This is a genomic window from Spirillospora sp. NPDC052269 (assembly GCF_040679435.1).
In the GTDB taxonomy this organism is placed as follows: Bacteria; Actinomycetota; Actinomycetes; order Streptosporangiales; family Streptosporangiaceae; genus Spirillospora.
In genome coordinates, this window is the sequence record NZ_JBFAUU010000026.1 from 57,672 (window position 1) to 99,194 (window position 41,523).

A 41,523-nucleotide genomic window follows, 5' to 3' on the forward strand; every position below is an offset into this window, starting at 1 on the left:
GTGCTCTGGCTGTCGGGACGGTACGACTCGGTGGTGTACGCGATCTCGACCGTTGACGGGAGGCTGATCCGAAAGATCCGGGTCGGTGAGGGTCCGCACGGTTTGTGCGTCTATCCTCAGCCGGGCCGTTACTCCCTGGGGCACACGGGGGTACTGCGCTAGTAGAAAACGGGGATCGGGGATCGGCATGATCGGGCCGCAGAACGTACTGGTGTTCCTGCTGCTGTTGCTGGGGTTCGTCGGCGCCACCTGGTGGCAGTACCGCGCCGGGAGCGCCGCGCTGCGCTTCGTCGCGGCCTTCTGCGCCTTCCTCACGGCCGCCCTGTTCGGGATCGCCACGGTCAACCGCTACTACGGCTACTACCAGGGCTGGACCGACATCTACCGCGACATGGCCGACGACTCCAGCGGCGACGGACGCGGCGTCCCCGAGGTGAAGGCGTTCAGCGCCGGGTTCCCCAACGCGCACGGGCAGAGGGTGGCGGGCGGGCGCCTGGTGAACGTCCGGATGAACGGGCGGGCGAGCGGGCTCGTCCGGCAGGTGCTGGTCTACCTGCCGCCGCAGTACTTCGACCCGGCCTACGCCGCCTACCGGTTCCCCGCCGTGGAGCTGCTGCACGGCTCCCCCGGCACCCCCACCGACTGGACCCGGCACATCCCGGCGCCGCAGACGCTCGCGCAGTCCGTCCGGCAGCACCGGGCCGACCCGGCGGTGCTGGTCATGCCCGACATCAGCGGCGGGCGGACCCTGTCCGGGCAGTGCCTGGACGCCAAGGACGGCCCGCGCGACGAGACGTTCCTCACCCGCGACGTCCCCGACTACGTCTCCGGATCGCTGCGGGTCCGTCCTCCGGGCGACGGCTGGGGCCTGGCGGGCTACTCCGAGGGCGGCTACTGCGCGGCGAACCTGGCCCTCCGGCACACCCGCACCTACGGCGTCGCGGCGGTGCTGAGCGGCTACTTCCAGCCGCTGGCGAGCAACCGGACGCCACGAGGGAAGCGTGACCCGTTCGCCGGCGACCAGCGCGACCGCGACCAGAACACCCCGATGCGGGTCCTCGAGCGCATGGCCACCAGCGCGCACCTGCCGCTGTTCTGGCTGGCCTCCGGCTCGCAGGCGGCCACCGACACCTCCGCCGCACGAGGCTTCGCCGGGCTGCTCCGCGCGCACCGGCAGGTCGCCCCGCTGACCGTGCTGAAGGGCAGCGGCCACGACTTCCGGACGTGGCGCAACGCGCTGCGCCCGATGTTCCAGTGGATGACCGAGCACCTGACCGGCGGCGCGGGCACCGGCCCCGCCCCGTCCCCGACCCGCGAACCGCGCGCCGCCGGCGACCACCTCACCGGCGCGGCCCCGGCCGCCCGCCGCCCCCACACCTTCCTGGGCCGCTGACCCCGCACACCCCCGAGGAAACCGCACGCCGAGGACGGGGCGCTCCCGCGAGAGCGGCCCCGTCCGGGGCGGCGCGGTGGATCAGAGGTCCTGGAGGAGCTGGGTCCAGAGAGGGCCGATCCGGTCGAGGTGGTAGGCGTCGGTGCCGGCGGGGGCGGCGTCGCCGAGGCGGTCGCGCAGGTCGCGGTCGGACATGACGCGGTCGAGGGCGGCGGTGAGGGCGTCCACGTCGCGGGGCGGCACGAGCAGGCCGTTCTCCCCGTCCCGGATCAGGTCGGCGGGGCCGGTCGGGCAGTCGAACGAGACGACGGCCACGCCCTTGCTCATCGCCTCCAGCAGGACCATCGGCATGCCCTCGTACCGGGACGACAGCGCGTACACCGAGGCCTTCTCCAGCGCACGGCCCATGTCGGTGCGGCCTTTGAGCAGGACCTTGTCACCCAGGCCCAGCTCGGCGATCTGCGTGCGCAGCCGCGCCTCGCGAGCGCCTCCGCCGTGGATGTGCAGCCGCCACTCCGGATGCTTGTCGGCCAGTGGCGCGTACGCCGCGATGAGCATGTCGAAGCCCTTGGCGCGGACGAACCGTCCGGCGGCGAGCACCACGGGCGCGTCCCGAGGGGACGGGCCGCCGTTCAGGTCGGGCAGGGCGTTCGGGATCACGACGATCCGCACCGGCTTCCCCGGGAGGGCCTCGGCGAACCCGGCGCGCGCGGTCTCGGTGAGGGTGGTGAGGGCCGTCAGCCGGCCGTACCGGCGGCGTATCTCCGCGCGCACCGCGGGCCGGTATCCGGCCAGGTGGCGATGGTCCTGACCGATCGTGGCGACGCCCTTGGGGGCCAGCTCGGCGAGCAGCAGGTTCAGTGACGGGCGGGTGCCGACGAGCACGTCGGCGGGCCGTCCCAGGACGGCCCGCACGAGCAGCAGGTCCGTCCAGAGGCTCATCTGGCGGAACGTGGCCTCCTCGGGCTGGGTGAGGATGCTCGGCACGCGGCGGAGCAGGCGTTCCAGCCGTCCGGCGGACGGACCGCGCGGCGGTGGGCGGCGGTCGTCGACGAAGGTGACGCGCACGCCGTCCGGGACCGGGAAGAACGGCTCGTCCCGCGTCCGCAGCACGCTGACGATCTCGACGTCGTAGTCGCGGGCGAGGTGTCCGCACGTGGTCAGTACGGTGCGGATCGTCCCTCCTGTACCATTGGCGTGCTGAAGCAGAACGCGTATGACCGGACGCTCACCGTGGGCCGGACCTGGTCGCGTGCGTGCGATGAGGCGGAGCAGGACGAACACCGTCCGTCGCAGAAGGCGGTGCGCGATGTGCACAGGCCTCTTCAGCCGCGCTTTCCAGCTCCTGCGGCGCTTTTTGGTGGACCCGCCCCTGGCGGGTGCCTGCGCAGCCTGACGTACCACCATCCGAACTCCCCGGTTCACGGTAGATACGGTGCTACCGGGGGCCCATCCTGCTCGACCGGACGGCCTTGCCGGAGGGGTTTCCCCGACTCAGGCGCGTCACGCCCGGAATGCGACGTTTCCCTCGGCCGGCGCCCATCGCCGACCGGTTCGACTTCGGCCGGCATCATCCCGACCGCCATCCCCCGGCCGGCGCCCGCCGCCGACCGGTTCGGCTTCGGTCGAGCTCATGCCGACCGGTGTCCCGGGTCGGCGCCCGCCGCCGACCGGTTTCATCTCAGCCGGCGTCCGCGCCGGCGCCCGCCGTGTCAGCCGGCGGTGTTGACCTCCTGGCCGAGCGCGCTGCCGCGGAGCCACTTGGACCAGGACATCTGGTAGTAGCCCCAGCCGTTGTTCCAGGGCAGGTCGCGGTCGGTGCCGGTGATGACCACCGGGTCGCCGAGGTAGGAGAAGCCGTAGTACCACTCGGCCTTGCTGGGCGGGGAGTTCACGCAGCCGTGGCTGACGTTCTCGCGGCCCTGCGCCCACGTGGTGGCCGCCATCGAGTGGATGTACTCGCCGCTGTCGGAGATCCGGACGGCGAAGGGGATGACCTCCTTGTAGCCGCCGTTCGCCTTGTCGTCCGGCTTCACGCCCATCCACTCGGACGTCATGATGGCCGGATTCTCCTTGCCCATGGTCAGGTGGACGCCGCTGGTCGTCTGGTAGACGTCCACCCCGTTGCGGATCCGCCCGCCGCGGCCGGCGCTGATGCCCCAGCCGTTCACCTTGACGCCGTTCTTCTTCACCACGAGCCGGTGCGTCTTGACGTTCACGGTGACCATGTGCGCGTCACCGATCTTGAACGAGTGGTCGACGTCGGCCATGCCGTAGGTGCGCTTGCCCGACTTCACGCCGGACAGCTTGGCGGTGAAGGTGACCTTCTGGTTGGGCTGCCAGTAGGTGCCGTTCTTGGTGCGGAAGACGACGTGCTGGTCGTCGGTCCACTTCCAGGCGCCGACGGACGGCTTCTCCGAGCGCACCTGGAGGGCCTTCTCGACGGCCTTGCGGTCGCCCACGTCCCGGTTGAAGGTCACCATGATCGGCATGCCGATGCCGACCTTGCCCGAGCTCGGGGTGACGTCGGTGATCTCCAGCTCGTTCCCGGCCTTGACCGTGCCGAACGAGCTGCTGGCCGACGCCGTCTTGCCCTTGGGGCTGCGCGCGGACGCCTGGACCTGGTACTGCGCCCCGGGACGGAGCGTCCGGGACTGCCAGGTCGTCTTGTCCGCCGACATCTCGCCCTCGACGGGCTTGCCCTTGCGGGTGACGGCGACCTGGTCCAGGGTGCCGCCGGCGACCTTCACCGTGACCCCGGCGTCCGGGGCCGCGCGGCCGTCGCCGTTCCCCGGCGTGATCGTCAGCTGCGGCGCCCCGGCCTCGGCCTTGCCGTCGACGTTCGTGCCCTCGTGCTTCTCACCGCCGCCGCATGCCGTCAGCGCCAGCGCCAGCGCGGTCAAGCCCGCGCCCGTCCGCACCCCCGCGGTGAGCGTCCGCCCCACGTCAACCTCCAGAGACCCCCGCTGTATTGCGGAGACATTAGCGACAATTGTCGCCAATGTGGGGCTTGATCGGTGCGTTCTTTTGGTCCGAGATCAAAGTGTTGCAAAACCCCCGGGGTGTACCCGGGGGTATTGCGGGGTTCGAACGGCGGCGGGGTTCGAGCAGGTCGCGGGCCCGGGGGCGGCGGAATCCGAGCGGGCCGCGGGGGCTCAGGAGAGGGCGCTGCCCGACTTCCACTTGTCGAAGGACATCTGCCAGAAGCTCCAGCCGTTGTCCCATTCGACCTGGCGGGTGCTGCCGGTCAGGTTGAGCACGTCGCCGCGCTGAGCGATCTCGTGGTACCAGCGCGCGTTGGCCGGGCTGAGGTTCAGGCAGCCGTGGCTGGTGTTGGCCGAGCCCTGGATGCCGACGTTCCACGGCGCGGAGTGGGTGTACTCGCCGCTGTTGGAGAACCGGACGGCCCAGTCGACCTCGGTCTTGTAGTAGCCGGGGTCGCCGGGCTTGCGTCCCGGGGACACCATCGTCACGTGGCCCTCGGCCCCCATCAGCAGGTGGACGCCGCTGGTGGTGGTGTACTCGCGGGTCGACCCGTTGCCCGCGCTGAACGGGATGTGGCGGATCTTCTTGCCGTCCCGGTACACGTTCATGCTGTGGGAGGAGATGCTCCCCTTGGTGATCTGCTCGGCGCCGATGTGCATCGTGGCCTCGGAGTCCTTGGCCCCGTACACGCCGTGCCCGATGTCGATCCCGGCGAGCTTGGCGTCCACGCGCACCTTCTGGTGCGGAGCCCAGTACGTCTTGGTGCGGTAGACGACCTGGTCGTCGCCGATCCAGCGCCAGGCGCCCTCGACCGGCTTCTCCGGCGTGACCGTCAGCGCGCGCTCGACGGCGGCCTTGGCCGACCGGTCGGTGACGGCGCGGTTGAAGCGCACGAAGACCGGCATGCCGACGCCGACCTTCTCCCCCGCCTGGTTGGGCGTGATGTCGACGACCCGGAGCGTCTTGCTCGGCTTGAGGGTGCTGAACCGGCTGGTGACGCTGACCGGCTTGTCGCCGCGCCTCCCCTGGGCGGTCACGGTGTAGTCGGTGCCGGGGACGAGCGTCCGGGACGACCGCCAGCTCTTGTGGTCGGCCGCCAGCTCTCCGTCCACGGCCGCGCCGCCGCCCTGGAGGGTGACGCTCTCCAGCGTCCCCGAGGTGGCCTTGACCTCGACGGTCCCGTCGGGCTTCACGGCGGTCGCGCCGTCCCCGGGGGTGACGGTCACGGGGCTGGACGATTCGGCGGCGAGCTGCCCCTTCGCCGTTCCGTCACCGCTGCCGCCGCCGCACGCCGACGCCAGGACGAGCACCGCCCCGGCCCCCGCGACCGCGGCAACACCCAAACGCCCCTTCACCATGCAAATCCCCCCAGATCCCCCAGATGGCGTACAGAAGGAGAATTTATCGGAGATTCGGGCATGATCCGAACGGGATCACGGCCCGCCCCGAAGGGCGGAACCGCGTGCCGGACGGCGGATCGGGCGGGGTCTCAGGCGGCGGCGGGGCGGGCGGTGGCGGGCTCGGCGTCGACCCGTCCGACGCAGCGCTTGAAGCCCCAGACCGAGGCGGCGACCGCGACCGCGCCGATCGCGGCGACCAGGGACGTCCGCACCCACAGGAACACCGTGATCGACTGGTTGAGCAGCATCCACAGGCTGATCGCCGCGTTCGCCAGGAAGACCGACGACCACAGCAGCGACACCCGCGAGAAGAACCGCCGCACCCGGACGTGCCGCAGGAACGGCTCGGGCATCGGGACCATGTCGGTGGCGAGTTTCTGCGCCAGCGGACGCCGCAGCGGCACCGACCCGAGGAACGCGATGCTGACCATCAGCGTCCCGAGCGTCGGCTGGAGGAAGTACACGACCGCGCTCTGCGTCGCGGCGGCCAGCCCGGCCCGGACGGTCACGCCGACGGCCGCGAGCATCAGCATGCCCGTCACCCCGTGGCCCCGCGCGCACCGCCAGGCGATCCCGCCGTAGACCCACGCCACCGCGGCGACGAGGCCGCCGTTCAGCCCGAACAGCGCGAACGCCGCGTAGAACACGGCGACGGGGGCGATCACACCCTCCACGAACCGCGGCGCGGCGTGCCGCAGCAGCACCGCCAGCCGGGGCAGTTCGAAGCCGTGACCGACGGCGTTCCGCTCGAAGCGGTGACCGACGGGGTTCTGCTCGGCACCGCGACCGTCGGGGGCGCGACCGTCGGGGGCGAGCCCGCCGCCGGCGCCGCGTCCGGCCAGGGCCCGGCGAACGGGCGGGGGTTCCCCGGCCGCGTCCGGGCCGGCGCCCCCTTCTGCCACGTTCTCGTGCATCGAGCCTCACGCTCCCGCGCGCCTTGCGACGATCGCCCCGGCGTCGTCCGAGGGCTCGCCCCACGGTACGTGAAGATCCGGGCTGCCCCCGGATCCCGGCGGCGTGGACGGACCGGTCCGGCCGACCCCCTTGACCGTATTGGACTCTTCGTTAACAGTGCTGGAGAGCGTTCCCGCAAGGGGATCCGGCCGGTGGGCGGGTCCCGGCGAGCAGCTTCACCGAGGAGGCGTGATGGACGCGCGGATCCCATCCGAGGCCGGCGACTTCGAGCAGCTGCTGGAGGCGGTGAGCACCCCGGCCGAGCTGCGGGAGCTGCTGAACGCCGACGGCGTCGACGACAAGGTGATCACCGAGTTCGCCCGGGCGGCCGGGGTGGACGGCGTACTCGACCGGATCTTCGGCCTGATGGGCACCCGGTTCGTCCCGGAGAGGGCGGGCGGCGGGTCCGGGACCGTCCAGTGGGACATCGCCACCCCGGACGGCCCGCGCACCTACCACCTGGACATCGCGGATGGCCGGGCGACCGGCGGACGCGGCGCCCCGGCGAAGGCTACGGTCACGCTCGCCATGTCGCTCCCCAACCTGCTCCGGCTCTGCACGGGCGAGCTGAACGGCGTCACCGGCGTGATGTCCGGCAAGATCAAGGTGTCCGGGAACATGATGTTCGGCGCCAAGATGCAGGCCTGGTTCGACTACAGCTAGCGAGGCCCGTCCCTGGCGCTTCCCGCGCCCGGCGAGATCATCGGGCACTTTTCGGGCAGCGGCCCCACTGGCGTCTCGGGGGCCCGAACCCGCGCGGTTCCGGGCCCCCGGGACGCCAAGGCCCCAAGGCGATGCGACCTGCCCCGAGCGGGTCATCGGTGCGCGACGCCCCGACCCCAGGGCGACCCGGGTCCGTTCAGCAGCTGATGAGGAAGGGGTCGCTCGGGGCGCCGGGGCACGGCGCGTTCTGCGGGTCCCAGCCCAGACCCTCGACACCGTCGTAGCCGTAACCGTCGCCGTATCCGTCGCCGTAGCCATAGCCGCCGCCGTACCCGGAGTGCGAGTGGGCCTGGGCCGGGACGGCGGCGAGCAGGACGGCGGTGATCAGCGTCGCCGCCCCCACCGCGAGCGGGGCTATCTTGCGCATGACTGGTCCTCCTTGTGTGCGACTTGGGCTCAGGAGCCCGTTTCACGCCGATACCTACCCGGAAACTTCATAGTGTGATCATCCGATTACGCACCGCGTGATTTCTCGCCGCCCCGCCCCGGCTTCCCCCGTGACCACCGCCGAGACCGAGCCGTCCCGCTTCGACCGCGGCTAGGACTCCGGGAGGGTCGGGCCGGCCTGGCGGGCGGCCGAGTAGAGCGTCCGGAGGGTCACCGCGACGGCGGGGCGGCGGACGCTCGCGGCCCGGGTGACGGCATAGACCTCGCGGGCCAGGGTGCAGTCGGGGATCCGGCGGACGGCGACGCCGCGGTCCCCGGCGGCCAGTGCGAGGGCCGGGACGGCGGTGATCCCGAGGCCGCGCGCCACCAGGCTGAGGATGGTGTGCAGGCCCTCGAACTCCCACGGGACGGGCCCGGTGCCGCCGACCTCGTCCAGCAGGCGGTCCACGGCCTGCCTGGACGGCTCGCCGGGCGGGGCCGCCATCCACGGCTCCTCGCGCAGGGCTCGCAGGTCCACGGGCCGTTCGGGGTCGGACAGCGGGTGGTCGGCCGGGACGACCAGCACGAGCGGGTCGCGGCGCAGCCGGAACACCTCCAGGGACGACGGGGCCTGCTCGGGCAGCGAGCCGGTCCAGTCGTCCACCAGGGCGATGTCCACCTCACCCCCGCGCACCTGGGAGACGCCGTTGCCGAGGCGGGTCTGCCGCAGTACGAAGGTCAGCCCCGGATAGTCGGCGAGACCGTGGGCCAGGGCCGGGGCGAACGCCACGGCGGCGGTCGGGAACGCGGTCACCGCGATCCGGCCCATGGGCGCCTCGGCCTGCGCGGACAGCTCCGCCTCGGCGACCTCGACGAGCCCGAGGATCTCCTCGGCGCGAGCGGCCAGGCGGCGCCCCGCGTCCGTCAGCTCGGCGCTGCGCGCGGTGCGGTCGAGCAGGGGGACGCCCGCCTCGCGCTCCAGCGTGGCGAGCTGCTGGGAGACCGCGGAGGCCGTGTATCCCAGGGCCTCCGCGGTCGCGGCGATGCTGCCGCGGCGGGCGAATTCGGAGAGCAGTTTCAGGCGGCGGACTTCGAGCATAAGGACATCTTATGGTGAGCATCGCCGAGAGGAGCTTGTCATGATGCTCCGAAGCGGCCACCATGAAAAGTGTCCCGGCCGGGTCACCGAAGAGAGTCAGACGTTCACAGAACGCGACCTCGCTTTCCGTCTCTCAGAACACCCCTTTCACTCCTCTTCAGGAGCTCTTGATGCCTGCCCTTAGTCCGTCCACGCTCCGGCCGGTTTCGACCACGCCGCGACCCGTCGCGCTGTCCGCCACGCTCGCCGTCAACGAGGCCCTGGCCCGCCGCGCCCGCGCCGGTCTTCCCGTCCTGCCGCTGGGATTCGGCGAGGCGGGGATCCCGATCCACCCCGCGCTGACGCGGGCCCTGGCCGAGGCCGCGGACCGCGGCGGGTACGGCCCGGTCGCCGGGTCCGACGAGCTGCGCGAGGCCGTCGCCGGTTACTGGACGCGCCGCGGGCTGGCCACCGCTCCGGACCGGATCGTCGCCGGACCGGGCAGCAAGCCCCTGCTGTTCGCGCTGCTGCTGGCGCTGGGCGGCGCGGTGGCGGTGCCCGCGCCGAGCTGGGTGTCGTACGCCGCGCAGGTCCGGCTCCTGGACGCCGACCCCGTGCTGATCGCCACACCCCCCGGCGAGGGCGGGGTGCCGAGCCCGGCGCTGCTCGCCGACGCCTGCGTCCGCGCCCGCGCCGCCGGACGTCCGCTGCGTGCGGTCGTGGTGACCCTCCCGGACAACCCGACCGGCACGCTGGCCTCCGCTGGAACGGTCCAGAAGCTGTGCGAGGTGGCCCGCGACAACGACCTGGTGATCATCTCGGACGAGATCTACCGCGACCTGCTGCACGACCCGGCGCAGACGGTGCCGAGCCCGGCCCTGTGGGCGCCCGAGCGGACGGTCGTCTCCACCGCGCTGAGCAAGAACCTCGCCGCGGGCGGCTGGCGCCTCGGCGTCGTCCGGCTCCCGGAGGGCCCGTTCGGCGCGGAGCTGCGCGACTCGCTCGTCGGCATCGCCAGCGAGATCTGGTCGAGCGCGCCCGCGCCCGTCCAGCACGCCGCCGCCTTCGCGTTCGGCGAGCCGCCGGAGCTGGTCGAGCACATCGACCTGAGCCGCCGCCTGCACGCCTCGGTGGTGCGCGCGGTCGCCGACCGGTTCACCGCCGCCGGGGCCAGGGTGCCGCGGCCGCGCGGCGGCTTCTACCTCTACCCGGACCTCGAGCCGCTGCGCGACCGGCTGCGCGCCGACCACGGCGTGACCACCGGGGCCGGGCTGACCGGACTGCTGCTGGACCGCTACGGACTCGGCGTCCTGCCCGGTTCGGCCTTCGGTGACGCCCCGGACGCACTCCGGATGCGCGTCGCGCCGAGCCTGCTCTACGGCGCGGACGACCAGCACCGGCTCGCCGCCCTGGAATCGGCCGACCCGGCGTCGCTGCCGTGGATCGCGACCGCGCTCGACCGGCTGTCGGAGGTGCTCTCCGACCTCACCCGCGACGCCCTCGAACCGCTCTCCGAAGTGTGCTGAAGGGTTACTGACCAGATCCGGACCGTCCACCGCCGGGGACCACCGGCCCATCCCGCCGCCATCACGGGATGGGCCGGTTTCCGGTGGTGTAATCTGCGTCGTCGCGTGGGGCAATCGCCGATAAGCACCCAAGTGCGGTTCCAAGCACGGTCGTGCCGCGATTGCCCGGGGTAGATACCAGAACCACTGCGATGTCACGGATGTGATCAATGGAGGCGGGGCACGCCATGAGGCATGCACGGGACGGCGCGGCTGCCGCGATGAACGCCGCGTCCCGAGTGCTCGTCGCCCGAGGCAAGAGCGAGCCGCAAGAGGTGGAGAACCCCGACGTCGCCTGGGGGCAGCGCGCGCGGGACGGGGTGTGGGTTCCCACCAAGGACGGCCAGCGCATCCACATCGGCGTCGACCTCACGGCCGCCGACACCGTCCCGCAGGTGCTGCGGCCCACGCTGCGGGTGTTCGTCGGCGTCGACGTCGACACCGACCTGGTGGCGCAGACCACCGCGCACGGCGTCCGGCTGCTGACGGTCATCCACGGCCCGAACGCGCCGGTGGAGTTCCGGTTCCCGATCTCGCTGGCCGACGGCCTGGCGCTCGAGGGGATGCCGTCCGGCGGCTACGACGTGGTGCACCTGCGCTACGGCGCGACGGTGGGCCGCTTCTACAACCCGTGGGCGGGCGACTCGATGTTCCGCCAGATCAAGGCCGACTACGTGCTGGACGGCCAGTCCATCACGATGCGGGTGCAGCACGAGGGCGCGACCTACCCGGTCATCGCCGACCCCAGCTACGCCCGCTGACCCCGACGCCGGCGCGCTCCCCGCCGGCGCTCTCCGGTCGCCCCCACGGCGCCTCCGGTCGCCCCACGGCAGCACCGCTCACCCCCCACCGGCCCCCGGCTCGTGCCTCAACAGCCCGTCCTCGCCGGTCGAGCGCATCCGCGGCCTCGCGCACTCTCCGGGCCCGTCAGCTGTTGGGACGGCGCAGGGAGATCGGTTCGGCGAAGTCGAGCTCGCTCCCCACCTGACGCAGCGTCCCGGCGCCGATCTTCCCCTTGCGGTAGAGCGTGTCCAGCTTGGCGCGCTGCGCCCGGACCAGCTCGGCCCGCACCCGCAGGCTTCCGGGTGGCTCGCCCCGGTCCTCGCGGAACTCCTCACCGCCGTCGTCCTCCTCGAGTTCCTCGAGGAAGTAGTCGACGCGCTCCAGCCGCAGTTCGAGCATCTGCCGGAACGCGTCGGCGGTCTTCTCGTCCACGTCCTCGGCCTCGGCCATCTCGTCCAGCCGGGCGAGCGCGGCGTTGGCCGCGGCCTTCCGGGCGGTCATCGACTCGCGGCGCCGCCGGTCGGTCTCGACCAGCCCGAACCGGCGCAGCAGCAGCGGCAGCAGCGGGGCCTGCCCGACCAGGGTGACGAGCACCACCAGGGCCGTCAGCAGGACGTGCAGCTCGCGGTCGCCGCCCACGGCGTTGGGCAGCGACAGCGCGATCGCGAGCGAGATCGCGCCGCGCATCCCGGAGAACCCGATGACCAGGCGCTCCCGCCAGCCCATCCCCTCCTGGCTGACCCGGCCGCCGGGCAGCAGGTCGGCGAGCGGCCTGTTGCCGAGCTCCCACACGACCCGGATGCCGATGACCACGGCCGACAACGCCAGGCCGAGCCACGCCACCTCCCACCAGGACCGTCCGCCGGCCTGGTGCAGCAGATGGCGGATCTCCAGGCCGAGCAGGACGAACAACGCGGACTCCAGCAGGAACGTCACGATCCGCCAGAACATCGTGCCCAGCAGCCGGGAGGCGGGCTGCAGCAGGCCCTCGCCGCGGGTGCCGAGGTAGAACCCGGCGACGACGGCGGCGAGCACCCCGGACGCGCCGAGGCCCTCCGCCGGGATGTAGGCCAGGTACGGGGTGGCGAGCGACACGATGATCTGGCTGCTCGGGTCGGAGATCCACCGCCGGACGCGGCGCACCACCAGCCCGACGACCAGGCCGTAACCGACGCCGCCGACCACCACCTGGACGAGCCGGACCATCCCGTGGCCGACCGTGAACGGCGCGCTGACGGCCTCCACGGCGAGCCCGAAGACGGTCAGGGCGACGCCGTCGTTGATCAGGCTCTCGCCCTCCAGGATGGTCGTCAGCCGGGGCGGCGCCCCGACCCGCTGCATCACCGAGGTCGCGGCGACCGCGTCGGTGGGCGCGACGGCCGCGCCGAGCGCGACGGCGGCGGCCCAGCCGGTGCCGGGAAGCGCCCAGAACACGACCCCGGCGACGGCGACCGTGGTGACCAGGGTGAGCCCGACCGCCAGCGCGAAGATCGGGAAGGCGTTGGCGCGGGTCTCCCTGGGGGCCGAGAAGAACGCCGCGTGGTACACCAGCGGCGGGAGGAATCCGAGCAGCACCAGGTGCGGCGAGACCGAGACGGACGGCAGGCCGGGCATGAACCCGGCGGCGATCCCGAGCACCACCAGGAGGATCGCGTCCGGCACCCCGAGCTTGTGGGCCAGCGCGCGGGCCAGCAGCACCACGACGGCCACGACCAGCAGCACGACGAACAGGCGGTCCTCCCCCACGAGGTGATCGTTTCCCGTTCGCCGGTCGGAGTATGCGGAATGCGGACAGGCCCGATGGCCGGGAAAAGGACGGGTCGCAACGGCGGGATGACCGGGATGGGGCGGATCGCCGCCCGGGCGGACTAGGGTGAGACCGCGTCGCGCTCCCCCACGGCCCGGTCCGCGCCTGCCGTGGCGACGCGACGGACCGCCCCCTCGGTCTCCGAGACTGGAGTGACCGTGATCTTCACCCATGACACCGAGCACGCCCTGTCGACCGTGGTCGACCTGGTCAACACCGCGCCCGCGGCGTCCGGCGAGGAGGGCCTGCCCGACCTCGCCGCGCTGAACGGGCTGCTCGAGCGGAACCAGACCAGCGACGTGTCCGCGCTGGCCGAACGGGATCTGGAGGTCGTGCGCGGCCTGCGGGACCGGTTCCACGCGGTGTTCCTCGCCGCGGACGACCCGCCCTCCGCCGTGGCGCTGGTGAACGAGGTCCTCGGCGGGGTGCGCACCACCCCGCACCTGACCGACCACGACAGCTACCACTGGCACATGCACTACTTCGAGCCGGGCGCGCCGCTCGGCGAGCACCTGGCGGCCGACTGCGGGATGGCCCTGGCCTTCGTGGTCGCCGCCGGGGAGCTGGACCGGCTGCGGACCTGCGAGGCGCCCGACTGCGGCCGGGTGCTGGTCGACCTGTCCCGCAACCGCTGCCGCCGGTACTGCGACAGCCGCACCTGCGGCAACCGCATGCACGTGGCGGCCTACCGGGCCCGCAGGCGGGACGCCCAGACCCCCGCGTGACCGGCCGGGTCTCCCGGACCGGCACAAAGCCGATCATGTCCTTCACGGTCACCGCCCGGGTCCCGTCCCGGGCCCGGTCCCGGGCGACCGGGCCCCCGCCTAGGCGAACACCCCGCGAGGTCGCTAATCTCGTGGACCAGAATCTCGTTCATCTCCCGGCCCAGGCCGCAGGATGGGCCCCGCGAACCACTAGGAAGCCTTGGAGGAACCCCTGTCCAGGCGCGCACTGATCACCGGCATCACCGGTCAGGACGGCTCGTACCTCGCCGAGCACCTGCTCGCCGAGGGCTACGAGGTCTGGGGACTGGTGCGCGGGCAGGCCAACCCGCACGTCGCCCGGCTGCGCAAGCACGTCGGGGACGTCCAGATCACCACGGGCGACCTGCTCGACCAGGGCAGCCTGATCTCCGCCGTGGAGCGGGTGCAGCCCGACGAGGTGTACAACCTCGGCGCGATCTCCTACGTCCCGATGTCGTGGCAGCAGGCCGAGCTGACCGCCGAGGTCACCGGCATGGGCGTGCTACGCGTCCTGGAGGCGATCCGGGTGGTGTCGGGGATCGGCGGCTCGCGCACGCCGTCCCGGGACGAGCAGATCCGGTTCTACCAGGCGTCCTCGTCGGAGATGTTCGGCATGGTCCGGGAGACCCCGCAGAACGAGCGGACCCCGTTCCACCCGCGCAGCCCCTACGGCGTCGCGAAGACCTACGGGCACTACATCACCCAGAACTACCGCGAGTCGTACGGGATGTTCGCGGTCAGCGGCATCCTGTTCAACCACGAGTCGCCGCGCCGCGGCGCGGAGTTCGTCACCCGCAAGGTGACGCTCGGCGCGGCCCGGATCAAGCTGGGCCTGGCGTCCGAGCTGCGCCTGGGCAACCTGGAGGCGCGCCGCGACTGGGGCTTCGCGGGCGACTACGCGCGGGCGATGCGGATGATGCTGACGCAGGAGACGCCCGAGGACTACGTGATCGGCACCGGCAAGACCCAGTCGGTGCGCGACCTGGTCGACTTCGCGTTCCGCACCGCCGGGCTGAACTGGGAGGACCACGTCGTCCTGGACGACCGGTACACCCGTCCGGCCGAGGTGGACCTGCTGTGCGCCGACCCGAAGAAGGCCCGCTCGCAGCTCGGCTGGGAGCCTGCGGTGACCTTCGAGGAGCTGGTCACGATGATGGTCGAGTCGGACCTGCGGCTGCTGGCCGGATCCGCCCGTCCCGAGGACGAGCCCTTCAGCCCCGACCACTGGTGACACCCGCCCCGCTTCGGTGCCCGGCGGCGCCGGGCACCGGGTGGATCACCTCGACGTGACCGTGGTCCGGTCGGCATGCGACGATCGGACCATGAGCGTTTGTGAACACGTGTCCCAGCTGCCCGTGCCCGAGCCGGCCCCCCGCACGCCCGAGGGCTGCCAGGAGTGCCTGCAGGACGGCACCCGGTGGGTCCACCTGCGGCTGTGCCTGGAATGCGGGCATGTGGGCTGCTGCGACTCCTCCCCTCAGCGACACGCGAGCGCGCACGGCGCCGAGGAGAAGCACCCGGTGATCCGGTCCTTCGAGCCGGGCGAGGACTGGCGCTGGTGTTTCGTGGACGAGCAGATCGTCTGATGACCGAGGTCCGGCTGTCGGAGGCGCGGGGCCGCTGGATCCTGCTCGCGACCGTGCTCGGCTCGGGGGTGGCGTCGCTGGACGCCACGGTCGTCAACGTGGCGCTGCCGAAGCTCGCCAGCGACCTGTCGGCCTCGATGGCCGACCTCCAGTGGACCGTCAACGCCTACACCCTCACCCTCGCCGGGCTGATCCTGCTCGGCGGGTCGCTCGGCGACCGGTTCGGCCGCCGCCGGGTGTTCGTGATCGGCGTGATCTGGTTCGCGACGGCGTCGGTGCTGTGCGGGGCCGCGCCGGACGTCGGGACGCTGATCGCCGCGCGGGCGCTGCAGGGCGTCGGCGGGGCGCTGCTGACCCCCGGCTCGCTGGCGATCATCCAGGCGTCGTTCGTGAAGGACGACCGGCCGCGCGCGGTCGGCGCGTGGTCCGGGCTGTCCGGGGTGGCGGGCGCGGTCGGCCCGTTCGCGGGCGGCTGGCTGGTGGAGGCCGCGGGCTGGCGGTGGGTGTTCCTGCTGAACGCGCCGCTCGCGGTGATCGTGGTGGTGGTGGCGCTGCGGCACGTCCCGGAGAGCCGCGACCCCGAGGCGACCGGGCGGTTCGACTTCGCGGGCGCCGCGCTGGCGGCGCTGACGCTCGCGGGGACGACGTACGCGCTCACGGAGGCCCCGAACGGCGCGGGAAGCGGGGTCGTCGTCGCCGGGGTCGTCGGGGTCGGCAGCGCGGCCGGGTTCGTCCTGGTGGAGCGGTGGCTCGGACGCGGCAACGGGGACGGGAGGCGGCCGAAGCCGATGCTGCCGCTGACGATGTTCGCCAACCGGGAGTTCTCCGCGGTCAACGCCGTCACCTTCCTCGTGTACGGCGGGATGGGCGTGATGTTCTTCCTGTTCGTCCTGAACCTGCAGGTCGTCTCCGGGTTCACGCCGATCGCGGCGGGCACGGCGCTGCTGCCGGTGACCGCCCTGATGCTGCTGCTGTCCTCGCGGGCGGGAGCGCTCGCGCAGCGGATCGGCCCGCGACGTCCGATGACGGTCGGCCTGGTGCTCGCCGCGGCCGGGATGGTGCTGGTGTCGCGGGTCGGGCAGCACGCGTCCTACTGGAAGGACGTGCTGCCCGGCGTGGTGGTGTTCGGCCTCGGACTGGCCGCGATGGTCGCTCCGCTCACCGCGACGGTGCTGGCGAGCGCGGACGAACGGCACGCGGGGATCGCGAGCGGCGTGAACAACGCGGTGGCGCGCGCGGCGGGCCTGCTGGCGGTCGCGGCGATCCCGCCGCTGGCCGGCCTCACCGGGAACGCCCTGCGCGATCCCGCCAAGTTCGCGACCGGGTTCCGCGAGGCGATGCTCGTCTGCTCGGGGCTGCTGCTCGCCGGAGCCGTCCTGACCCTGTTCACCGTCCGGGACGACGTGCTGCGGACCGCGCCTCCGGCGCAGCAGGAGCCGGAGTGCCGGATGCACTGCGCGGTCGGCGCGCCGCCGCTGGAGCCGGAACGGTCCGCGGTCCCGTCAGCCGCCGCGGCCGACCCCGGACCCGCTGCGGCCTCCGGAGGCCCTGCCGCCCCGACGGACACGGGCGGCGGCTGACAGGCGCGCCCATCGGCCGCCGCCCACGGGCGCCGGCCGATGGGCGCCTGGGGCGGCTGACGGCGCTCGTGACGGCCGCGGGCGCCGGAGGCCGATGATGCGCCCGGGTGGCGACTGACCGATTCGTCCGGGATGTCGTCACCCTCGGTGGCGGCGGCGCGAATCTCGGGCCGATTCCGGCTATGTCCAGGACCGGATCAGTTCGTTGTCATACGGTGCGAGCATGAATCTGCGGCAGCTGCGCTATGTCGTGGCGACCGCCGACCACGGCACCATGACGTCGGCGGCCCAGGCGCTCTACGTGGCCCAGCCCGCGCTGTCCCGGGCCGTCCGGGAGCTGGAGCGCGAGCTCGGCGTGGAGCTGTTCGCCCGGTCCGGACGCGGCGTGGTCCTGACGGCGGCGGGCGAGCAGGTGGTCCGGCACGCGCGGGTCGCGCTGTCGGCCGTCGAGGCGATCGAGGGGCTCTCGGCGGGCGGCGCGGGCGGCCGCGGCGCGGACCTGAGGATCGCCACCACCCTGTCCCTGGAACCCGAGCTGACCGGGCGGCTCATCCCCCGGTTCGCCCGCGACCAGCCCGCCGTCCGGGTCCGGGTGGTGCGCTGCCCGGGCGCGGCGCACGCGGCGGCGGCGCTCCGGCAGGGCCGCGCCGACCTCGCCCTGACCGACCTGCCCGTCCCCGGCGACCTGGTCGCCCACCCGGTGGACCAGCGGGAGGTCGTGCTGGTGTCGCCGCCGACCCTGAAGCTGCGCGAGCCCGTCCCGACGTCCGCGCTGAACGGGATGAAGCTGATCCTGCCCGGGCGCGGCACCGCGCCGCGCGCCGAGATCGACACGATGCTCGAGCGGGTCGGCGCGTCCCCGGTCGCGGCGGTGGAGTCGGAGGAGCGCGGCGCGTGGATCGGCTGCGTCCGCGCGGGCATGGGCTCGCTGCTCTGGTACCGCAACCAGCTGGACGACACCGACGGCCTCGCGGTCCGGTCGTTCATGCCGCCACTGACCCGGCTGGTCGGGATCGTCCACGCGCACCGGCAGCTGCCCTCGGCCGCCCGGGACTTCCTCGCCTTCGCCAAGGACAACCCCCGCACCGTCCACCACCCCTGAGAAGGACGGTCCACGCGCCGTCCACCGCCCGTGAGCCGGGTGGTCCACGCGCCGTCCACCGCCCGTGAGCCGGGTGGTCCACGGGCCGTCCACCGCCGCTGACCTGCCCGCCGACGGATCGGGCACGTCCGGTGGCGTGCCATGATCTGGAGGTGGAGACGAAGCACGCCCTCTGGCTGCTGGCGGTGCCGGTGGTCGCCCTCGCCGTAGCGGCCCTGGCCCGACGCACCCGGATCGCCGCCCCCCTCGCCCTGGTGATCGCCGGCCTGGTCTGTTCCTACCTGCCCGGCGTGCCGGACTTCGAGCTCAATCCCGACTTCGTGCTCTACGTGTTCCTGCCGCCGCTGCTGTTCTCGGCGGCCTGGCAGAGCAGCATGGTCGACCTGCGCGCCAACCTGCGCCCGATCGCGTTCCTGTCGATCGGGCTGGTGCTGTTCACCACCCTGGCCGTCGGCTGGGCCGTCCACCTGGTGGTGCCGGGGCTGCCGCTCCCGGTCGCGCTGGTGCTCGGCGCGATCGTCGCGCCGCCGGACGCGGTCGCGGCGGTGAGCGTCGCGCAGCGGCTCGGGCTGCCCCGCCGCACGGTGACGATCCTGGTCGGGGAGAGCCTGTTCAACGACGCGACCGCGCTGACCGCGTTCCGGGTCGCGGTCGCCGCCGCCACCGGAGCGGGCTTCACCTGGCTGGACGGCGCGGGGCGGTTCGCCTACGCGGCGATCGCGGGCACGCTCATCGGGCTGGTGCTCGGCCCGCCGCTGCACTGGCTGCGGACGCGCCTGAACGACCCGCTGGTGGAGAACGCGGTCGCCGTCCTGGCCCCCTACGCCGCGTACCTGACGGCCGAGTCGGTGCACGCCTCCGGCGTGATCGCGGTGGTCGTCAGCGGGCTCTACCTGGGGCACCGCTTCACCGAGTCCCCGGCGATCACCCGGCTCATCGGGCACTCGTTCTGGAAGATCGTGGTGTTCCTGCTGGAGTCGGTGGTGTTCCTGCTCATCGGGCTCCAGCTGCCGCCCGTCCTGGACGCGGTGTCGAACCGGTCCTGGGGGAGCCTGGCGTGGTGGGCGGTGGTGACGTTCGCCGCGACGGTCGTCGCCCGGTTCGTGTGGGTGTTCGCGGCGTCCTACCTGCCGGCGCGGCTCGGGCTCATACGCGCGCCCGCCGACGGGGGCGATCCCGACTGGCGCGGCCACGTGGTGGTCGGCTGGGCCGGGATGCGCGGGGTGGTGTCACTCGCGGCGGCGTTCGCGATCCCGTTCACGACCCGGTCCGGCGCGCTGTTCCCCGACCGCGACCTCGTGCTGTTCCTGACCTTCACGACCGTCCTGGCGACGCTGCTGGTGCAGGGGCTGACCTTCCCGGCGCTGATCCGGATGCTCCGGATCGGCGGCTCGGAGCGCGAGACCTACGCCGACACCGTGGCGGAGGCGGGGGCGCAGCACGCGGCGGCGTCGGCGGCGATCAGCCGCCTGGACGAGCTGGCGGCGACCGAGGACCTCGACGAGGACGTGGTGGAGCGGCTGCGGCACATGGCCGAGCACCGGCAGCTGCGGGCCTGGGAGCGGCTGGGCGGCGGAACGGGCCCGGAGGGCGCCGAGGTGCCCAGCGTGACGTACCGGCGGCTGAGGCGCGAGATGCTCGCCGCGGAGCGCACCACGTTCATCAGGATGCGCGACGAGCGGCGGCTGGAGGACGCGGTCCTGACCCGCATCCTGCACGAGCTCGACCTCGAGGAGGCGGCCCTCCAGCGCGACTGACCGGCGTTCTCAGGGGAACGGGGTCTCAGGAGGTCGGCGGGGGTGGACGAGCCGTCCCGGACATGACGTCCGGGACGGAACGGTGTGTCCCTTACGGCCAGCGGGACGGGACGGGGAGTCCGAACGACTCAGGCGGGGCCGGCGCCGTTCGGGGGTTTGTCCGGCAGTTCGACGGCATAGGACTCCTTGACCACGTCGAGGTGGTGCCAGGACTCCCGGACCGTCGCGCCCGGAATGGCCCGGACGGCGTCCAGGACCTCGACCAGCTCGGCCCGCGACGACGCCTCGGCCTGGCCGACGATGTCGTAGCGGCCGAACCCGGTGGCCAGGTACCGCACGCCCTCCAGCTCGGCGACCGCCTCCGCGACCCGGCGCAGCGGTCCGGTCACCAGCAGCCCGAACCCGCCGAGCTCGGCGGCGCCGAGCGCTAGCGGGTCGGCCAGGCCGGTGACCTGGATGACGCCGGACCGCATCAGCCGGACGACGCGGGCGCGGGTTGCCGCCTGCGAGAGTCCGATGATGTCGGCGAGCCGGGTGTAGGGGGCACGGCCGTCGCGCTGCAGTTCCTGCAGCAACCGCCAGTCGATGTCGTCCAGGGCGATCCGGTCGAGGGTCCGGACCACGGCGTGCGCGTCCCGGACGGTGGCGACCGTGCGGAACACCTCGGTCGCCTCCACTCCGGGCACCGAGCGGATGTGGTCCACCTCGGCGGCGAGCGCCGCGTCGTCCCGGGTGCGGACCTGGGCGACCAGGTCGTGCGGCCCGGCCGTCAGCGCCGTGAACCCGACGGCCGGCCGCTCGGCGACCGCGAGGGCCACCTCCCGGGCCGGACCCGACACCGTGATCGACACGTGGCCGACCGCCTCCGCCCCGACCACGGCCGAGTGCACGACGCCCACGACCCGGACCACTCCGGTCTCGAGCAGGCTCTGCACCCGTGCCCGCACGGCCGTGCGGGAAAGCCCCACCCGGTCGGCGAGCGCCTGGAAGGTCGCCCTGCCATCCCGCTGGAGCTCGCGGACGAGTACGGCGTCGACCGCATCCAGCACGGCTGTCCTCCTTCGCGATGCGATGAAACTTTTTGTCGGAACTGCAAGATCATTCCATTTCACGGCGGTCCGCCGTCAAATATTGATCTTGCTCGTGTTCGTCGGTCCCGGCGGCCGTCGAAGCGTCGGCGTATGACCCGGACGGCGACGAATACGGGGCGGGGCACGGGCGCACGGCAACGCAACGCGTCCCGGCGCACCGCGCGAGGGGGCCCGGGGGCGGATCGCCGCGCGCGGGCGTGGCGATCGTCACTCCCGCCCGGCGGCGGGCAGGCCGGACCTGGGCCACGAGCGTCACCGACATGCGCCACTCCCGGCCTTCCGCTGCGACGCCTCCTGCGGGGACCGGCCGTCCGCGCGAGGCTATGTAAGAAAAGTGCATCGAGTGCGCAAGAACGTCAAGAGGTGACTTCACGGAGAGCAAAGTCGAGCAAGGCCCCGGTCAAGGGTGCGTAGGCGCTGGTCGGAACGGATTCCAGGGGGCTCACCCGGCCCCTCGGATGATCACCTCCCGGCCAGGGTTTCGTCACCGTCCGAGAGCCCGTCGTCCTGTTTGTGAGCTTGGTTCGCTCATGACCGGGTATGGCGCACAATGGACGGTGGCCCAGCCACTCAGAACCACGATTGGTGTGTAGAAGAGCCGTGCGCCTGCTGAACGGTGAGCGACCCGCTCACGACCTCACCTACAACGACGTCTTCATGGTCCCGCGCCGCTCGTCGGTCGGGTCCCGGCTCGAGGTGGACCTGTCGACCGCGGACGGCAGCGGGACGACCGTCCCGCTGGTCGTGGCGAACATGACGGCCGTGTCGGGCCGCCGGATGGCCGAGACGATCGCCCGCCGGGGCGGCCTCGCGGTCATCCCGCAGGACATCCCGGTGGACGTGGTGGCCGAGGTGATCTCCTGGGTGAAGGGCCGCGACCTGGTCGTGGACACCCCGATCACGCTGTCCCCCACCGAGACCGCCGGAGAGGCCCTCGCGCTGCTGCCCAAGCGGGCGCACGGCGCGGTGGTCGTGGTCGAGGACGGCCGTCCGGTCGGCGTGGTGACCGAGGCCGACTGCCAGGGCGTCGACCGGTTCGCCAACCTGCGCGACATCATGTCCAGCGACCTGGTGACGATCCCGGCGGGCCTGGACCCGCGCGAGGCGTTCGAGCGGCTGCACGCCCGCGGCCACCGGCTCGCCCCGGTGGTGGACGGCGACGGCCGCCTGGTCGGCGTGCTGACCCGCACCGGCGCGCTGCGCGCCACCCTCTACGACCCGGCCGTGGACGCGTCCGGACGGCTGCGGGTCGCGGCGGCGGTCGGCGTGAACGGCGACGTCGCGGGCAAGGCCAAGGCGCTGCTGGAGGCCGGGGCCGACCTGCTCGTCGTGGACACCGCGCACGGCCACCAGGACAAGATGATCAGCGCGCTGCGCGCGGTGCGCGGGCTCGACCCGCAGGTCCCGGTCGCCGCGGGCAACGTGGTCACCGCCGACGGCACCCGCGACCTGATCGAGGCGGGCGCGGACATCGTGAAGGTCGGCGTCGGCCCGGGCGCGATGTGCACGACCCGGATGATGACCGGCGTGGGCCGCCCGCAGTTCTCCGCCGTCCTGGAGTGCGCCGCCGAGGCGCGCCGCCTGGGCCGCCACGTCTGGGCGGACGGCGGCGTCCGGCACCCGCGCGACGTGGCCCTGGCGCTCGCCGCCGGCGCGTCCAACGTGATGGTCGGCTCCTGGTTCGCCGGGACCTACGAGTCCCCCGGCGACCTGCAGCGCGCCGCGGACGGACGGCAGTACAAGGAGAGCTTCGGCATGGCGTCCGCGCGGGCCGTCCGGCTGCGCACCGCCGAGGACTCGGCATTCGACCGGGCCCGCAAGGCGCTGTTCGAGGAGGGCATCTCCACCTCCCGGATGTTCCTGGACCCGCAGCGTCCCGGCGTGGAGGACCTCGTCGACTCGATCATCGCGGGCCTGCGCAGCTCCTGCACCTACGCGGGCGCGCGGACGCTGGAGGAGTTCCACGAGAACGCGGTCGTGGGCGTCCAGTCGTCCTCGGGCTACGCCGAGGGCATGCCGCTCGCCACCTCCTGGTAGCCCGCCCGCGCAAGGCTTCCCGCCGCCGGGCTCTCCGACATCCACCGATGTCGGAGAGCCCGGCGGTTCCGCGTTCACGGGCTCACGGGCTCACGGCGCGGGCGTTTCGGAGCCTGGAGCGTGGGCATTCGAGGGTTCGGGGCTCGCGCGGCGCATCGTTTCCGGGATTGTGCGACACGCCGGGGGCAATCCGCGCCGCCGTGCCCGCTGAGCTGCACCCTTTCTCCTCGGGGACGGAGATCCCCGGTCTCCGGAGTGCCGACACGTGATCAAAATTCGGGCACGACCTCGCTCTCGGAGGCGCGCGACGACCGCAAAGTGCCTATTGTGGGCATGAGTTGCACGTGACGAAGTACTGCTCGTATTCGGACGACTACTCCCGCAACCTCTGCCCGGTTTTGCGCGTCCTGAATGTTGTTCAGTGCCTGATTTGAGCGCGTAGGGAAGTGGAGCGTCCATGACGAGTCGACCGGCGTGGCGACGCCGCCGGACCACGGAGCCGGACGCGGAGGCGGGCCCGGCCCCGGACGGGGCGGCGGAGCAGCCCGAGCCCGGCGACGAGGGAGGACTCCCCCGCGCGCTGGGACTCACCCTGGCGTCGGCGGCGGTCTGGGGCGTGGCCCACATCTGCACGGGCCGCCGGAAGACGGGCACGGCGCTGGTCGTGCTGTTCGTGGCGCTCCTGGCCACGCTGGTCACCTGGTACCTGGTCTACCGGCCGGACCTGCTGCACCTGGCGGTGCGGCCGGACCTGCTCCGGACCGCCGTGGGCGGCATGCTGCTGGTCGGCCTGGCCTGGCTGTGCGTGATCATCCGCTCGTACCAGATCACCCGTCCGGCCGGGTTGTCCGTCCCGATGCAGGCGGTCGGCGGGGTCACGGTCGCGGTGCTGTGCTTCGCCGTGGCCGTCCCGGTGTCCTGGGCCGCGCACACCACCTACGTGGCGCGTTCCACGCTCACCAGCATCTTCCACGCGGGCGGCACCAACGGCGCCAAGCAGATCGACACCAAGGACCCGTGGGACGGGCAGTCCCGGGTGAACGTGCTGCTGCTCGGCAGCGACTCGGCCTACGACCGCGAGGGCACCCGCACCGACTCGATGACGGTCGCCAGCGTCGACACCCGCACCGGCGAGACCGTCCTGCTGGGCGTCCCGCGGAACCTGGAGCACTTCCAGATGCCGCCCGGCCCGGCCCGCGACCGCTTCCCCGACGGCTTCACCGGGGACGGCCCGCAGACGCCCGGCCTGCTCAACGAGGTCTTCCAGTACGCCGAGGACCACCCGGAGATGGTGCCGGGGGCGCCCCCGCGCCACCGCGGCCCGACGCTGCTGAAGAGCACCATCGAGGGCATCCTCCACCAGCGCATCGACTACTACATCATGGTCGACATGTTCGGCTTCGCCGCCATCGTGGACGCGGTGGGCGGCGTCAAGGTCAAGATCACCCAGCCGATCCCGTACGGCCGGGACGGCGGGGTGCTCCAGCCCGGCGAGCGCACCCTGCACGGCAAGGAGGCGCTCTGGTACGGGCGCTCCCGCAACGACAGCGACGACTACGCCCGGATGGGCCGGCAGAAGTGCCTGCTGCGGTCGATCGCCCGGCAGGCCGACCCGGCCACCGTGCTGACCCGGTTCGACAAGCTGGCCGCGGCGACCAAGCGGGCGATCTCCACCGACATCCCGCAGGAGCTGCTGCCCTCGCTGGTGAAGCTGTCGGAGAAGGTCAAGGACGGCGCGCAGGTCAGCACGCTGGCCTTCGTCCCGCCGCTGATCTACACCGGGAACCCGGACTTCGCGCTGATCCGGCGGCTGGCGGCGAAGGCGATGAACCCGTCGCCGTCGCCCTCCCCCTCGGCCTCGGGGTCCTCCTCGCCGTCCGGCGCGGCGTCCCCCGCCGGCTCGGCTTCGCCGACCGGGTCCGGGTCGCCGTCGAGCTCACCGTCCGGCACGCCTTCGTCGACGCCCTCCGGGGACGGGTCGTCCGGCAACGGCGGTCCGGGCCCGTCCGGCTCGGACCGGGCCAAGCCGATCTCGCTCGACTCGCTCTGCCCGTCCTGATTCGGGGAACACTGCAGGTGTGAAGGCGGCGCACCGCCTCCGGCGGGTCGTGAACTGGGTGAACCTGTCGACGCCGCTCGGGCTGCTCCTGGCCCGGGCCGGCACCCGGCCCCGCGCGATCCCGGCACGGGGCCCCGAGGGGCTGCTGCTGGCGGGCGGCTACCGGCTGCCGCTGCCGGCGGCGCCCGCGTTCACGATGGGCAACATGATCCTGACCCGCGGGGACGTGACGGAACTGACCGGCGATCCGCCGCTGCTGGCACACGAGGCGCGGCACGCGACGCAGTACGCCTGGTGCCTGGGCCCGCTGATGCTGGTGCCGTACCTGGCGTGCGCGGGCGCGTCGCTCGTGTGGTCCGGGGATCCGGCGAGCTACAACCCGTTCGAGCGGCTGGCGGGGCTCGCGGACGGCGGATACGTGCGCCGTCCCCCGCGTCCGGTGTTCCGGTGGCTGTCCGGCGGCCGGTGACCGCCGCGCGCCCGGCAGGGTGGATCATGGTGGGGACGGTTCGACGAGCGTGAGGACGAGTACGGGTGCCCCAGATCGAGGGATGTGAGACCTTCCGGGTCGCGATGCCGCGGGCCCGGCGGCCGGAGAGCATCCTGGTCCGACTGACCGGCGCGGACGGCACGGTGGGCTGGGGCGAGGTCGCGGTGCCCGAGGAGGCGGCGGGCGCGGGCCCGGCGTGGGCCGACATCGCCGAGCGGATGGCGCCGGCGCTGATCGGGCTGCCGTGGGAGCGTCCGGAGGACGTCTCGGCGGTCGCCGAGCTCGGCACCAGCGGCGCCGCGGCCGCGGTGGACACCGCGTGCTGGGACCTGTGGTGCCGGGGCCGGGGCGAGCCCCTCTCCCACGCCCTCGGCGGCACCCGCACCTCGATCGTGACCGCCGCGCGGATCTCGCCCGAGCCCGTCCTGGACACGGTGGTGGGACGGGTGAACCGGGCGATCGGCGCGGGCCACACCCGGGTGACGGTGGAGATCCGTCCGGGCTGGGACGTGGAGCCGATCCGGGAGGTCCGGGCGGCGTACCCGGCGCTGGCGCTGGTGGCCGACGCCCGGCACGGCTACACCGAGTCGTCCGCGCACCTGGACGCCCTCTCCGCGCTCGACGGCTACGACGTCACGGCGGTCGAACGCCCGTTCGCCGCCGGCGACCTCGCCGCGCACGCCCGCCTGCAGGACCGGGTGGAGTCGGCGGTCGCGCCGGAGATCGGCGACCTGGACACCCTGGAGGCCGCGATCGGCCTCGGCGCGGGCCGGGCGCTGAACCTGCGGATCGGCCGGTTCGGCGGGCTGACCGCGGCGCGGGCGGCGCACGACCTGGCGTACGCGTCGGGCTGGGACGTGTGGTGCACCGGGGCGGGCGCGTTCGGGATCGGGCAGGCGGCCGCGGTGGCGCTGGCGTCCCTGCCGGGCGTGACGCTGCCGAGCGAGGTGACCGACCCGGCGGGCGGCCCGGTGTTCGTGACGCCGCCGGTCCGCTCGTCCGGCGGGGTGGTCGGCGTGCCGCTCACGCAGGCGGGCCTGGGCCACCGGATCGACGAGGACGCGATCGCCCGCCTGGCCCGCGAGCGCCTCCGCATCCCCGCATGACCGGCGCCCCGGCCGGCGGCACGGACGACGAGTCGACCCGCGACGCGGACGGCCGCATGATCGGCGACGCGCCCACCGGCCCGGACAGCCGCATGATGGGCGGCACGACCCGTAGGGCGGGCGGTGGTCCGGCGACGGTGTGGGTGGTGGCGGGGCCGCCGGGCGGGGGCAAGACCACGGTGGCGGACCTGCTGCTCGCGCGGCTGCGCCCGGTCCCGGCGCTGCTGGACAAGGACACGCTCTACGGCCCGTTCGTCGCGGCGACGCTCGCGGTGGCCGGGCGTGATCCGGGCGAGCGCGAGGGCCCCTGGTACGACGAGCACGTGAAGGCGCACGAGTACGAAGGGCTGACCGCGACGGCGCGGGAGATCCGCTCGCACGGCTGCCCGGTGCTGCTCAGCGGCCCGTTCACCGGCCACGTCCGCTCGCCGGAGCGCTGGGAGGCCTGGGTGGACGAGCTGGGCGGCCCGCCCGTCCGGCTGGTGTGGATCAGGTCGGACGCGCCGACGCTGCGGCACCGCCTGGAGGCGCGCGGGCTCGAGCGCGACGCGGGCAAGCTGGCCGCGTTCCGCGCGTTCACCGCCCGGATGCGTCCGGAGGAGCCGCCGCCCGTGCCGCACGTCGAGGTCGACAACCGGCTCGGCGCGCCCGTGCCGCTCGCCGATCAGATCGCGCACATCACCTGACCAGGCACGATTCGGCGGCTCGGGCGGGCGGTGACAAACGCTAGGGTCGGTCTGTGACAATTCGGGGGAATCTCACACTGGGCGGAGGCACGCCGGGGACCGGTCCACGGGGGTGGCCGAACCTCGCCGACATCGGGGTGCCGTTGCTGCTCGTCCCGCTGCAGCTCGGCCTCGCCGCGACGATGTCGCTGTCGGACGACTTCCTGGTGCCCCGCGACCGGTTCGGGTGGGTCGCGCTGGTCCTGGTGACCCTGCTGCTGGACACCGCCCTGGTCTTCCGGCGCGTCCGGCCGATGACCGTGATCGCCGCGGTCGTCCTCGGCGGCAACGCGACCCTGATCCTGATCCACGCCCAGGAGGTGCCGACGACGGACATCGCGCTGTGGGTCGCGGTGTTCTCGCTGGCGGCGCACAGCGACCGGTGGCGGGCCGTCGGCGGCTGCGCGGCGGCCTACCTCGTGCACGAGGCGGCGACGGCGCTGCGGGCCGACGGCCTCGGCGACTGGACGCTGGACGCCTCGGTCGACGCCCTGCTCCTCCTGGCGCTCACGGCGCTCGGCCAGCTGCGGCGGCAGCGCCGGGCGCGGCGGGCCGAGCTCACCGCGCAGCTCGAGGCGGCCGAGCAGGAGCACCACGCCGCCGCCGGGGCCGAGCGCGAGCGGCTGGCCCGCGATCTGCACGACGTGGCGGGCCACCACCTGAGCGCGGTCATCGTGCACAGCGGCGCGGTGGCGGCGATCCCGGACCCGGAGCTGGCCGTCCGGGCGCTGGAGACCGCCGCCGACACCGGACGCGACGTCCTCGCGGCCCTGGCCCGCCTGGTGGACGAGGTCGAGCCGCACGGGCAGGCGGGCGAGGGCCTCCCCGCGCTGCTGCCGCCGCTGTGCGAGGGGATCCGCCGGCTCGGGACGCCGGTCGCGCTGGACGTGGAGGGCCGGGCACGCAGACTTCCGCCGCAGGTGGTGACGGCGGCGTACCGGATCGTCCAGGAGTCGCTGACGAACGCGATGCGGTACGCGTCCGGGGCGTCCGTGGAGGTCGCCGTCCGGTACCTGCCGGGCGCGGTGGAGGTCGCCGTCGGCAACGGCGTCCCCGAGGTCGACGGGTACGTGCCGCCGCTCGGCACCGGCCGCGGCATCGCCGGGATGCGGTCCCGGGCCGTGGCGCTCGGCGGGACGCTGGAGGCGGGCCCGACCGAGGTCGGCGGCTGGAAGGTCCGGGCCGCGCTGCCCACGGGCACCCCGGACGGCCGCAGGCACGGCTGGCCCGACGTCGTGGACGGCATCCTGATCGCCCAGTCGGTGCTGCTGCCCGGGCTGATCGCTTTCGTCCCGCCGGAACCGGTGCTGCCCGGCTGGGGGCTCTGGTCGGGCGCGCTGCTGGTCGTGGCGTTCCTGGTGCGGGCGCTGCCGCTGTGGTGGCGGCGCCACGCGCCCTACGCCGTCCTGGCCTGGACGACCGGTTTCGACGTCGTCTGGTCCTGCACGGCCGGGACGACCCGGGCCGCCATGACGGGCCTGCTGCTGGTCGGCGGGACGACCCTGATCGGCGCCGTGTACGCGGTCGCCGCCTACTCCCGGCGGGGCGTCCCGACCTGGCCCGCGCCGTTCGTCGCGGCGCTCGCCTGGGCGGCGACGGTCGGCGCCGGGTTCGCCCGGCTGAAGGGGGCCTCGGCGCTGCCGTCCAGCCTCCTCATCGGCTACGGCCTCGGGCTGGCGTTCTTCCTGCCCGCGTGGATCATCGGCAAGGCCGTGGTGACCCGCGGGCGCCGCTGGGAGCACGCGGCGCTGGAGACCATGGCGGCCCGCGCGGGCGCGGCCGTCACCGCGGAGCGGCACCGCGTCACGCAGGGGCTGCGCGGCACCGTCCTGGACCGGACGGCCCGGTTCGTCCGGGTGGCGGAGGACGCCCTCGCCGACCCGGACGCCGACCGCTCCGCCGCGCTCACCGAGGTCGCCGAGCACGCGCGCGCCGCCCTCACGGACATGCGCGCGCTGCTGGACGCCCTCCGCCCGGGCCCGGACGCCGCCGAGCCGGCACCGTCCTAGCCGGCACCGTCCTGGCCGGCACCGTCCTGGCCGGCACCGTCCGAGCGGGCCGGTCAGTAGGACTTGGGCAGCCCCAGGGAGTGCTGCGCGACGAAGTTGAGGATCATCTCGCGGCTGACCGGGGCGATGCGCATGAGCCGGACGACCCCGGCGAGCATCCCGACGCCGTACTCGGTGGTGAGGCCGTTGCCGCCGTGCGTCTGGATGGCCGTGTCCACGCAGTGGACCGCGGCCTCGGCGGTGGCGTACTTGGCCATGTTCGCGGCCTCGCCCGCGCCCATGTCGTCGCCCTCGTCGTACAGCCAGGCGGCCTTCTGCGCCATGAGCCGGGCGAGTTCCAGCTCGATCTTGGCCTGTGCGAGGGGGTGCGCGAGGCCCTGGTGCGCGCCGATCGGCGTCTTGAACACCTGCCGTTCCCTGGCGTACGTCGTCGCCTTGCCGAGGGCGAGGCGGCCGATGCCCGCGCCCATCGCGGACGCCATGATCCGCTCGGGGTTGAGCCCGGCGAACAGCTGGAGCAGCCCGCCGTCCTCGTCGCCGACCAGCGCCTCGTAGGGCAGCCGGACGTCGTCCAGGTGGCAGATGAACTGCTTCTCCGGCGAGATGATCTCCATCTCGATCGGGGTGTGGGTGAAGCCGGGCGCGTCCGTCGGGACGATGAACAGCGACGGCCGCAGGTTGCCCTTCTGGTCCTCCGTGCGGCTGACGAACAGGACGGCGTCGGCCTCGTCCACGCCGGAGATGAAGGTCTTCTGGCCGGACAGGACCCAGCCGTCGCCGTCCCGGCGCGCCGTCGTGGTGATCCTGTGCGAGTTGGACCCGGCGTCCGGCTCGGTGATCGCGAACGCCATCTTCACCGAGCCGTCGGCGAACCTCGGCAGCCAGTGCTTCTTCTGCCCCTCGGTGCCGGACCGGGCGATGATCGTGGCGCAGATCGCCGGGGACACCACCATCAGCAGCAGCGGGCACCCGGCGGCGGCGAGCTCCTCGCAGACGGCCGCGAGGTCGCCGATGCCGCCGCCCCCGCCGCCGTACTCCTCCGGCACGTTCACGCCGAGGTAGCCGAGCCGTCCGGCCTCGGCCCACAGCTCGTCGGTCTTCTCCCCTGCCTTGGCCTTGCGGACGTAGTAGTCCGACCCGTACTTGGCGCCCAGCTCGGCGACCGCTTCGCGCAGCGCGCGGCGCTCCTCGGACTCGATGAAGCTCACTTGTCGGGGGTCCCTTCGGAGATCACGGCGGGCTCGGGGGTCGCAGCGGGATCGGGAGTCGCGGCGGGCTCAGGGGTCGCCGCGGGTTCGGGGATCGGAGCAGGCTCGGAGATCACGGCGAGGACCGATCCGGCCTCGACCTGCTGTCCCCGCGTCACGTTCAGGGCGGTCACGGTCCCGGCGGCGGGCGCGGCGATCCGGTGCTCCATCTTCATCGCCTCGAGGATGAGCAGCGTCTGGCCGTCGGTGACGCCCGCCCCCTCCTCGACCTCGACGCGGACGACGGTGCCGGGCATGGGCGCGAGCAGCGATCCGGGCGCGACGAGGTCGCTCGGGTCGGCGAAGCGCGGCTCGGGCGTCAGCGCCACGGGGCCGAGCGCGGAGTCGACGAAGACGCGTCCGCCCACCGCACGCACGTCGAAGGCGTACCGGACGCCGTCGACGTCCAGGACGACCCGCTCAGGCGACGCGTCGACCAGGGCCACACCGTCCTCGGCCAGCAGGCCGTCGCGCGTGAGCCGGTACTCGACCTCGATCCCGCCGTCGTACGTCCTGCGCTGCGGCTGGGACGGGACGTTCCGCCACCCCGACGGCAACCCGCCCAGGACGCGGGCGTCTGCCCGGTTCCCGGCGGCATCGGCGAGCGCGGCGGCCAGCGCGGAGAGCCTCACCGCACGCCCGTCCGCCAAGGGCTCGGCGAGCGTCGCCAGGCCGATCTCGTCCAGGTAGCCGGTGTGGGTGTCCCCGGCGAGGAAGGCCTTCTCCCCGAGCACCCGAACGAGCAGGTCCCGGTTCGTCGTGACGCCGTGCAGGCGGGCCGCGGACAGCGCCTTGCGGAGCCTGCGCGCGGCGGCGGCGCGGGTCGGCGCGTGCGCGATGACCTTCGCGAGCATCGAGTCGTAGTGGACGCCGACCTCGCCGCCCGTCTCGTACCCGGCGTCCAGGCGCAGCCCGCCGCCGTCCCCGGGCACGTCGAACCGGGTGTCCACGTCCGGGACGTCGAAGGCGTGCAGGACACCGCTGGCGGGACGCCAGTCCAGCGCCGGGTCCTCGGCGTACAGCCGGACCTCGATCGCGTGGCCGCGCGGCGCGGGCGGGTCGTCCGGCAGCCGGGCGCCCTCGGCGATCTCCAGCTGCAGCCGGACCAGGTCCAGCCCGTACACGCACTCGGTCACCGGATGCTCGACCTGCAGCCGCGTGTTGACCTCGAGGAAGAAGAACCGGCCGTCCGGCGCGAGCATGAACTCGACCGTGCCCGCCCCGACGTACGCGATCGCCTTGGCCGCGTTCACCGCCGCCGCGCACAGCTCCGCGCGCAGCGCGGGCGTCACCGCCGGGGACGGCGCCTCCTCGATGATCTTCTGGTGCCGGCGCTGGATCGAGCACTCCCGCTCCCCCAGCGCCCAGACCGTCCCGTGCGCGTCCGCGAGGATCTGCACCTCGATGTGCCGGGCGCGCTCGAGCAGCGGCTCGCAGAACACCGTGGGGTCGCCGAACGCCGACGCCGCCTCGCGTCCGGCCGCCGCGACCTGCTCGTCCAGCTCGGCCGCGTCGCGGACGACCCGCATGCCGCGTCCGCCGCCGCCCGCCGACGCCTTCACCAGGATCGGCAGGTCCGCCTCGGTCACCTCGGCCGGGTCGAACTCGGGCAGCACCGGGACCCCGGCCGCCGCCATCAGCCGCTTCGCCTCGATCTTGGAGCCCATCGCCGCGACCGCCTCGGGCGGCGGCCCGACCCACGTCAGCCCCGCCGCGAGGACGGCCCGCGCGAAGTCCGCGTTCTCCGACAGGAAGCCGTACCCGGGGTGGACGGCGTCCGCGCCCGTCGCCTTCGCCGCCTCGATGATCCTCCCGGCGCGCAGGTAGGTGTCGGACGGCGCGTCCCCCGGCAACCGGACGGCCGCGTCGGCCTCGCCGACGTGCGGGGCGCCGGAGTCGGCGTCGGAGAACACCGCCACGGTCGCGACGCCCAGGTCGCGGCAGGTGCGGAAGACGCGGCGGGCGATCTCGCCGCGGTTGGCCACCAGCAGTTTCTCGATCATCATCACATCCGGAAGACGCCGTAGCCGTCCGCGCCGCGCACGGGGGCGTTGTGGACCACCGACAGGCACAGGCCGAGGACGGTGCGGGTGTCGCGGGGGTCGATGACCCCGTCGTCGTACAGCCGCCCGGACAGGAAGAACGGCAGCGACTCGGCCTCGATCTGCGTCTCGACCAGCTCCCGCATCGCGCGGTCCTGGTCCTCGTCGTACGCCTGGCCGCGCGCCTCGGCGGCGGCGCGCGCGACGATCGACAGCACCCCGGCGAGCTGCTGCGGCCCCATCACCGCCGACTTGGCGCTCGGCCAGGTGAACAGGAAGCGCGGGTCGTAGGCCCGTCCGCACATGCCGTAGTTCCCGGCCCCGTAGGACGCGCCCATCACGACGGTCAGGTGCGGGACCTTCGAGTTCGCGACCGCGTTGATCATCAGCGCGCCGTGCTTGATGATCCCGGCCTGCTCGTACTCGGCGCCGACCATGTAGCCGGTCGTGTTGTGCAGGAACAGCAGCGGCGTGTCGGACTGGTTCGCCAGCTGGATGAACTGCGCCGCCTTCTGCGCCTCCGCGCCGAACAGCACGCCCTGCGCGTTCGCGAGGATCCCGATCGGGTACCCGTGCAGGCGCGCCCACCCGGTGACCAGGCTCGTCCCGTAGAGGGGCTTGAACTCGTCGAACTCCGAGCCGTCCACGATCCGCGCGATCACCTCGCGCGGGTCGAACGGGACCTTCAGATCCTCCGGGACGATCCCGGCCAGCTCCTCCGCGTCGTACAGCGGCTCCCTGACCGGGCCGGACGGTCCGGGCCCGAGCTTGCGATGGCCGAGCCTCTTGACGATCTGCCGTCCGAGGCGCAGCGCGTCGTGCTCGTCCACGGCCATGTAGTCGGCGAGGCCGGACGTCCGCGCGTGCATCTCCGCGCCGCCGAGCGACTCGTCGTCGGACTCCTCGCCGGTCGCCATCTTCACCAGCGGCGGCCCGCCGAGGAACACCTTCGCGCGCTCCTTCACCATGACGGTGTGGTCGCACATGCCCGGGATGTACGCGCCGCCCGCCGTGGAGTTCCCGAACACCAGCGCGATCGTCGGGATCCCCGCGGCCGACAGCCGGGTCAGGTCGCGGAACATCCGCCCGCCCGGGATGAAGATCTCCTTCTGCGTCGGCAGGTCCGCGCCGCCGGACTCGACCAGGTTGATCACCGGCAGCCGGTTCTCCAGCGCGATGTCGGACGCCCGGAAGCTCTTCCTCACCGTCCACGGGTTGCTGGACCCGCCGCGCACCGTCGGGTCGTTCGCCACGATCAGGCACTCGACGCCCTCCACGACGCCGATGCCCGTCACGACGGACGCGCCGACCGGGAAGTCGCTCCCCCACGCGGCGAGCGGGCTCAGTTCCAGGAAGGGCGAGTCGGGGTCGAGCAGCAGCTCGATCCGCTCCCGCGCGAGCAGCTTCCCGCGCCTGCGGTGCCGCTGCACGTACTTGTCGCCGCCGCCCGCCAGGGCCTTGGCGTGCTCGGCGTCCAGCTCGGCGAGCTTGCCGAGCATCGCCGCCCTGCGCTCCCGGTACTCGGGGCCGGCGGTGTCCAGCGTGCTTCTGAGGGTCAAAGGACGGCCTCCGGGACGATGACGGAACGGGACCTCAGCCACTCCCCGAGGGCCTTGCCCTGCGGATCGAACCGGGTCGAGGCGGACACGCCGTCCTGCAGCAGCCCTTCGATCACGAAGTTCACCGCCCGCAGGTTCGGCAGTTCGTACCGGACGACCCGATGCTCTCCGGTCTCCGGCAGCAGCTCTTGAAGACGCGCTTCGGTGAGGTATTCCCTAAGCCACGCGAACTGCGCGTCCGTCCTGGCCCAGACCCCGATGTTGGCGTCCCCGCCCTTGTCGCCGCTGCGCGCCCCGGCGACCTCACCAAGCGCCACCACCCGCTTCCCTGTTTCCACTCCCGCCTCCATGACGGGCGCCGACGCCGCCGCGACAGGCGACGATGCGGCAAGGGGCATCAGCACAGCGGGGTTTTCCACAGGACGCGCGACGGCTTCCCTTCGGGCGCCTGCGGGTTGGACACTGGAAATGGGGTCGCCCCCCTGGGCGGGCGGGGGCTGCAGGGGCTCGTTTTCTCCCGCTCCCGCTACCGCCGGAATCGGCACCTCGGTCCCGTCAGGAAGGGCCGCCAGGTGCTCGACCTCCCCGTTGGGCACGAACGCGGGCCGGTACACGCCGTACGGGCTCCCCTTCCCCGGCGGGGACGTCATCGTGAACCCGGGGTACCCGGCCAAAGCCAACTCGACGGCCGCGTTGCTGAAGGAACGCCCGACCTTCTCCGGGTCCGCGTCCAGGACGGCGCACCGGAGCAACGCCGTCGCCTCCCCCTGTGTCTCCGGGTCCGACTTCACCGCACCGATCGTCGTCCACTCGACACGCCTCGGACGGTTCTCGCCCCAAGCCGCGTCCATCTGCGCGCGCACGAAGGCGCCCTTGGCCTCAACGCCCAGGCCCGTCAGGACGAACGTCATCTCGTTCCGATGCCCGCCCAGGTGGTTGAGGCACACCTTGGTGGTCGGAGGCGGCGGCGTCCCCCGCACCCCGCTGATCCGGACGCGGTCAGGCCCGTCGTCTTTGAGCTCGATCGTGTCGAAGCGCGCGATCACGTCGGGACCCGCGTACGCGGGCGCGCCGATCTCGTAGAGCAGCTGCGCCGTGACGGTCTCGACGGTCACCGCGCCGCCCGTCCCGTCGTGCTTGGTGATGACGCTCGACCCGTCGGCGTGGATCTCGGCCACCGGGAACCCCGCCGCCCGCACCGAGCCCGGCACGTCCACGTCGTAGATTTCCTGGAAGAAGGCGTAGTTCCCGCCCGTGGCCTGCGCCCCGCACTCCAGGACGTGCCCGGCCGCGGTGGCGCCCGCGAGCGCGTCCCAGTCGTCGCGCGCCCAGCCGAAGTGCGCCGCGGACGGCCCGACCACGAGCGACGCGTCCGTCACCCGCCCGGTCACCACGACGTCCGCGCCCGCTTTCAGGCACTCCGCGATCCCCCACGCGCCGAGGTAGGCATTGGCGGTGAGCGGCTGTCCGTAGCGCTCGTCCCGCAGGCCGAGCTCCTGCGCGCGCGGGAGCAGGTCGTCCCCGTGGACGTGGCCGACCTTCACATCCAGCCCGAGCCGCTCCGAAAGCTCACTCAGCCGCTCCGCGAGCCCGCGCGGATTCAGACCGCCCGCGTTCGTCACGATCTTCACACCGCGCTCGACGGCCAGCCCGAGCGCGTCCTCCATCTGCCGGAGGAAGGTCGTGGCGTACCCGCCGCCTGGGTCCTTCAGCTTCGACCGGCCGAGGATCAGCATGGTCAGCTCGGCCAGGTAGTCCCCGGTGAGCACGTCCAGCGGACCGTCCTCCAGCATCTCCCGGACGGCGCTGAACCGGTCGCCGTAGAAGCCCGAGGCGTTCCCGACGCGCAGCGGTCGACTCATGTCCCGCACCCTGCCAGCCCGGCACGATAAAATCAATCGCGCTTGATTGTTTTCTGCCCACGGTACGGTTCATCCCGGCCACCGCCCACCGCAGCCCAGCCACCCGATCGGAGACCATGACCACCCGGGCCGTCCCCCGTGAACCCCGCCAGGACCGCAGCCGCGCCACCCGCGGCCGCCTGCTGGAGGCCGCCGTCGACTGCCTGGCCTCGGTCGGCTGGGCCGGGACGACCGTGACCGTCGTCGCCGAGCGCGCCGGGGTGTCCCGCGGCGCCGCCCAGCACCACTTCCGCACCCGCGAGGAGCTGGTCACGGCCGCCGTCGAGTACGGCACCGAGGTCCGCATGGACCGGATGCGCGCCCGCCTGGACGAGCTCGCGGGCCGCCGCCCCGACACCCTCGAAGTGGTCACGCTCCTCGGCGAGATGTACTCCAGCCCCCTGTTCAAGGCCGCCCTGCAGCTGTGGGTCGCGGCCAGCTCGGACGATCAGCTGCGCGCCCAGGTCGTCCCCCTCGAGGCCCGCTTCGGACGCGAGGCGCACCGCCTGACCGTGGAGGCCCTCGGCGCGGACGAGTCGCTCCCGGGCGTCCGCGAGACCGTCCAGGCCACCCTCGACCTGGTCCGCGGCCTCGGCCTGGCCGACCTGCTCACCGACGACTCGGCCCGCCGCGCCCGCCTGCTCCACCAGTGGGCCGCGACCCTCGACGCCGCCCTCGGCCGGTGACCGCCCGCGACCGCGGCGCGCCGATGATGACCGCATGCTGCACGTCCTCCGGCTGACCTGCACCGCCTCCGAGGCGGACGCCGCGCCGCGCATCCCCGGACGCGTCCACGAAACGCCGAAGCCCCTCCTGGAGAACGCCCAGGAGGGGCTTCCAAATCGTCGCCCACAGTCGGGCGGATCGCCTCAGGGCGGCCCTACTCGGGCGAGGTCGAGCCTTCGTCGGTCCAGTCGAACCCCCTGTTGCGGCACAGGCAGAAGGGGTGACCGATCGGGTCGGTGTAGACCCGCCAGCCGTAGCCCTCGGCGTTGACCGAGTCCTGCTGCAGCGTCGCGCCGAGATCGAGGATGCGGCGCTGCTCGGACTCGATATCGTCCACTTCGAAGTCGAGGTGAAACTGCTTGGGGTGCTCACTGTCGGGCCACTGCGGAGCGCGGTAGTCGTCCACCCGGATGAAGGCCAGCTCGATCGCGCCGAACTTGATGCCGGCCCAGAAATCGTCGCTGCCCTCCTTGACGGGATGGCCCGTCACCTCGGAGTAGAAAGCGGCCAGCTTCATCGTGTCCGGGCAGTCGATGATGAAGTCCGTAAGTCGCAGCATCCCCAGATCCTGTCACAGGTTCAAGCGTGCCGAACCATCCCAAAGTATGGTCGGCATGCAGGTGAGTGGCCCTTTTGAAGTACGCACCACTCCGCCGGACGAGCGTGCCCACTCTGAGACAGCCCCAGCCCCAGGCGTCCAGCGTCCGGTTACGTACCCGGCCGGTACTCGACCTTCTCGAACGGCCAGTCCGATGCCAGCCAGGCGGCCACGGCCTGGTGCAGCGGGCCGTCCAGTTCGGCGCTGGCCTCACGCACCCACGAGCGGACGTCCGTCACGCCCTCCGACGAGCGCGACGGGTAGATGTAGAGACACCCGATGACCACGTCGGCGTCGTCGAGCACCGTGAAGGTGAAGCCGGCCCGGTTCTCGAAGTCGCGCGCGTGGCGCTCCAGGTCCTTCTGGTTCGCGGCCAGGCTCATGCCGTCAAGAGGCGGCCACTCCCCCTCGCCGAAGCCGGGAGTGGCACGGATGTGCTTGACGCTCGACGTCCACGCGTCATGGTCGGCGTCGTTGTGTTCCGGACCGAGGGGCGTGAGACGGAAACCGTCCCCGGCGAGGCTCACGGGAACAACGAAGTCAACAGGAACGAACGGCTGCTCTGGCATGCCCAGATGCTAGCGACCACACGGATCGACGATGCCGCGGTCCCTAGCCGAGCGGCCGTGCGGCGAACCAGGTGTGGTCATCGGTCAGGAACCCGTCGAGCCGCAGCCCGGCCCGGCCGAGGACGGCCGGAAGGTCGTCGTCGTCCAGCCGCCGCGTGGTGAAGGTGTGGGTCCAGGCCCGATCCTCCGAGCGGTACTCGATGGTCGCCGTGACCGCGCCCGGACCGGCCGGTTCGACCTCGCTCAGGCGCATGTGGATGCCGTTGCTGCTCCACTCCCGGGGGAACTCGTCGAACAGCCCGGCCCGCTCACGCTGGATCAGCACCCGCCCGCCTGGGCTCACGTGCCGCCCGCACGCCGCCAGCAACGCGTCGCGGTCACCATAGTTGACCAGGTACGACATCAGCAGGACGCAGTCGAACCGCTCGTCCAGCGCGAGCTCCTCGATGCCGCTCAGGACCGTCCTGATCCCGGACGGGATGTGCGCGAGCATGTCCGCCGACGCGTCCACGGCCGTCACCGGATGGCCGCGCGCCACGAGTGGAACCGTGACCCGCCCCGTCCCCGACCCGAGCTCGAGAATGGACGCGCCGTCCGGCAGAGCGTCGTGCACCAGCGACGCGCTCCTCTCGTCCACGGGCACCGCCATGTAGTACTCGACGGCCGACCCGTCCTCCGCGATCGGACCAGGACCGGTTCCGTGCGCCATACCGACTCCTTCTCCCCAGGGCCCGCGGCCACGCAACACCACCGCAGGCGGCATCCGCCGGACGCGCCCGACGCGCGCCCGACCACAACGCCCCCATCTTGTGCCGCCCGGCCCCGAAGATCCACTGCGCCTCGAAAACGTACGGTTCCTGGCACGCGCCCACGCGCGGCCGAACGAGTTCACGCTCGCGGTGGAGGCCCCACCCGCGCGGTGGAGCCGACCCCGGACAACGCGCAGGACTCCCTCTGCCCCGTCGTCACGCCATCACGCCATCACGCCGTCACGCCGTCAGCGGATCAAGCTGAGCCGGCACACCCTCCCGGCAACGCCGCGCCCACCGGACGGCGGCGGGGGCCGCGAGCCCCGTCAGCGCGAACAGGACCCCCACGACGTACCATCCGGGACGTCCCCAGGTGATGCAGAGGGAGATGAGCAGGCTCGGGCCGAACGCCTCGGCCAGGCCCGCTCCCAGCCCGAACACCCCCAGGTACTGCCCGGTGGCGCCCTCGGGAGCGAGCGCGAACGACACCTCGAACCCCGCCGCGGAGTGCCACAGCTCCCCCAGGGTGTGGACGATCACGCCACCGACGAGCAGCGTCGCCGCGGCCCACGCGGGCACCCCCGCCGCCAGCGAGATCAACCCGCAGGACACCAGGAACGTCACCCCGGCCCGCCGGTACGCGCTCCCGCCCGCCGCCGGGGAGTCGATCCCACGGCTCGCCCGCACCTGGAGCCCCACCACGATCACCGTGTTGGCGATCATGGTGCCCGCGATCAGCCAGTGTGGCGCCGACGTCGCCGCCACCAGCCACAATGGCAGCGCGACCGTCAGCACCTTGAACTGGACGGCCATGACCCCGTCCAACGCCGTGAGCACCAGATAGGGCCGGTCCCGCAACGCACCCCACCGCGGCCCCTCATCAGCCGCCGCCCGCGGCTTCACCGAAGGCAGCAGAATCAGCGGGGCCGCCGCCAGCAGGTTCGCCACCGCCAGCCCGAGCACGAGCATCTCGTAGGCCGCCGCAGTGCCGACCGCGACGATCCACCCCGCCAGCAACGCCCCGAACGAGATCCCGACGTTCGTCACCGCTCGCAGGTAGGCACGGAACTCCTGCGGCCGCTCCCCACCGAACCGGCGGATCAGTGGACTGCGCGCAGCCAGCCCCGCCGCCTGGGCGCCGGTCGCGACGCACACCACGAGGACGAACGGCCAGAAGCCGTCCACCAGCGTGAACGCCGCCGCCGCCAGCCCCCTCACAATCAGGGTTCCCGCATAGACCCCACGCGCCCCGACCCTGTCCGCGAGATGCCCCACCGCGATCCCGACCACAAGCGAGACCAGCCCCGCGATCCCGAGGCCGAGGCCCACCCGCCCTACCGGCAGATGCACCGCCTCGGTGAAGTACAGGACCCCGGCGGTGAGGTACAGGCCGCTTCCCAACGTGTACAGAAGGTTCGAGGCCGCGATAACACGCTGCGGCGTGCTCTCAGGCAGCAGGTGAGGCACAGGGGGACTCCGTACTCAGGACGACACGGGCGAACCCCACCAGCTTGTTGCAAATGATTCGCAATTACAAGCCCCTCGCACCAAGATCGCCTGCTCCCCGTCCGCCGCCCGAGGCGAACGTCAGGCAGCTCCCTTCTTGACCGCCTCGCTCACCTCGGCCGGCGAGGTCCGCCAGGGGGCGCCGTGCCCCGGAAGCACCCAGGACGCCGACAGCCCGGCGATCCGGTCGAGGGACGACAGCGCCGCCTCCGGGTCGTCGGTGAAGGGCGCGGGCTGCGGGCCCTCACGACCGGTGAGAACGTGCCGGGTGGTCAGGGCGTCCCCCACGAAGACCGCATCGGCGATCGGGACGTGCACCGCGACACTTCCCGGGGAGTGCCCCGGCATGCCGATGATCGCGGGGCTCCCGGGAAGGTCCAGGACGTCGCCCTCGCTGATCTCGGTGACGTCGCCGACGTAGTGCGTGCGCAGGCCGTTCTTGCGGATCGAATAACCGAAGAATCCGAGCGTCGGGCCGAGCCGCATGGGGCCCATCGCCGTCTTGGGCTTCTCGCCCGTTCGCGCGCGGAGCGAGTCGGCGGCATGCACGAACACCGGCACACCATGCCGGCTCCGCAGCCGCTCGGCGAAGCCGATGTGGTCGGAGTCGCCGTGGGTCAGAACGAGCCCCCGGATGTCGTCGACGGACTTGCCCAGCGAGGTGAGTTCACGCTGCAGGTCCCCCCAGTGGCCGGGCAGGCCCGCGTCGATGAGCGTGATGCCCTCGTCGGTGTCGACGAGATAGCACGCCACGATGTCGTTGCCGAGGCGATGCAGATGCGGTGCGAGTTTCACGGGTCCCTCCTTGGAGACTCTGACGCCGAACGTTGGACGCCGAGGAAATCAGCCATGCTGACAGACGTCATCGGCCTTCACCTGCGGAAAGAGCGAACGATGCCGCTCTTCAAGAAGACCCTTCGCGACAGGGGACGTCACCGCGCGGCACCGCCCCGAAGGTAGAAGGCCTTCAGGGACTGAGGATGTAGATGGTCGTCGAACGGATGAGAAGCCCGGCCCCTGTCTCCGTCCTAACACATCAACATTCGCGCAGGGCTCACCGGCCGCCGCCACCAAGACCACTGTCGGCCATCCGACCACCCACCTGGAGCCGACCGAACCAGCCCCCGGCCAGCCCCTCGCCTTCCCCTAGAAACCAAAAAAGGGCCCCGCCATGAATATGGCGGGGCCCTTTAAAAGTGGTGAGGCCCGCCACTCACGTGGCGGGCCTCACTCAATATAAGTCCGGCGGCGTCCTACTCTCCCACACAGTCTCCCATGCAGTACCAT

Annotated in this window: 35 protein-coding genes (1 of these 35 cut by a window edge); 18 read left to right on the forward strand and 17 right to left on the reverse strand. The window is 72.9% G+C overall.

The window, feature by feature from the left end; all coding sequences use genetic code 11:
* Positions 1-162, forward strand: partial view of a YncE family protein gene (locus AB0L06_RS39205; RefSeq protein ID WP_500236330.1) — the final stretch only. The gene continues 876 nt to the left of window position 1, outside the view; the window shows 162 of its 1,038 coding nt (coding positions 877-1,038); its start codon lies off the left edge, out of view; it ends in the stop codon at positions 160-162.
* A gap of 25 nt (positions 163-187) precedes the next feature.
* Positions 188-1,393, forward strand: a complete 1,206-nt coding sequence (locus tag AB0L06_RS39210) for an alpha/beta hydrolase (RefSeq protein ID WP_500236332.1) — start codon at positions 188-190, stop codon at positions 1,391-1,393.
* 81 nt (positions 1,394-1,474) lie between these two features.
* Here AB0L06_RS39210 and AB0L06_RS39215 read toward each other — a convergent pair whose 3' ends face one another.
* From AB0L06_RS39215 to AB0L06_RS39230, 4 genes are all read right to left on the reverse strand, one after another.
* Entirely contained in the window at positions 1,475-2,710 is a 1,236-nt protein-coding gene (locus tag AB0L06_RS39215; RefSeq protein WP_500236334.1) for a glycosyltransferase family 4 protein, read from the reverse strand.
* A gap of 395 nt (positions 2,711-3,105) precedes the next feature.
* Positions 3,106-4,338: a L,D-transpeptidase gene (locus AB0L06_RS39220; protein WP_500236336.1), complete on the reverse strand. Its 1,233-nt coding sequence runs from the start codon at positions 4,336-4,338 to the stop codon at positions 3,106-3,108.
* A 210-nt stretch (positions 4,339-4,548) separates the two neighbouring features.
* Entirely contained in the window at positions 4,549-5,736 is a 1,188-nt protein-coding gene (locus AB0L06_RS39225) for a L,D-transpeptidase (protein ID WP_500236338.1), read from the reverse strand.
* 131 nt (positions 5,737-5,867) lie between these two features.
* Positions 5,868-6,692 carry a VC0807 family protein gene (locus AB0L06_RS39230; RefSeq protein WP_500236340.1) on the reverse strand — a complete coding sequence of 275 codons (825 nt, stop codon included), beginning with the start codon at positions 6,690-6,692 and terminating at the stop codon, positions 5,868-5,870.
* A 232-nt stretch (positions 6,693-6,924) separates the two neighbouring features.
* Here AB0L06_RS39230 and AB0L06_RS39235 point away from each other — a divergent pair, with 232 nt between their 5' ends.
* Entirely contained in the window at positions 6,925-7,395 is a 471-nt protein-coding gene (locus tag AB0L06_RS39235; RefSeq protein ID WP_500236342.1) for an SCP2 sterol-binding domain-containing protein, read from the forward strand.
* A gap of 196 nt (positions 7,396-7,591) precedes the next feature.
* Here AB0L06_RS39235 and AB0L06_RS39240 read toward each other — a convergent pair whose 3' ends face one another.
* Positions 7,592-7,822: a hypothetical protein gene (locus AB0L06_RS39240; RefSeq protein WP_500236344.1), complete on the reverse strand. Its 231-nt coding sequence runs from the start codon at positions 7,820-7,822 to the stop codon at positions 7,592-7,594.
* 171 nt (positions 7,823-7,993) lie between these two features.
* Positions 7,994-8,920, reverse strand: a complete 927-nt coding sequence (locus AB0L06_RS39245; RefSeq protein WP_500236345.1) for a LysR family transcriptional regulator — start codon at positions 8,918-8,920, stop codon at positions 7,994-7,996.
* A 170-nt stretch (positions 8,921-9,090) separates the two neighbouring features.
* Between AB0L06_RS39245 and AB0L06_RS39250 the strand changes: the two genes are divergently transcribed.
* Complete coding sequence (locus AB0L06_RS39250; protein WP_500236347.1) at positions 9,091-10,425, forward strand: pyridoxal phosphate-dependent aminotransferase; 1,335 nt, start codon at positions 9,091-9,093, stop codon at positions 10,423-10,425.
* A 227-nt stretch (positions 10,426-10,652) separates the two neighbouring features.
* Positions 10,653-11,225, forward strand: a complete 573-nt coding sequence (locus AB0L06_RS39255; RefSeq protein ID WP_500236349.1) for a hypothetical protein — start codon at positions 10,653-10,655, stop codon at positions 11,223-11,225.
* A gap of 166 nt (positions 11,226-11,391) precedes the next feature.
* On the opposite strand, the gene AB0L06_RS39260 is transcribed toward AB0L06_RS39255, so the two are convergent.
* Positions 11,392-12,993, reverse strand: coding sequence for a Na+/H+ antiporter (locus tag AB0L06_RS39260; protein WP_500236351.1), 1,602 nt, complete (start codon positions 12,991-12,993; stop codon positions 11,392-11,394).
* A gap of 219 nt (positions 12,994-13,212) precedes the next feature.
* Between AB0L06_RS39260 and AB0L06_RS39265 the strand changes: the two genes are divergently transcribed.
* The 6 genes from AB0L06_RS39265 (at position 13,213) to AB0L06_RS39290 (ending at position 19,822) form a co-directional block, all read left to right on the forward strand.
* The gene (locus AB0L06_RS39265) at positions 13,213-13,779 is read left to right on the forward strand and encodes a CGNR zinc finger domain-containing protein (protein WP_500236352.1); all 567 of its coding nucleotides are present in this window, start codon (positions 13,213-13,215) and stop codon (positions 13,777-13,779) included.
* A gap of 211 nt (positions 13,780-13,990) precedes the next feature.
* Entirely contained in the window at positions 13,991-15,028 is a 1,038-nt protein-coding gene (locus AB0L06_RS39270; protein WP_500236381.1) for a GDP-mannose 4,6-dehydratase, read from the forward strand.
* Positions 15,029-15,119: 91 nt separating this feature from the next.
* Entirely contained in the window at positions 15,120-15,383 is a 264-nt protein-coding gene (locus tag AB0L06_RS39275; RefSeq protein WP_500236354.1) for a UBP-type zinc finger domain-containing protein, read from the forward strand.
* Positions 15,383-16,963, forward strand: coding sequence for an MFS transporter (locus tag AB0L06_RS39280; RefSeq protein WP_500236355.1), 1,581 nt, complete (start codon positions 15,383-15,385; stop codon positions 16,961-16,963). The genes AB0L06_RS39275 and AB0L06_RS39280 overlap by 1 nt, the downstream gene beginning before the upstream one ends.
* A gap of 223 nt (positions 16,964-17,186) precedes the next feature.
* The gene (locus AB0L06_RS39285) at positions 17,187-18,065 is read left to right on the forward strand and encodes a LysR family transcriptional regulator (RefSeq protein ID WP_500236356.1); all 879 of its coding nucleotides are present in this window, start codon (positions 17,187-17,189) and stop codon (positions 18,063-18,065) included.
* A gap of 152 nt (positions 18,066-18,217) precedes the next feature.
* Positions 18,218-19,822 (forward strand): Na+/H+ antiporter, encoded by a 1,605-nt coding sequence (locus AB0L06_RS39290; protein WP_500236357.1) that lies wholly within the window; start codon positions 18,218-18,220, stop codon positions 19,820-19,822.
* Positions 19,823-19,950: 128 nt separating this feature from the next.
* On the opposite strand, the gene AB0L06_RS39295 is transcribed toward AB0L06_RS39290, so the two are convergent.
* Positions 19,951-20,871, reverse strand: coding sequence for an Lrp/AsnC family transcriptional regulator (locus AB0L06_RS39295; RefSeq protein WP_500236358.1), 921 nt, complete (start codon positions 20,869-20,871; stop codon positions 19,951-19,953).
* A gap of 642 nt (positions 20,872-21,513) precedes the next feature.
* Between AB0L06_RS39295 and AB0L06_RS39300 the strand changes: the two genes are divergently transcribed.
* The 6 genes from AB0L06_RS39300 (at position 21,514) to AB0L06_RS39325 (ending at position 29,339) form a co-directional block, all read left to right on the forward strand.
* Complete coding sequence (locus tag AB0L06_RS39300; protein WP_500236360.1) at positions 21,514-22,950, forward strand: GuaB1 family IMP dehydrogenase-related protein; 1,437 nt, start codon at positions 21,514-21,516, stop codon at positions 22,948-22,950.
* 457 nt (positions 22,951-23,407) lie between these two features.
* The gene (locus AB0L06_RS39305) at positions 23,408-25,009 is read left to right on the forward strand and encodes an LCP family protein (RefSeq protein ID WP_500236361.1); all 1,602 of its coding nucleotides are present in this window, start codon (positions 23,408-23,410) and stop codon (positions 25,007-25,009) included.
* A 19-nt stretch (positions 25,010-25,028) separates the two neighbouring features.
* The gene (locus tag AB0L06_RS39310; RefSeq protein ID WP_500236363.1) at positions 25,029-25,478 is read left to right on the forward strand and encodes a hypothetical protein; all 450 of its coding nucleotides are present in this window, start codon (positions 25,029-25,031) and stop codon (positions 25,476-25,478) included.
* A 65-nt stretch (positions 25,479-25,543) separates the two neighbouring features.
* Complete coding sequence (locus AB0L06_RS39315; protein WP_500236364.1) at positions 25,544-26,605, forward strand: enolase C-terminal domain-like protein; 1,062 nt, start codon at positions 25,544-25,546, stop codon at positions 26,603-26,605.
* 95 nt (positions 26,606-26,700) lie between these two features.
* Complete coding sequence (locus AB0L06_RS39320; protein WP_500236383.1) at positions 26,701-27,291, forward strand: P-loop nucleotide/nucleoside kinase family protein; 591 nt, start codon at positions 26,701-26,703, stop codon at positions 27,289-27,291.
* Between the two features lie 53 nt (positions 27,292-27,344).
* Positions 27,345-29,339: a histidine kinase gene (locus tag AB0L06_RS39325; protein WP_500236365.1), complete on the forward strand. Its 1,995-nt coding sequence runs from the start codon at positions 27,345-27,347 to the stop codon at positions 29,337-29,339.
* Between the two features lie 53 nt (positions 29,340-29,392).
* Here the strand turns inward: AB0L06_RS39325 and AB0L06_RS39330 are convergent, their stop codons facing one another.
* The 4 genes from AB0L06_RS39330 to AB0L06_RS39345 are packed head-to-tail and all read right to left on the reverse strand — an operon-like array spanning position 29,393 to position 36,049.
* Complete coding sequence (locus AB0L06_RS39330; protein WP_500236367.1) at positions 29,393-30,547, reverse strand: acyl-CoA dehydrogenase family protein; 1,155 nt, start codon at positions 30,545-30,547, stop codon at positions 29,393-29,395.
* The gene (locus tag AB0L06_RS39335; RefSeq protein ID WP_500236369.1) at positions 30,544-32,589 is read right to left on the reverse strand and encodes an ATP-binding protein; all 2,046 of its coding nucleotides are present in this window, start codon (positions 32,587-32,589) and stop codon (positions 30,544-30,546) included. Before AB0L06_RS39335 ends, AB0L06_RS39330 begins: the two co-directional genes overlap by 4 nt.
* 2 nt (positions 32,590-32,591) lie before the next feature.
* Positions 32,592-34,127, reverse strand: coding sequence for an acyl-CoA carboxylase subunit beta (locus AB0L06_RS39340; RefSeq protein ID WP_500236385.1), 1,536 nt, complete (start codon positions 34,125-34,127; stop codon positions 32,592-32,594).
* A 56-nt stretch (positions 34,128-34,183) separates the two neighbouring features.
* Entirely contained in the window at positions 34,184-36,049 is a 1,866-nt protein-coding gene (locus AB0L06_RS39345) for an acyclic terpene utilization AtuA family protein (RefSeq protein WP_500236371.1), read from the reverse strand.
* A 116-nt stretch (positions 36,050-36,165) separates the two neighbouring features.
* Between AB0L06_RS39345 and AB0L06_RS39350 the strand changes: the two genes are divergently transcribed.
* Positions 36,166-36,774, forward strand: a complete 609-nt coding sequence (locus AB0L06_RS39350) for a TetR/AcrR family transcriptional regulator (protein ID WP_500236373.1) — start codon at positions 36,166-36,168, stop codon at positions 36,772-36,774.
* Between the two features lie 194 nt (positions 36,775-36,968).
* Here AB0L06_RS39350 and AB0L06_RS39355 read toward each other — a convergent pair whose 3' ends face one another.
* From AB0L06_RS39355 to AB0L06_RS39375, 5 genes are all read right to left on the reverse strand, one after another.
* The gene (locus AB0L06_RS39355) at positions 36,969-37,373 is read right to left on the reverse strand and encodes a VOC family protein (protein ID WP_500236374.1); all 405 of its coding nucleotides are present in this window, start codon (positions 37,371-37,373) and stop codon (positions 36,969-36,971) included.
* A 149-nt stretch (positions 37,374-37,522) separates the two neighbouring features.
* Positions 37,523-37,981 (reverse strand): N-acetyltransferase, encoded by a 459-nt coding sequence (locus tag AB0L06_RS39360; RefSeq protein ID WP_500236375.1) that lies wholly within the window; start codon positions 37,979-37,981, stop codon positions 37,523-37,525.
* A gap of 43 nt (positions 37,982-38,024) precedes the next feature.
* A complete protein-coding gene (locus AB0L06_RS39365) occupies positions 38,025-38,690 on the reverse strand; it encodes a class I SAM-dependent methyltransferase (RefSeq protein ID WP_500236377.1) in 666 nt (221 codons plus the stop codon).
* A 280-nt stretch (positions 38,691-38,970) separates the two neighbouring features.
* Positions 38,971-40,197 (reverse strand): MFS transporter, encoded by a 1,227-nt coding sequence (locus tag AB0L06_RS39370; protein WP_500236378.1) that lies wholly within the window; start codon positions 40,195-40,197, stop codon positions 38,971-38,973.
* 120 nt (positions 40,198-40,317) lie between these two features.
* Positions 40,318-41,031 (reverse strand): MBL fold metallo-hydrolase, encoded by a 714-nt coding sequence (locus AB0L06_RS39375; protein WP_500236379.1) that lies wholly within the window; start codon positions 41,029-41,031, stop codon positions 40,318-40,320.
* Between the last annotated feature and the right edge of the window lie 492 nt (positions 41,032-41,523).

What these genes read in the sequence shown, in the direction of transcription:
- AB0L06_RS39210 (WP_500236332.1), top strand. Translation starts at nt 188, where the DNA reads ATGATCGGGCCGCAGAACGTACTGGTGTTCCTGCTGCTGTTGCTGGGG.
- AB0L06_RS39225 (WP_500236338.1), bottom strand. Translation starts at nt 5,736, where the DNA reads ATGGTGAAGGGGCGTTTGGGTGTTGCCGCGGTCGCGGGGGCCGGGGCG.
- AB0L06_RS39230 (WP_500236340.1), bottom strand. Translation starts at nt 6,692, where the DNA reads ATGCACGAGAACGTGGCAGAAGGGGGCGCCGGCCCGGACGCGGCCGGG.
- AB0L06_RS39235 (WP_500236342.1), top strand. Translation starts at nt 6,925, where the DNA reads ATGGACGCGCGGATCCCATCCGAGGCCGGCGACTTCGAGCAGCTGCTG.
- AB0L06_RS39240 (WP_500236344.1), bottom strand. Translation starts at nt 7,822, where the DNA reads ATGCGCAAGATAGCCCCGCTCGCGGTGGGGGCGGCGACGCTGATCACC.
- AB0L06_RS39245 (WP_500236345.1), bottom strand. Translation starts at nt 8,920, where the DNA reads ATGCTCGAAGTCCGCCGCCTGAAACTGCTCTCCGAATTCGCCCGCCGC.
- AB0L06_RS39250 (WP_500236347.1), top strand. Translation starts at nt 9,091, where the DNA reads ATGCCTGCCCTTAGTCCGTCCACGCTCCGGCCGGTTTCGACCACGCCG.
- AB0L06_RS39255 (WP_500236349.1), top strand. Translation starts at nt 10,653, where the DNA reads ATGAGGCATGCACGGGACGGCGCGGCTGCCGCGATGAACGCCGCGTCC.
- AB0L06_RS39275 (WP_500236354.1), top strand. Translation starts at nt 15,120, where the DNA reads ATGAGCGTTTGTGAACACGTGTCCCAGCTGCCCGTGCCCGAGCCGGCC.
- AB0L06_RS39280 (WP_500236355.1), top strand. Translation starts at nt 15,383, where the DNA reads ATGACCGAGGTCCGGCTGTCGGAGGCGCGGGGCCGCTGGATCCTGCTC.
- AB0L06_RS39285 (WP_500236356.1), top strand. Translation starts at nt 17,187, where the DNA reads ATGAATCTGCGGCAGCTGCGCTATGTCGTGGCGACCGCCGACCACGGC.
- AB0L06_RS39305 (WP_500236361.1), top strand. Translation starts at nt 23,408, where the DNA reads ATGACGAGTCGACCGGCGTGGCGACGCCGCCGGACCACGGAGCCGGAC.
- AB0L06_RS39320 (WP_500236383.1), top strand. Translation starts at nt 26,701, where the DNA reads ATGGGCGGCACGACCCGTAGGGCGGGCGGTGGTCCGGCGACGGTGTGG.
- AB0L06_RS39335 (WP_500236369.1), bottom strand. Translation starts at nt 32,589, where the DNA reads ATGATCGAGAAACTGCTGGTGGCCAACCGCGGCGAGATCGCCCGCCGC.
- AB0L06_RS39340 (WP_500236385.1), bottom strand. Translation starts at nt 34,127, where the DNA reads ATGCTCGGCAAGCTCGCCGAGCTGGACGCCGAGCACGCCAAGGCCCTG.
- AB0L06_RS39345 (WP_500236371.1), bottom strand. Translation starts at nt 36,049, where the DNA reads ATGAGTCGACCGCTGCGCGTCGGGAACGCCTCGGGCTTCTACGGCGAC.
- AB0L06_RS39350 (WP_500236373.1), top strand. Translation starts at nt 36,166, where the DNA reads ATGACCACCCGGGCCGTCCCCCGTGAACCCCGCCAGGACCGCAGCCGC.
- AB0L06_RS39355 (WP_500236374.1), bottom strand. Translation starts at nt 37,373, where the DNA reads ATGCTGCGACTTACGGACTTCATCATCGACTGCCCGGACACGATGAAG.
- AB0L06_RS39360 (WP_500236375.1), bottom strand. Translation starts at nt 37,981, where the DNA reads ATGCCAGAGCAGCCGTTCGTTCCTGTTGACTTCGTTGTTCCCGTGAGC.
- AB0L06_RS39365 (WP_500236377.1), bottom strand. Translation starts at nt 38,690, where the DNA reads ATGGCGCACGGAACCGGTCCTGGTCCGATCGCGGAGGACGGGTCGGCC.